38 protein-coding genes are annotated in these 51,857 nt (G+C 38.0%); 12 read left to right on the top strand and 26 right to left on the bottom strand.

Features of this window, described 5'->3' with window-relative positions:
• Window positions 1–152 precede the first annotated feature (152 nt).
• The 5 genes from C406_RS0113150 to C406_RS0113130 all read right to left on the bottom strand — a co-directional run bounded on the left by C406_RS0113150 (window position 153) and on the right by C406_RS0113130 (window position 5,177).
• On the bottom strand, window positions 153–1,421 hold the full coding sequence (locus tag C406_RS0113150; protein ID WP_017381104.1) for a hypothetical protein: 1,269 nt from the start codon (window positions 1,419–1,421) through the stop codon (window positions 153–155).
• A gap of 201 nt (window positions 1,422–1,622) precedes the next feature.
• Complete coding sequence (locus C406_RS0113145; protein ID WP_017381103.1) at window positions 1,623–2,372, bottom strand: amino acid ABC transporter ATP-binding protein; 750 nt, start codon at window positions 2,370–2,372, stop codon at window positions 1,623–1,625.
• 34 nt (window positions 2,373–2,406) lie between these two features.
• Window positions 2,407–3,066, bottom strand: coding sequence for an amino acid ABC transporter permease (locus C406_RS0113140; RefSeq protein ID WP_017381102.1), 660 nt, complete (start codon window positions 3,064–3,066; stop codon window positions 2,407–2,409).
• Between the two features lie 43 nt (window positions 3,067–3,109).
• Complete coding sequence (locus C406_RS0113135; RefSeq protein ID WP_017381101.1) at window positions 3,110–4,264, bottom strand: saccharopine dehydrogenase family protein; 1,155 nt, start codon at window positions 4,262–4,264, stop codon at window positions 3,110–3,112.
• Between the two features lie 91 nt (window positions 4,265–4,355).
• Window positions 4,356–5,177 (bottom strand): transporter substrate-binding domain-containing protein, encoded by an 822-nt coding sequence (locus tag C406_RS0113130; RefSeq protein WP_017381100.1) that lies wholly within the window; start codon window positions 5,175–5,177, stop codon window positions 4,356–4,358.
• 645 nt (window positions 5,178–5,822) lie between these two features.
• Between C406_RS0113130 and C406_RS0113125 the strand changes: the two genes are divergently transcribed.
• On the top strand, window positions 5,823–6,554 hold the full coding sequence (locus C406_RS0113125; RefSeq protein ID WP_017381099.1) for a BsuPI-related putative proteinase inhibitor: 732 nt from the start codon (window positions 5,823–5,825) through the stop codon (window positions 6,552–6,554).
• Between the two features lie 192 nt (window positions 6,555–6,746).
• On the opposite strand, the gene C406_RS0113120 is transcribed toward C406_RS0113125, so the two are convergent.
• The 5 genes from C406_RS0113120 to ilvD form a co-directional block, all read right to left on the bottom strand.
• Window positions 6,747–8,021 carry a TRAP transporter large permease gene (locus tag C406_RS0113120; protein ID WP_017381098.1) on the bottom strand — a complete coding sequence of 425 codons (1,275 nt, stop codon included), beginning with the start codon at window positions 8,019–8,021 and terminating at the stop codon, window positions 6,747–6,749.
• 2 nt (window positions 8,022–8,023) lie between these two features.
• Window positions 8,024–8,494, bottom strand: coding sequence for a TRAP transporter small permease (locus C406_RS0113115; protein WP_017381097.1), 471 nt, complete (start codon window positions 8,492–8,494; stop codon window positions 8,024–8,026).
• A 64-nt stretch (window positions 8,495–8,558) separates the two neighbouring features.
• Window positions 8,559–9,560, bottom strand: a complete 1,002-nt coding sequence (locus tag C406_RS0113110) for a TRAP transporter substrate-binding protein (protein ID WP_017381096.1) — start codon at window positions 9,558–9,560, stop codon at window positions 8,559–8,561.
• A 30-nt stretch (window positions 9,561–9,590) separates the two neighbouring features.
• Window positions 9,591–10,976 carry an FAD-binding oxidoreductase gene (locus C406_RS0113105; protein WP_036654687.1) on the bottom strand — a complete coding sequence of 462 codons (1,386 nt, stop codon included), beginning with the start codon at window positions 10,974–10,976 and terminating at the stop codon, window positions 9,591–9,593.
• Window positions 10,977–10,994: 18 nt separating this feature from the next.
• Entirely contained in the window at window positions 10,995–12,680 is a 1,686-nt protein-coding gene (ilvD, locus tag C406_RS0113100; protein WP_017381094.1) for a dihydroxy-acid dehydratase, read from the bottom strand.
• Between the two features lie 583 nt (window positions 12,681–13,263).
• On the opposite strand from ilvD, the gene C406_RS0113090 reads away from it, so the two are divergent.
• The 4 genes from C406_RS0113090 to C406_RS0113075 all read left to right on the top strand — a co-directional run bounded on the left by C406_RS0113090 (window position 13,264) and on the right by C406_RS0113075 (window position 18,046).
• Window positions 13,264–15,003 (top strand): carbon starvation CstA family protein, encoded by a 1,740-nt coding sequence (locus C406_RS0113090; protein ID WP_017381092.1) that lies wholly within the window; start codon window positions 13,264–13,266, stop codon window positions 15,001–15,003.
• A 79-nt stretch (window positions 15,004–15,082) separates the two neighbouring features.
• Window positions 15,083–15,343 (top strand): cory-CC-star protein, encoded by a 261-nt coding sequence (locus C406_RS0113085; protein WP_017381091.1) that lies wholly within the window; start codon window positions 15,083–15,085, stop codon window positions 15,341–15,343.
• A gap of 33 nt (window positions 15,344–15,376) precedes the next feature.
• Window positions 15,377–16,300 carry an ArsA family ATPase gene (locus C406_RS0113080; protein ID WP_017381090.1) on the top strand — a complete coding sequence of 308 codons (924 nt, stop codon included), beginning with the start codon at window positions 15,377–15,379 and terminating at the stop codon, window positions 16,298–16,300.
• A 192-nt stretch (window positions 16,301–16,492) separates the two neighbouring features.
• A complete protein-coding gene (locus C406_RS0113075; protein WP_026045703.1) occupies window positions 16,493–18,046 on the top strand; it encodes a BCCT family transporter in 1,554 nt (517 codons plus the stop codon).
• Between the two features lie 666 nt (window positions 18,047–18,712).
• On the opposite strand, the gene purU is transcribed toward C406_RS0113075, so the two are convergent.
• From purU to C406_RS0113055, 4 genes are all read right to left on the bottom strand, one after another.
• Window positions 18,713–19,612: a formyltetrahydrofolate deformylase gene (purU, locus tag C406_RS0113070; RefSeq protein ID WP_017381088.1), complete on the bottom strand. Its 900-nt coding sequence runs from the start codon at window positions 19,610–19,612 to the stop codon at window positions 18,713–18,715.
• Window positions 19,613–20,225: 613 nt separating this feature from the next.
• A complete protein-coding gene (gene aceA / locus C406_RS0113065; protein WP_017381087.1) occupies window positions 20,226–21,509 on the bottom strand; it encodes an isocitrate lyase in 1,284 nt (427 codons plus the stop codon).
• Window positions 21,510–21,594: 85 nt separating this feature from the next.
• Window positions 21,595–21,891: a hypothetical protein gene (locus C406_RS0113060; protein WP_017381086.1), complete on the bottom strand. Its 297-nt coding sequence runs from the start codon at window positions 21,889–21,891 to the stop codon at window positions 21,595–21,597.
• A gap of 151 nt (window positions 21,892–22,042) precedes the next feature.
• The gene (locus C406_RS0113055) at window positions 22,043–24,211 is read right to left on the bottom strand and encodes a malate synthase G (protein ID WP_017381085.1); all 2,169 of its coding nucleotides are present in this window, start codon (window positions 24,209–24,211) and stop codon (window positions 22,043–22,045) included.
• A gap of 197 nt (window positions 24,212–24,408) precedes the next feature.
• Between C406_RS0113055 and C406_RS0113050 the strand changes: the two genes are divergently transcribed.
• A complete protein-coding gene (locus C406_RS0113050) occupies window positions 24,409–25,617 on the top strand; it encodes an MFS transporter (RefSeq protein WP_017381084.1) in 1,209 nt (402 codons plus the stop codon).
• Window positions 25,618–26,040: 423 nt separating this feature from the next.
• Here C406_RS0113050 and C406_RS0113045 read toward each other — a convergent pair whose 3' ends face one another.
• The 3 genes from C406_RS0113045 to C406_RS0113035 all read right to left on the bottom strand — a co-directional run bounded on the left by C406_RS0113045 (window position 26,041) and on the right by C406_RS0113035 (window position 31,375).
• The gene (locus tag C406_RS0113045; RefSeq protein ID WP_051005508.1) at window positions 26,041–27,429 is read right to left on the bottom strand and encodes an FMN-binding glutamate synthase family protein; all 1,389 of its coding nucleotides are present in this window, start codon (window positions 27,427–27,429) and stop codon (window positions 26,041–26,043) included.
• Window positions 27,430–27,736: 307 nt separating this feature from the next.
• Complete coding sequence (locus C406_RS0113040; protein ID WP_026045702.1) at window positions 27,737–29,164, bottom strand: FMN-binding glutamate synthase family protein; 1,428 nt, start codon at window positions 29,162–29,164, stop codon at window positions 27,737–27,739.
• Window positions 29,165–29,356: 192 nt separating this feature from the next.
• A complete protein-coding gene (locus C406_RS0113035) occupies window positions 29,357–31,375 on the bottom strand; it encodes a penicillin-binding transpeptidase domain-containing protein (RefSeq protein WP_017381081.1) in 2,019 nt (672 codons plus the stop codon).
• Window positions 31,376–31,727: 352 nt separating this feature from the next.
• Here C406_RS0113035 and C406_RS0113030 point away from each other — a divergent pair, with 352 nt between their 5' ends.
• The 3 genes from C406_RS0113030 to C406_RS21070 all read left to right on the top strand — a co-directional run bounded on the left by C406_RS0113030 (window position 31,728) and on the right by C406_RS21070 (window position 33,483).
• A complete protein-coding gene (locus C406_RS0113030; protein ID WP_017381080.1) occupies window positions 31,728–32,528 on the top strand; it encodes an alpha/beta fold hydrolase in 801 nt (266 codons plus the stop codon).
• Window positions 32,529–32,542: 14 nt separating this feature from the next.
• Window positions 32,543–32,881 carry a hypothetical protein gene (locus tag C406_RS21075; protein ID WP_017381079.1) on the top strand — a complete coding sequence of 113 codons (339 nt, stop codon included), beginning with the start codon at window positions 32,543–32,545 and terminating at the stop codon, window positions 32,879–32,881.
• Between the two features lie 65 nt (window positions 32,882–32,946).
• Window positions 32,947–33,483, top strand: coding sequence for a GGDEF domain-containing protein (locus C406_RS21070; RefSeq protein ID WP_017381078.1), 537 nt, complete (start codon window positions 32,947–32,949; stop codon window positions 33,481–33,483).
• Between the two features lie 53 nt (window positions 33,484–33,536).
• Here C406_RS21070 and C406_RS0113020 read toward each other — a convergent pair whose 3' ends face one another.
• From C406_RS0113020 to C406_RS0113005, 4 genes are all read right to left on the bottom strand, one after another.
• Window positions 33,537–34,520 carry a LacI family DNA-binding transcriptional regulator gene (locus tag C406_RS0113020; RefSeq protein ID WP_017381077.1) on the bottom strand — a complete coding sequence of 328 codons (984 nt, stop codon included), beginning with the start codon at window positions 34,518–34,520 and terminating at the stop codon, window positions 33,537–33,539.
• A 77-nt stretch (window positions 34,521–34,597) separates the two neighbouring features.
• On the bottom strand, window positions 34,598–35,383 hold the full coding sequence (locus C406_RS0113015) for a carbohydrate ABC transporter permease (RefSeq protein WP_443146803.1): 786 nt from the start codon (window positions 35,381–35,383) through the stop codon (window positions 34,598–34,600).
• Window positions 35,384–35,488: 105 nt separating this feature from the next.
• The gene (locus C406_RS0113010) at window positions 35,489–36,376 is read right to left on the bottom strand and encodes a carbohydrate ABC transporter permease (RefSeq protein WP_026045701.1); all 888 of its coding nucleotides are present in this window, start codon (window positions 36,374–36,376) and stop codon (window positions 35,489–35,491) included.
• A gap of 170 nt (window positions 36,377–36,546) precedes the next feature.
• Window positions 36,547–37,776 carry a sugar ABC transporter substrate-binding protein gene (locus C406_RS0113005; RefSeq protein ID WP_017381074.1) on the bottom strand — a complete coding sequence of 410 codons (1,230 nt, stop codon included), beginning with the start codon at window positions 37,774–37,776 and terminating at the stop codon, window positions 36,547–36,549.
• A 412-nt stretch (window positions 37,777–38,188) separates the two neighbouring features.
• Between C406_RS0113005 and C406_RS0113000 the strand changes: the two genes are divergently transcribed.
• Both C406_RS0113000 and C406_RS0112995 read left to right on the top strand, forming a co-directional pair.
• Window positions 38,189–40,369 (top strand): glycoside hydrolase family 3 N-terminal domain-containing protein, encoded by a 2,181-nt coding sequence (locus C406_RS0113000; RefSeq protein WP_017381073.1) that lies wholly within the window; start codon window positions 38,189–38,191, stop codon window positions 40,367–40,369.
• A gap of 2 nt (window positions 40,370–40,371) precedes the next feature.
• Window positions 40,372–43,686, top strand: a complete 3,315-nt coding sequence (locus C406_RS0112995) for a GH36-type glycosyl hydrolase domain-containing protein (protein ID WP_017381072.1) — start codon at window positions 40,372–40,374, stop codon at window positions 43,684–43,686.
• A 1,407-nt stretch (window positions 43,687–45,093) separates the two neighbouring features.
• Here the strand turns inward: C406_RS0112995 and C406_RS0112985 are convergent.
• From C406_RS0112985 to C406_RS20775, 5 genes are all read right to left on the bottom strand, one after another.
• Window positions 45,094–46,956 (bottom strand): ABC transporter ATP-binding protein, encoded by a 1,863-nt coding sequence (locus tag C406_RS0112985; protein ID WP_017381070.1) that lies wholly within the window; start codon window positions 46,954–46,956, stop codon window positions 45,094–45,096.
• A complete protein-coding gene (locus C406_RS0112980) occupies window positions 46,953–48,677 on the bottom strand; it encodes an ABC transporter ATP-binding protein (RefSeq protein WP_017381069.1) in 1,725 nt (574 codons plus the stop codon). The genes C406_RS0112985 and C406_RS0112980 overlap by 4 nt, the downstream gene beginning before the upstream one ends.
• Window positions 48,674–49,162: a MarR family winged helix-turn-helix transcriptional regulator gene (locus C406_RS0112975; RefSeq protein ID WP_017381068.1), complete on the bottom strand. Its 489-nt coding sequence runs from the start codon at window positions 49,160–49,162 to the stop codon at window positions 48,674–48,676. The genes C406_RS0112980 and C406_RS0112975 overlap by 4 nt, the downstream gene beginning before the upstream one ends.
• Window positions 49,163–49,532: 370 nt before the next feature.
• Window positions 49,533–50,852, bottom strand: a complete 1,320-nt coding sequence (locus C406_RS0112970; RefSeq protein WP_017381067.1) for a DUF2254 domain-containing protein — start codon at window positions 50,850–50,852, stop codon at window positions 49,533–49,535.
• Window positions 50,853–50,898: 46 nt separating this feature from the next.
• Window positions 50,899–51,084 carry a hypothetical protein gene (locus C406_RS20775; protein ID WP_192812608.1) on the bottom strand — a complete coding sequence of 62 codons (186 nt, stop codon included), beginning with the start codon at window positions 51,082–51,084 and terminating at the stop codon, window positions 50,899–50,901.
• An 86-nt stretch (window positions 51,085–51,170) separates the two neighbouring features.
• Between C406_RS20775 and C406_RS0112965 the strand changes: the two genes are divergently transcribed.
• Window positions 51,171–51,662, top strand: coding sequence for a YajQ family cyclic di-GMP-binding protein (locus C406_RS0112965; protein ID WP_017381066.1), 492 nt, complete (start codon window positions 51,171–51,173; stop codon window positions 51,660–51,662).
• Window positions 51,663–51,857 lie beyond the last annotated feature (195 nt).

The raw sequence follows: 51,857 nt of genomic DNA, 5'->3' as shown, positions 1-51,857 counted from the left end.
GCGACGAGGAGGCTCACCGCACGCCCCACGGAACGCGTCCGCTCGGAACGGAAATCAGCGTATATCAATCCTTTTCTCCTGTTTTATCGAGAAGGGGATTTTTTTCACAAACGTCATATATTGTACAACCTCACAACCAAGATTTAGTTTCTCTATTGGTATATGGGCATATTGAGTTCGTAAACAGTTCTTGGTCGCCCTTGTTGATATGTCATTTCTTCTCCAACCACCTTTACATAACTGTGATCAACGAGTTTTTTAAGAATCCGTTCAGTAGACCGACGTGTTACCTGCAGATAATCTGCGAGGTCTGCCGCTGTAAAATGAAGCATTTGTCTTGATTTACCGAATTCCAAAATTTTCGAGAGATTTGCAGGGCTCAATTTCGTTTTCTTTGCCACTTCTAGGAATTCGGGTTGATCAACTATTAAACTATGTTGTTTTCGTTCATTAGGAAACGGTCCTTGTAATTCTTTTTTTTCAGTCAAGATGTATCCGCATTTTTCGTCACCATCTTTTTCAGCAAAATGAAGCGCTACTTTGGCATTTAAATCGGCTTCCGTTATTGTTATTCCGTAGCCAAATCCAATGAATATACTGTCTTGCCATTTATCAAAGAAATCCGCTAGTACATTTTGGTTCGTCAAGGCTTCAATATCACCTCTAGTGCTATATAGGATAAATGATGTTTCATCCATCTGCTGAACGGATGCGTGAATTTCGAGTGCAAATGCGTCAACATATTCTAGTTGTAAACGATGTAAATGAGGGAATGAAATATAACCTACAGAAACTTGGGCAGATTTACTTTTATGGAGTTCAGCTAGAGTTTTAGCTTCTTGCAACCCTCGGATCAACGTCAGTCTTGGATCAGCCATCTTTAGAGTAGGGATGCCTAAATCTTCTAGTCGCTGACAAACAGCATGAACACTTGTTAAAGCTAAATCAATGGAACCTTTCTTCCAAAGTGCTTGATGAAAATCGACTATTTTCTCCAAATCAAAATGACTTTCTAACATTTCACTATAATCCATAATGCGTAATGGCTTAACCTTGAAATTCATGTCGGACAATACATTTGTCACAATTGATGAATCCATAAGATCGATGGAAAGTCGCTTCAGAGAAATTTTATAATTATATAAAATAGACAGTAAAGAATAGGCGAATGCCATTTCATCCTGAGCTAAATAAACCGAAGGAACTGTCAATTTCTCACGCTCTTCTTTTGAAGAATAGTAAGGGAATGCGCCAGAATAAAAGACGACATCGCAAGGCTTTAAACTTCTGATAAGCTTACCCGCTTCACTCGGATCTTGATACATATAAGGAACAATCTCAATACCAGAAATATCGGAGCCTTCTATAATAATTCTATTCATAAAGTCTTCAGAACCTATTACAGCTATTTTTATTTTCATATTTCAACTCCTTAAATCATTATGTATATATTAAACGTCTATTTAACGACTACTATAACAATTTTCCGGTTAATTGAAAAGCAATTCACACTATTCAGTAATTTCACACACACATAAAATCCAGCAATTATAATAACTGCTGGATTTTATGTAATGCCTATACACTTGTCTTTTACCATATACTTACTACTTTAATTGTCTCTACTCTACTTTTGACAAAAACTTTCTAGTTCTCTCTTCTTTTGGAGACTGAAAAATTTGTTGTGACGTTCCTTCCTCAACAATTAATCCGTTATCCATAAAAACGACTCTGTCTGCGACATCTTTCGCAAAGTTCATTTCGTGTGTCACTATTACCATAGTCATTCCTTCTTGAGCCAAGTCTTTAATAACCTGTAATACCTCTCGGACAAGCTCAGGATCAAGTGCGGAAGTAGGTTCATCAAAGAGCATAACCATTGGATTCAATGCTAGCGACCTAGCTATCGCCACCCTTTGCTGTTGACCACCTGACAATTGAACAGGATAGTGATCACAACGATCTCCAAGTCCAACTTTAATGAGTTGTAATTCAGCCAACTTTCTAGCCTCATCTTTACTGGCACCATGTATGACAATTGGACCTTCCATTACATTTTCTATGGCTGTTTTATGAGGAAATAGATTGAACGATTGAAATACAAAACCAGTTCTTTTCCTTAATTCTCTTATCTCTTTCTTTCGTTTTCGATCTATTTTCCCACCTGCAATTACTCTGTACTCACCAATTTGAATGATTCCCTCAGTTGGCTCTTCTAAGAAATTTAAGCAACGTAACAAAGTTGATTTTCCAGAGCCACTTGGCCCCATTATGACGACGACTTCGCTTTTATTTATTTCCAGATCGATTCCTTGTAATACATCATTTAATCCAAAGCTTTTTTTCAAATTATGAATTTGAATAATACTCATGGGTATCTCCTCACACTAGTATTTTCAAATATTATTAAGTTCGTACTAAGTATTTGGAAGTTTTGGTTTCCAATTTGTCTAATATAGTTGTGAAGAACGTAATTAACACCCAATATATTGCGGCAGCTACTAAATAAATAGTAAGTGGTTCAAACGTTTTTGCAATGATCAAACTCGACATTTGCAATAATTCTGTAACCGTTATTACTGATACGAGTGAGGTATCTTTAATAAGTACGATAAACGAGTTTGATAATGTAGGAATTGCTATTCGCAAGCTTTGAGGTAAAATAATTCGTAATAAAGCTTGTGAATAGGTCATCCCCATTGACATTGATGCCTCCATTTGTCCATTATCAACAGCAAGTATTGATGCTCGAAAAGATTCAGATAGATAAGCACCTGCATTTAAACTTAAAGCCAATATCCCAGAAGATATCGGATCTAAAGCAATACCTATTTGAGGGAAACCATAGTAAATAACGAATATTTGTACAAGAAGTGGAGTTCCTCGGATAATAGATACGTAGGCACTAGCAATTCCGTTTAAAATCCTTACTTTTACTATTCTTACGATTGCGGTAAAAAACCCAATCACCAGCGCGATAATAATGGATATTGCTGCCAAGAAAATAGTCATTAACGTAGCTTTAAGTAGGGATGGCAATGAATCTATTATTATTGTGGCGTCCATATAACATCCTCCAGTCAGACAAGCTACAACATGGATACAAAATTCACTCTAAATTTTCCTCTTTGTAAGTAATTTCAATTCCTAAACTGTTCAATTCATCTATAAATGGTTGAAAACGCTCCCTAACAATTAAGCTCTCAATTGGAATAACACCTGTCTCGGTAATTTTTTTTAATGCAATCCATTTAGCAGTTAGCGCTGCAGGAATAGCGGTAGTTTTAGCCATGGAAGTGATTTTCCGTTTATGATCATATAAGTCCACCATTTCCCATGTATGTTTGATTGATTTTCCATCCTTAAATCCACTTACTTCTACCCTCATCACAGTAATATCTTCATTGGATGCTCCAATCATTTTTGGAGCAAGAATTCTTTCTGCAAATGCTCGAGGAGTAGTCGTAATTCCATGAACTAAAATAGGATTATTATCGAGAAATCCTAATTCACTTAAAACATTCATTTTTACCCAATGTCCTGGATAGCGAACTGTTTTTTCATATAGATTTTTCACTCGATCCTTTAAAATGAATGCGGTGCTATGAGCATCTGTAATAACCGATTCACAATCACCTACTGGATTTGGAAAAGTAATTTTTTCTAATCCAGAAAGTGGCGGGTACTCAATAAGCTCCCCGTTTTCAACTGCTATGGCTGGTTTTGTATAGAGTCCCAATACACTTTCAAGACGAAAAACAACTTGATACCATAGAGGCGGGACTGGGTGTCTCGGAATTCCTCCGCAACTCATAACTGCATCGACTGCTTCATCTAACATCTCGATACCTTGCGCCGCCAGAAAGTTCGTAATTCCTGGGGCAACCCCACAACCCGGTATAATAATGACGCCTGCCTCTTGGGCAACTTTATGCAACGCCATTTTATCTGTAAACCTAGACCCTACAAGATCCACTAAATGACATTTTGATGCGATAGCAGCTTTTATAGCTACCAAGCTCAAAGAATGCGGGAGACATGCTACTGCTACATCTGCATCCACTAATACTTTCGCGATTTCTTCTTCCGTTTCTAACGAGGCTATCTTCCCAATCACTTTGGGGTTATTTGCTATGCCCAAACACTTATCAATGTTCTCTTGGTTTATGTCAACAACCGTGATTCTTTTTAAATCTTTAAACTTGGCAATTTCACTGACTACAGTCGTACCAATCATTCCCGTTCCTAAAATGACGATATGCAAAATTACCGCCCCTCCCTATCCATGTTTTTACGGGTATTGAAATGAACGAATAGAGGAATGAAATTTTCACTTTCATTCCACATTAGTAGAATTACATTTCTAAAGGCTCTGTTCCAAACCATTTTTTATAAATTTCAATGTATGTGCCATCCTCTTTCATTTCACTTAATGCTTCATTTACCTCTTTAATAAAGTCTTCGTTTCCTTTATTAACCGCCATCCCAATTTCATCTCTATTTACAATATCGCTCGCAATCTTTAAAGGAAGATTTTGTTCTTTAATATTGTAGCTAATTAACAACTGATCATTAATAATAACGTCTAATCGTTTATTCTTAAGATCTTGAATATAATCACTTACTGCTTTGTATAATATGACATCCGCACCATCGACGGTGTTTGCAACTTCTTCAAAAGTTGTCCCGCCGCCAACGCCAACTTTCTTCCCTTTAATATCCTCAAGTTTAGTAATATCGTTCGTTTCCTCACGAGTGATTAATACCGAACCGGTAATAACGTATGGGTCAGTAAAATCAACACTTTTTTTCCGTTCTTCTGTTACGGTCATTTGTCCAATAACAATATCGAATTTATCAGCTTTTAGACCACCAATTAAGCCATCCCACTTTGTCGCAATAAAATTGACTTCAACACCTAGTCTTTTAGCAATTTCATTGGAGATATCTACGTCAAAACCTTGGAACTCATCTTTGTCATCTAAGAAATTAAATGGAGGGTATGTGCCTTCGAAAGCAACATTTAGCACTTTAGATTTCTCCATACGATCTAACACGGTTTTACTACTACTTTCTTTTCCAGCATTTACAGCAACCGTTTTTTCTTCTCCTCCGCAAGCTGCAATAATACTAATTACAAAAAGAGTGATAATAACTAAAATTAGATTCTTTTTCATCTGATTGTCCCCTTCTCTCTAAAATATTCCTATTTTTTCTTAATCAAATAAGGGGGCAAACAGAAAAAAATCCCATTCAACTCTCCTATAGTTAGATTCTACCAATCTCCCATATAAATGTATAGTCTGAATTTACAGAAAAATATATTATTTTACAGTAATCCACATAATTTTCACTAATTATTAGCTAAAATATATCCGATTAAAACAGCACTTAAAATTAAGGAAGAAATGGGATTTGGTTTTAGAATGCTTTTTGTTTATAAGGGGTAAATCGATAACGGAGACTTGAGAATTATTCAAAGGACTTATTACAATTCGCGAAATCTGCTCTTGCCATTAGCAACTCCCACCTTCTAAAATATGCACTTGTCATTTGCTTTATTCAGTTAACGATTTGCCATTACAATAGCTGTTTAAGTCGTACGTTTGACTTGAATGCCGAACTTGAGCTCTGGACCCGTAAGCTGGATAAATTAATTGCGGAGCATATTTTATAAGATACAATAAATCACCCATTCCAAAGAAAAGGTGTTAATTACACTATGGTCAACTAGAGAGCAAGCATTGTTGAAACTCCTTCAATTATTCTGTAACATTTTTTGCGTATTCACAGTCTAATTATTGTAAAGAGGAGATATATATATGAAACGAAAGTGGATATTTATATTATTTTCAACCCTTATAGCCATTGTATTGGCAGGTTGTGGAACGGCAAAAAAAGATACGCAAGAGGATGTTAATGGTAGTGATAATGGTAACGGAAATGAAATCGTTGCTGGATCAATCGTTCCAAGTATTTCAGAAGGAATGCCGGAAAATAAGTATCATTACGTCTTTTCCCTTAAAAATGATACAACAGTCGAAGTAACATTGAACATGAACTCGTCACAGTATTATGATTTTCATTTAAAGGACAGTAAAGGTACAGTCGTTTACACCTATTCTGATAATAAGATGTTTACTCAGGCGTTAGAACAAAAGGTAATTAAGCCAGGTGACTCTCTACTCATGGACTTGGATCTGACAGAAGGTCTATCCACACTAAAACCAGGAACCTACACTCTTGAAGCATGGTCAACTGCTAATGAAGCTGAAGACTGGAAGGCCTCAACTGAAGTTACATGGGATGGCGTGAAAAATGAAGATTCGTCAGCCGAAGAAAAGCTAGTGGTAGAGGAAGCTCGTGTAACGTATGTAGGACTTCAAGATTTGAACTCAATCGAAGTTACAAACGAACAAAATGAAACAGAAGCTATGAGACTGTCTGAGACAGCTAAACCATTTTTTGATGATTTAGAAACAGGAGCAAAAATCACCGTCGTTTATGTCGTTATTGATGGACAAAAGGTGATTCAAACAGCCACTAAAGACTGACCGTACTCTATATAGTATCTTACGATAAATAAAGCTTTTCTTTTTATACTCATTCGTAGTTATAAACTTCTAAACTCAAAAAAGGTTACACACAATTCACTTGTGTGTAACCTTTTTTTACTACATATGGGAATACCCCACCCTTGAGGAAAACCCCTACATTTTATAACTCTATAGGCCTATTCAAATCACTTAATTTGCAAGCCCCACCAAAAACAAGCTGATGCTCGGTACAAATGAAATGATAATTACATCAATTACCATAATTACGATGAATGGAACAATTGCTTTCATTAAACTTTCAAATTTTGTCCCAGCTATATTGGCTGCAACAAAAAGGTTTATTCCTACCGGTGGCGTAATAAAACCGATGGCCAAATTAACAATCATGATAATACCAAAATGTACTAAGTCGATTCCCAATGCACTAACTATTGGAACAAGAATTGGTGTTAATATAATGATGGCAGCTGAAGTTTCCAAGAAAGCACCGCAGATTAGCAATATAGCATTAATAATTAGTAGAGCGATAATCCAATTCGTAGTGACTCCAAGCATCGCTTCCGTTAATTCAGCAGGAATTCGTTGTCTTGTTAAAAAATATCCGAAAACAGAAGCACCAGCAATAATGAACATTATGACTGCTGTAATTACAACTGAAGACGAGAATATTTCCATTAAATCCTTAATCTTAATCTCTCGGTAAAATACCACTCCCACGATTAAGCCATATACAACCGCTACAACAGCCGCTTCAGTTGGCGTGAAAATGCCGCCATATATGCCGCCTAATATAATGACTGGCATTAACAAGGCGAATATAGAATCCGCTAAAGCTTTAAAGAAATCCTTAAAATCAAATTTTTCTCCTCCACCGTACCCTTTTATTAGAGAAATGACATAAACCAAAATGATCAGTGAACCTACCACTAAAAGACCAGGTAGGATTCCCGCAATAAACAAACTGCTTACTGATACTCCAGCAGTGACACCATATAAAACAAGAGGAACGCTTGGAGGAATCATGACACCAATGGTTCCTCCAGCAGCTTGCACGGCCGTGGAAAAACTCTTATCGTACCCTTTTTTAACCATCGCAGGTATTAACAGTCCTCCAACAGCCGCAGTAGTAGCTGCAGCTGAACCAGATATGGCCGCAAAAAAAGCACAAGCCACGATGGATACAATAGCTAACCCTCCTTTGATTCGACCGAAAATGACGTTAGCCAGATGGATTAATCGTCTAGATATTCCTCCACTCTCCATTAGCTTGCCGGCTAATATAAAGAAAGGGATAGCCATCAATGGAAAAGAATCTACCGAATTGAACATCCGCTGCATAATAACTATTAACGAAACGTTTCCGTCAATAAAAAATATGAGTGCAGATGCCAAACCTAAAGCAACCGCAATCGGAACATTGATCAAAAATAAAACAATTAACAACACAAATAACAGTATAGCCACGGTCAGACACCCCCGCTCTTATAATCTTTAGTGAACTGAGATGCAATATTGACAATTAATATAAAGCCACTTAACGGAATGACGAAGTAAATAATCCCCATCGGTATTCTTAATACCGGTGACAATTGCGACATGGATTGCATAGCCAAATCATATCCTTGAACAACCATTAACAAGAAAAACATGAGGCTTGCAATTGTCGCTATCACATAAAGAGCTTTTTGGATTGGAAGTGCAAACAACTTCACGAAAACCTCCATGCCGATATGGGCTTTCTTTGACATGGCAAAAGCAGCTCCTAAAAAAGTAAGCCATACCAGACAATATCTAGCCAATTCTTCCGTCCATGCTAGAGGTTGTTGTAATACAAACCGAAAAATAACTTGTAAAAAAACAGCAATAACCAATATTGCTAAAATTACATTTAGAAAATGTTTTATTGTTACATTCATATAGTTAATATATCTAGCCATATCTTCCCTCCCATATAAAAAAGAGAGAAAAATTCTCTCTTTTTTATTACACCTATTCTTTTAGTTATTGAGCGTCAAGAATACGATTCAATAATTCCTGATATTCAATTGTGTCATATACAGGCTTAACGGCTTCCTGGAAAGGCGCAAGGTCGACATCTTCAATAATTTCAACACCATTTTCTTTAAGTGTTTCAATTGACACTTTTTCCATTTCAACAATAAGGTCGCGTTCTTTCGCTCCAGCTTTCTGTCCTTCTTCAACAACAATATCTCTCAAGTCTTCAGGCAGTTCGTCATAAGTTTGTTTGCTCATCATGTAAATTGCAACAGAGTAGACATGTCCAGTTAAAGTCATGTATTTTTGTTTCGCTTCATAGAGTTTGAACTGATCTGCAACGATTGCCGGATTTTCTTGTGCATCGACAACTCCTTGTTGAAGTGCAGTAATGGCTTCTGTCCATGCCATAGGCGTTGGTTGTGCACCTAGTGCCTCAAACGCAGCGAGATGAATTGCATTTTCCTGCGTTCTGATTTTTAGTCCTTTTAGATCTTCAGGAGTATTAACTGGTCGTATACCATTTGTGATATGACGGTAACCATTTTCCCCCCAAGAAAGACCCATGATTCCGTTTTCCTCCATCTTCGTAAATAACTCATCCCCAATTTCACCTTCTAGGACTTCTACAGCTGATTCGCGATTTTGGAAAATGAACGGCACATCAAGAACGCCTAATTCAGGAACAAAATTGGTAACTGGTGCAGTTGAAGATACAACCAAATCCACCGTTCCAAGTGTCATTCCTTCAGTCAATTCTCGTTCTGCTCCAATTTCACTGTTAGCAAAAACTTCGATAATTACTTGCCCATTGGTACGCTCTTCCACATTTTTTGCCATTTCTAAAAATGCTAATTGGTAAGGGTGACTATCTGGCAACGAATGTCCCGCTTGTAATGTGTAAACTTTATCCGGATCCGCAGCCTTCTCATTATCTGAATCTCCGCACGCTGTTAACGTTAATGCAGCAGCTAGCATTACTGAAATAAAACCGATTTTTCTTTTCATAATTCTTCCCCCAAGGTTTTATTAGTCTCATTAATCCATATTGAATATTTTTCCGGGATTCAAAATATTATGTGGATCCAACGTCTTTTTCAACGCTTTCATTATGTGCAAAGAATTTCCATGTTCAAGTGATTGATATTTCATTTTACCTATTCCTACTCCATGCTCCCCTGTACAAGTTCCACCTTTACTAAGCGCAAATTCTACTATATGACTATTGAAATTTTCTGCTCTTTTCATTTCCTCTTCATCATTCACATCTAGCATTAATAGAGCATGATAATTCCCATCTCCGACATGCCCGACTATACCGCCTGGCAATTCATACCTTGCCATTGCTTCTTTTGCCGACTCTATTCCGTTCGCCAATTCTGAAATAGGTAAGCAAACATCAGTTACCATCATCTTTTTACCTGGATGAGCTCGCATAACCGCATACGCAAGATTGTGGCGTGCTTCCCATAGTTGGTTACGTGATTGCGCATCTTTTTCGAATTTAAATTCACTACACTTATTATCTGCTAATATCTCTTTTGCAAATTCCATGTCTTGCATTAAACCGGCTTCATTTCCATGAAACTCCAAAAAGAGTGTCGGTACCTCAAGATAGTCCGTCCCGCTGTAGATATTTACCTGCGCGATGGATTGCTGATCTACTAATTCAATTCTTGCCACCTGTATCCCAGCGGAAAGAATGCTGACTACCGCATCCACGGCTTGTCCTACCGTTTCAAAAGACGCCATTCCCGCAACAATCAGTTCAGGAATTCCATACACACGCAAAGTCAATTCCGTAAAACACCCTAAGGTCCCCTCGGATCCTACGAATAATCCGTTCAAGTTATAACCTGATGAAGACTTGGCAGCCAGATTACCAGTATGCATGATTGTTCCATCAGCAAGAACGACTTCCATATCTCTTACTTGGTCACGCATAATGCCGTAACGGACAGAAGTTGTTCCACTGGCGTTCGTCGCTGCCATACCACCAAGTGTAGCGTCTGCTCCTGGATCAACAGAAAAAAACAAACCATGTTTTTTTAGTTCTTGATTTAGCTTAGAACGAGTAACTCCAGGTTGAACTTTCACTAAAAAATCAGTTGGAAAAACTTCAATAATAGTATCCATTAAAGAAAAATCGACCGTTATACCGCCGTTATAAGGGATCACATGTCCTTCCAAGCTAGTACCTAATCCAAAGGGAACAATCGGAATCTTGAATTTTTCGGCAATGTTCATGACTTTACTGACTTCTTCCGCGCTAACAGGGAACACAACAGCATCCGGTAAAGACGGTCTATGATAAGATTCGTCTTTACTGTGCTGATCCAAAATCACTTCATTTGTTGAAACTCTTTCAGGAGAGAGAATTTTTTTTAATTCCTCTAAATAACTCACTCTGCTTCCTCTTTTCATTGATAACTATTATTTTATTTAGCTAGTAAAGTAATCAGTAACGGCTCCTTTTGACGAACACGACACATTATGAGCATATTTTCCGAGGACACCTTTTTTATAAAGTGGAGGGGCAACCCATTCTTTAAAGCGCTCTTCAAGTTCTGCATCCGTTACATTCATAGATATCTCTTGTTCTTCCGAGTCTATCGTTATGAGATCGCCTTCTTTTACTAATGCAATTGGACCTCCAACTTGGGCTTCCGGTGCAATATGACCAACGACTAGACCGTGAGTCCCACCTGAAAATCTACCATCTGTAATCAAGGCCACTTTTTCACCCATTCCTTTTCCAACAAGAATGGCAGATATAGACAACATTTCTGGCATTCCAGGTCCACCTTTTGGTCCTACATAACGGATGACTAAAACATCACCTTCGTTAATCTCATTCGCCATAACTGCAAGCGTTGCTTCTTTTTCGGTATTATATACTCTTGCAGGTCCAATATGGCGTTTCACTTTTACTCCAGATACTTTCGCAACTGCGCCACTAGGTGATAGATTCCCTTTTATAACAATTAGTGGACCATCTTCTCTATACGGCTTGTCAAACGGCAGAATTACTTGCTGCCCTTCACTTAAACCTGGTGCATCTTTAAGGTTTTCAGCAACCGTTTTCCCTGTAACTGTCATACAGTCTCCGTGAAGATATCCTGCCTCTAGTAGAACCTTCATCACAGCTTGTACACCACCAGCTCGGTGTAAGTCTTCCATGACATATTTCCCACTTGGTTTTAAGTCAGCAATATGTGGTGTTATCTTTTGGATTTTGTTAAAGTCATCAATGGTCAAATCTACTTCAACAGAATGAGCAATAGCTAGCAAATGCAGAACGGCATTTGTCGAGCCTCCAAGCGCCATAACGACAGTAATTGCATTTTCAAATGCTTCTTTTGTCATAATATCTTTTGGATAAATTTCCTGTTCAAGCAAATTATGAACAGCCGCTCCAGCTGCTGCACAATCCTTCAATTTCGCTTCCGAAACTGCCGGATTTGAAGAACTGCCAGGTAAACTCATACCCATTGCCTCTGCTGCCGACGCCATGGTATTTGCAGTATACATACCTCCACATGAACCTGCTCCAGGACATGCACTGCATTCAATTTTCCGAAGTGTATCATCACTAATGTCTCCATTATTGTGACGCCCTACCCCTTCAAAAACGGATACAATATCAATATTTTCACCATTATGTACACCTGGCGAAATTGTTCCTCCATATACAAAAACTGCTGGTACCTCAGAATTTGCGATAGCGATTAAGCATCCTGGAATATTTTTATCACAACCACCGATTGCAACAAGCCCATCTAAGCTTTCTGCCCCTACCACTGTCTCAATTGAATCCGCTATTACATCTCTGCTTGGAAGTGAATATCTCATACCTTCCGTTCCCATTGAAATACCATCCGACACGGTAATCGTATTAAAGATGAACGGAACACCGCCCGCTTCTCTTGCACCTTTTTTCGCACTAACCGCTAAATCATGAATATGTATATTGCACGGAGTCACTTCACTCCATGTACTAGCAACACCAATCATTGGCTTTTTGAAATCCTCATCTGTCACACCAACCGCTCGTAACATCGCCCGATTTGGAGCTTTCATCGCTCCTTCACTGAATACTTTACTATTAATACGCAAATCCTTTTTCATAATATACCCAACCCTTCCCCTACTATTAGTATTATTATAGAGACATTTTCACAAAATTCAATGTATTAAATCACAAAATTAACCGAATTAAATAGTAAGCTAATTTTTTAATTTCACATCATCGAAAATTGCAAGATATAATTCACGCATAAGAATTATTTTTGAAGCGCTTACATATGCATACTATATGACATCTCAATAAAGTTCCTCATTGTAAATTCACAAACTCATAAGAAGTTTACTAGATATTAATGGGAATGTGGATTAAAAATATTTTTTGTACAAAAATAGAACTCAGCTGACGATGTAATTTCAATCACACTTTTGTTGCTAGTTGAATTTCTTCTATTAAAAGAACAATATCTAAATCTTTCCCCATTTTTTTGACATGAAATTCTTCATTTATTCCATTATTAAAACTTACATTATTCACTATTTTTTAATCTAAATATTTCTAATATTTACATTACTATTTTTTTGCTTTACCATAGTAGTGAGTTATTAAACGCTTACATAATTATATGTTTCATAGAATACTTGTTATAACATGAGACAAACACACTTTATAAAGGAGGAATATATTTTGAATGCAATTGCAATTGCAGCAATTAGTCTTTTCATATTCGTTATCGGTTATCGATTTTATTCAAAGTTTCTTGCAGAAAAAATATTTCGTTTAGATCCGAACTACGTCACACCTGCACATCGTTTTAAAGATGGGGTAGATTTTGTTCCAACGAATAGATTTGTCCTTTGGGGTCACCACTTCACTTCAGTTGCAGGTGCCGCACCAATTCTAGGCCCTGCAATCGCCGTATATTGGGGCTGGCTTCCAGCAATCATTTGGGTCGTACTTGGTACCGTATTCGCCGCTGGAGTACACGACTTTGGAACGCTAGTTATTTCAGTGAGAAACAAAGGTCAATCGATTGGAACACTAGCAAACAAGCTTATTGGTCAACGAGCAAAAATATTGTTTTTATTCATCATTCTTATTCTTGTTCTAATGGTCAACGCTGTATTCGCATGGGTTATTGCCAATCTATTTATTACATTCCCATCAAGTGTATTACCAGTATTTATCCAAATTCCATTAGCACTTTGGATTGGTCACATTGTTTATAAAAAGAATGCAAAAATGCTTGTTCCTTCTTTGATTGCACTTGCTGTTATGTATTTTGTAGCCATCATTTCTGCTAAAGTTGGTTTCTTACAAATCGACCTTGTGAAATATATGGGCGGAGCAGATGCTGCAGGATTCTTCGGATTAGGTGCAGTCTCTACCGCATTCTTTATTTGGATCATCATCTTAATGGTGTATGTGTATATTGCTTCTACACTACCTGTTTGGAGACTTTTACAACCACGTGACTTTATAAACTCCCACCAACTTATTGTTGGATTAGGTATTTTGTATCTTGGGTTATTATTCACCAGGCCAGAAATCACTGCTCCAATGACAAACCCTGGTGCAGATGACGTTTCTTGGTTCCCACTACTATTCATTACAATTGCTTGTGGAGCAATTTCAGGCTTCCACGGACTTGTGTCATCAGGAACAACGTCTAAACAGTTAAATAAAGAAACTGATGCACGTTTTGTTGGTTATGCAGGAGCTGTTGGTGAAGGTGTCCTTGCACTAATTGCCATTATTGCTGTTATTACAATGTTCCCAACAAAAGAAGACTTCTTAGCAACGTATAGCAGTTTCGGTGCAGCTAGTGCTGGTGGCCTTGGCACCTTTGTTAAAGGGGCAAGTCAACTTGCAGCTGGTTTAGGAATTCCTGTTGAAGTGGCTGCAACGATTGTCTCAGTTATTGTCGTAAGTTTTGCAGCTACAACTCTTGATACATCCGTTCGACTTATGCGCTATATTATTGCTGAGCTTGGCGTTGAATACAAAGTACCTGTTATAGCTAAAACACATGTAGCTACTACGATTGCTGTTGTTTCAAGTTCTGCTCTTGTACTAATTCCTGAAGGACCAAATGGATTTGGATCTGGTGGATTCCTGCTATGGCCGTTATTCGGTACGGCCAATCAATTACTAGCTGGAATTAGTTTACTCCTTATCACAATTTGGCTGAAAAGACTTGGTCGAAATTACTTAGTTACTCTCATACCAATGATGTTCATTTTATTCATGACATTATGGGCTATGGTCCAGCAAGTCGTTTTCCAGTGGGCGTTCTGGGGTAGTAACTCAAGTCCTCTTCTCTTTATTTTCGGAGCGATTATTATGGGGTTTGCTATTTGGATTATCCTAACAGCCATCTCATCTTTGAGAAGTAATGATGACTCGAAAATTGATTTAGACGATTAATAAACGATTGATTTAATGAGGAAAAGGATCATTTTTTCATGATCCTTTTCCTCTATTTTTTAAAAAGAGGTGAATACAAATGATGTTGGATAAAGTGAAGCAACTTATCGCTTTTTACGAGGAAGTATTAAGCATGCCACATCGACAGGAAATCGCTAGGGAGTTGAGAAATGAAGACGATTTATTTCTTCTGCTACTTTACTCAGAAATGATTGGCATTCCAAACCCTGTTTATTACTACACACTTGAGCTTTACCCCTACATGATTGAGAAATTTCATGATTGGCACTTAAGAATGGGAATGGAAAAATCACCTATGACAGGTATTCGTTGTTGTTAGGACAAGCTCGTTTTCACAGAAAGGAGAATTGCCATGGAAGTGTTAGATAAAAGCATCATTTTTGTAGGCGGTAAGGGTGGTGTTGGTAAATCAACTTCTGCTGCTGCTATTGCATGGAAATTAGCTCAACAAGGGAATCGAACCCTTCTAGTTTCAACCGACCCTGCTCACAATGTTGGGGATATTTTCAATCAAAAAATCGGAGGGAAAACCGTTGAAATTTCGAAAAATCTCCATGCGCTTGAAATTGATCCAGAAATAGAAACAGATAAATATATTAAAGGTGTTAAAGAAAATATTAAAGGTATTGTTCATTCTGGCATGATGGAAGAAGTTCATCGTCAGCTTGATACGGCGAAAGCTTCTCCAGGTGCCGATGAAGCTGCCTTATTTGATAAATTGATTTCGATTATATTAGAAGAACGTGCTAACTTCGATAAATTGGTATTTGATACGGCACCAACTGGTCACACTATTCGCCTGCTCACACTGCCTGAGTTAATGGGTGTGTGGATTAATGGATTGCTTGAAAAGCGCAAGAAAACCAACGAAAATTATTCAGCACTATTAAATGATGGTGAACCGGTTGAAGATCCTATTTATGAAGTATTAAAAACTAGACAAGAGAGATTTTCCAAGGCAAGAGACATTTTATTAAGTGAAAAAGAGACAGGATTTATCTTTGTTTTAAATCCAGAACGTCTTCCAATTTTAGAGACACAAAAAGCTATTGAATTACTTCATAAATATGATTTGCACGTCAAAACCTTAATCATCAATAAAGTATTACCAGAAGAAGTAGATGGAGCTTTTTTCCAAGAACGTAAAAAGCATGAGAGAAAGTATACTCAATTGATTACAGATACATTTACAAAACAACAATTAATTTATATCCCATTATTCTCACAAGACATCGTCAGCAAAAATCACCTGGAACTATTTAGTAAATATTTTTGAAGACGCAGAAATAAAAGCCACTATAAACTTTGTGGCTTTTTTTATTTCGTTTATTCATGTACTTTCTTTCAATTCTCAAGCAGCTAAAGTTAACTAGCGTTAAGTAACACTTGCAATCATGCAGGAACACTATTGGAAAAATCTATTGGTTTTTTGCTATACTAGGACAAACTAATAAAGGAGGCGATTCTGCTGAATAAAGATATTTGGAAAAATCCAGTATTTACAATTTCATCGGCAGTGATCTTCGTGCTCGTTATTTTGGGTGCCACAATCCCTGCCAAATTCGATAGTGTAGCAAAATCACTATTTTCTATTACAACCGTCAATTTCGGTTGGTTTTATTTGTTGGCCGTCTTTATTATAATTATTTTTTTGATTGGCTTAGCTATTAGCAAATACGGAACAATTCGACTCGGCGGAGATGATGAACGACCAGAGTTTCCATTCTTCACATGGATTGCCATGCTGTTCTCGGCTGGTTTTGGTGTAGGTCTCGTGTTTTGGGGAGTTGCAGAGCCTATGAGTCATTTCTTCGCATCACCACTTTCGGGTGCAGAAGCTCAGACAGAACAAGCAGCTCGTATCGCTATGGGCTATTCTTTCTTCCATTGGGGTGTTAGTCAGTGGTCCGTCTTTGCAATTGTCGGCTTAGTTATGGGCTTTATACAATATCGAAAGAAAAAGAACGGTCTCGTATCCACAGCTTTAGAACCTATAACAGGAACCAACAGTTCGGTGAAAGTCGGCATCGATTCATTTGCCGTAATAGCAACTGTAATGGGAATCGCAACTTCATTAGGACTTGGAATTCTTCAAATTAATGGCGGATTGGATGCTGTCTTTAATACAGGTACTTCGTTTTCCGTACAACTTATCATTATTCTTGTGATATTTGTTGCTTATATGATTTCATCCTCAACTGGATTAAATAAGGGAATTCGCTATCTCAGTAATCTCAATTTAGGAATCGCCCTGATACTAATGGCGTTTGTGTTTATTGCAGGACCTACAGTATTCATTCTTGAAACATTTACGTTGGCAATTGGTGATTACTTTACAAATTTCATTCAATACAGCCTAAGGTTACAACCTTATCAGCAAGGAACATGGGTCAGGGATTGGACTATTTTCTACTGGGCATGGGCGATTGCATGGTCTCCATTTGTTGGAGCATTTGTGGCCCGTGTTTCGAGAGGACGCACAATCCGTGAATTCATCGTTGGTGTCATGGTTATTCCTCCGGCTATTGCATGTCTTTGGATTGCAGTGTTCGGTGGTACAGCTTTGTGGAACGATTTGAACAAACAAACAGGGATTGCGGAGGCTGTTAATGCAGATTTAACTTCAGCTCTCTTTCAAACGTATATGCATTTGCCTTTAACCACGATATTGTCAGTGTTATCGATTATCTTGATTTTTACGTTCCTTGTCACCTCCGCTGATTCGGCAACTTACATTTTAGCAAGCATGACGACGAACGGGAGCCTTTTACCACCAATATTTGCAAAACTTGTTTGGGGCTTCTTGATGTCGGCAATTGCAGGTGTCCTGTTATTTGCGGGTGGACTAGAAGCACTCCAGACGGCATCTCTAATTTCTGCCTTGCCATTTACGGTGTTATTACTTTTGCTCATCATCTCAATTAGCAAACTGCTGAAGAAAGAACCAATCCCAATTCGGAAAGCAGATTTACGAAGATTTGAGCGTTTGCAAAAAGCTAGTAAGAAAAAAGAAGATAAATAGAAATAAGAAAAGCAGAAAGCTCTATCTAGCTCATCACCGGCGCTGGAAGAACCGATTCGGATAATTGTTTCCGCATGAGGGTCTGAAGCTTAGGTGTGAGCTGGCGAGCTAGACATAACAACTCCAAGTACAAAGATATTGCTCGAAAAATCTTATACTTTCTTATTTAGTTAAAAGTGGCTGTCTAATTAGTCCTCAAAATGAAGAAAAATAATTCTTTTTTCTGGATCTACATTTGAACATTGTAAATAGTAATAGTTGTCTGTTTTGCACATGATAAACTTAAGATGATTGAAGTGGAAGACGGCGAGAAAACATGTGCTCCTGCGGTTACTCGTCGCAAAGATATTGGACGGATTACAGTTCGTCCATATCTTTCCAGCGGGAATAGCATGAGCGGAAGACCCCACAGACGAGCTTGCTCGTCGAGGAGGCTGAGGCCATGCCCCCGGAAAGCGTCCGTCTGTTTCTGTTTCTGCATCGCTGCGCTAGCTTCGAAACATGATAGTGCGCTGCATCGCTTCGCTAGCTTCGAAACATGAAAGTGCGTTGAAACGGAAATCTACCTATACTAAAAAGAAAAAGGAACTGCCCTTAGTCATATTTTATGACTTTTAGGACAGCTCCTTTTTTCATGTCACATTCTCACACTTCGCGGCAATCTATTTAAAACACAATGGTTTTATTGCCATCTACGATGATACGATCCTCAAGATGCCATTTAACCGAACGAGCTAGCACACTACGCTCGATGGAACGACCTATTTTTTTCATTCCGTCGATATTATCTCTGTGATCAACGCGCATCGTATCTTGTTCAATGATTGGACCTTCATCTAAATCGTTCGTGACGTAGTGAGAAGTTGCACCAATTAGCTTAACACCTCGTTGGTAAGCACGATCATACGGACGTGCGCCAACAAAGGCTGGTAAAAAAGAATGATGAATGTTAATAATACGATTTGGGTTAGCTTCTACAAATGCAGGAGTCAATATTTGCATATAACGAGCTAGGACAATCAATTCGACTGCATATGCTTCCAATAATGTCAGTTGTTGAGTCTCCACATCTTGACGGTTTTCTCGACTTGCTGGAATATGTACGAATGGAATGTCAAAGCTCTCAACCAACTCTCTGGCATCCTCATGGTTGCTAATAACTAAAACGATATCCGTCATCAAGTCACCACTTTGCCATTCAAAGAGAAGCTCTCGAATACAGTGAAGCTCTTTAGATACAAAAATAGACATACGTTTCACATCTGATGGAAACGTCATTTTCCATTCCATCGAGAATCTCTCAGCAATCCCTAAAAATCTAGTTTTAATTTCTTCCTTTTGATCTGGGAGAGATGGACAATCAAATTCGATGCGTATAAAGAAGTTACCACTTTCATGATTAGTTGAATACTGGCTGGATTCTATAATATTCGCATTGTATTGAAATAAAAAGCGTGAAATAGCGGCAATAATGCCCGGCTGATCAGGACAACGAATCAATAAACAACCTCGATTTTTTCGTTGTATCTTGTATTGCTGCAGTTGTGTATCTATGTCCCTCGTCATATGTTTCCTCCTTCAGGCTATTGCCCTTGTTAAAAAAGTTTATTAGATACGATACTATGCGATTTAGATTCAGAATGATAGAGGGACAACGTATTTTTTGCGTTTAGATTTTATATTTAGTTGAGCATTTAACAAGAAGTTCTTGCTAACCAATTTCTATTCTACTGAAAAAGAAACAACATTTATTCCATATTTACTCAATTCCAACTTGAAACGCCAAATTTTCCAACTGAGCACACGCTCATCTAAATATTCATTGAATATACCCCAAAAATTCAGCAAATCAGTTGAAAAAGTAACGCTATTTTCTTCACTTCTCTCGAATAGATATATATTCTCTTAAAATTGAATACTTTTGATTTATAAAAATAGCACCTTTAAAACTCATTTTACATATTTACACAAAAGCTACCTCTGCACTCACAGTTCAGTAACTTTGTTCCAAGAAAAACTCTTTGGTTAATTCGATTGTCACTCAAGTACGTATATCTTCATTAGACCTGAAGCCTTATTCAAGCGATATAGAAATACATTCAAAAAATAGCCTTTTCTCGAAGTTTTCTCAAGAAAAGGCTAATTAATATAAATTCCTAGATTAAATGATTACTAGATTTTATGCTTTTTGAAACTGTTCCGTTTCAGTTGAACCTTTTAAAGCAGTTGTAGATGATGTTCCACCTGAAATAACAAGTGAAACTTCGTCAAAGTAACCTGTTCCAACTTCACGTTGGTGACGAGTTGCTGTGTAGCCACTTTCTTCAGCAGCGAACTCAGCTTCTTGTAATTCAGAATAAGCAGCCATTCCTGATTCTTTATAGCGTTTAGCAAGATCGAACATTCCGTAGTTAAGAACATGGAATCCTGCTAGTGTTACGAATTGGAATTTGTAACCCATTTGACCAAGTTGTTGTTGGAAAGTTGCAATCGTTTCTTGGTCCAATTTCTTTTTCCAGTTAAACGATGGTGAGCAATTGTATGCTAGAAGCTTGCCAGGGAATTTTGCGTGAATTGCATCAGCAAACTTTTGTGCTTCTTCAATACTTGGCTCAGATGTTTCACACCAGATAAGATCTGCATATGGTGCATACGCAAGGCCACGAGAAATTGCTTGATCAATACCATCATTTGTATGATAGAAACCTTCTGGCGTGCGTTCTCCTGTAATAAATTGGCGGTCATATGGATCAACATCACTTGTGATTAAATTAGCTGCATTTGCATCTGTACGAGCAATAATAATTGTTGGCACGCCCATAACGTCAGCTGCTAATCGTGCAGAAATCAAATTGCGTACCGCTGTTTGAGTAGGTAGTAATACCTTACCACCTAAGTGACCACATTTCTTCTCAGAAGATAACTGATCTTCTAAATGCACACCGCCAGCTCCTGCTTCAATCATCGATTTAGTTAATTCAAATACGTTAAGTGTTCCACCAAAACCTGCTTCCATATCTGCTACGATTGGAGCGAACCAATACGTGTCGCCTGTTCCTTCTGCTTGCTGAATTTGATCAGCACGTTGTAACGTTTGGTTAATTCTTTTTACTACTTGAGGTACACTATTGCTCGGATATAAGCTTTGGTCTGGATACATATGACCTGAAAGATTGGCATCTGCCGCAACTTGCCATCCGCTCAAGTAAATAGCTTTTAAGCCTGCTTTTACTTGTTGCATAGCTTGATTTCCTGTTAGAGCACCAAGTGCATTTACATAGTCTTCTGTGTTTACTAGATCCCATAGTCGATTAGCACCTAAAGTGGCAAGTGTTTGTTCAACAACGATTGATCCTCTTAGTTTCACTACATCTTCAGCTGTGTATGGTCGTTCTACACCGTTCCAGCGATCTTGAGTCCAGCTCTCCGTTAATTGTTCAGCTTGTAATTTGCGATTTGTCATTTTTTTATTCTCTCCCTTTATATGAATTTGTTATACTACATAATAATTCTATATTTTTTGTTATATAACAGCTAAGTCAAAAAAATTAATCTAGAAAGGCACAACACTGAATCGCTTCTTTGAAACTTGTGTAATCCTGTCCGCATGCACGACACATATTTACAGGTTCAGTTTCTTCTTTTCTAAAGATAACTACTTGCTTAACTTCTTGTGGCTCTATTGCCCATTCTCCTGAGGGTGTTTTAATTAAGCTATGTGCTTCGTTCCCGTATACAAAAAGGGTACCCTCAAGCTCTTCATCCGTCTTGCCAGCCAAAACATTTTGATTAATCCACTTTTCAATCATTTCTCTACTTGGCTTTACAGCTTGTTGTAGTCTCATCTGAATTCCTCCATTTATTTATTGTTAATCTAATATATAACAGTAATTCATTATATGCAACTGTTTTATAACAGTTGCATATAATTTTTTTTTTTTTTTAAAACTAATCATTTTCTAGCCGTTTAAAACGCTAATACTACATAACTACCTGTCACTCCTTGGTAGCAAATATACGCGCCTTAAACTCTTGGCGTCTACGATGTAAAATAGGTTCAGTGTATCCGCTTGGCTGGCTTTCCCCTTCAAAGATAAGCTCACAGGCTGCTTGGAAAGCAATAGATTCGTCAAAATTAACTGACATAGGTTGATATAGTGGATCTGCACTGTTTTGTTCATCAACAACTTTAGCCATTCTCTTTAACGTTTCTAGTATTTGATTTTTTGTACATACACCATGATGAAGCCAATTTGTCATATGCTGACTTGAAATACGCAGTGTCGCTCTGTCTTCCATTAACCCAATATTATGAATATCAGGAACCTTTGAACAGCCAACACCGTGCTCTACCCAACGGACCACGTAACCAAGAAGCCCTTGCGCATTGTTATCTAGCTCTTGTTGGATGTCCCTCGTTGACCATTCGCCCGCAGCTAATGGCAGCGTTAAAATATCAGTACTTCTATCTTGAATCTCACTTATTAGTCTTTGTTGAACACTCGTAACAGACAATTGATGGTAGTGTAGAGCGTGCAAAGTTGCTGCCGTTGGAGATGGTACCCAGGCTGTATTTCCTCCTGCTTGTAAATGACCAATTTTCTGTTCTAACATATCCTTCATGAGATCAGGCATCGCCCACATACCTTTGCCGATTTGCGCACGTCCTTGAAGCCCACAAGTTAAACCTGTATCTACATTTGATTTTTCATAGGACTGAAGCCATCTGGAATTTTTCATCTCACTTTTACGAATTACAGGACCAGCCTGCATCGAGGTATGAATTTCATCTCCCGTTCGATCCAAAAATCCTGTGTTAATGAAAACAATTCGTTCTTTCACTTCACGTATACAGTTTGCAAGATTTAATGATGTTCTTCGTTCTTCATCCATTACACCAATTTTCACAGTATAACGGTCAAGGCCAAGAAGGTCTTCTACCCAATTGAACAACTCATTGGCAAATGCAACTTCTGCTGAGCCATGCATTTTCGGCTTCACGATATATATAGAACCCTTTTCGGAATTACGATGAATTCCTTTATTCAATAATTCATGTTTGGCAAGTAAACTAGTAATCACGGTATCTATGATTCCTTCTGGAACTTCCTGATCTTGTTGATCTAAAATCATATTAGATGTCATTAAATGACCAACATTACGCACAAGTAATAGTGAACGCCCACGTAAAATAAGTTCTGCCCCACTTACCGTGTGATACTTTCTATCACCATCTAACGTCCTGGTTACATCACGTTGACCCTTTTTAAATGTTGCAGTTAAGGTTCCATTCATAAGCCCCAGCCAATTTTGATACACACATACTTTGTCTTCTGAATCAACTGCTGTCACTGAATCCTCGCAATCCATAATCGTCGTTATAGCAGATTCAATTAGTAAGTCTTTTACACCAGCTGGATCTGTCTTACCGATTGGATGTTGTCGATTAAATTGAATCTCTACATGCAGCCCATTGTTTTGAAGTAGAATCGCTGTTGGCGAAGCTTTATCTCCATTAAATCCGATAAATTTAGATGGCTCTTGCAAAACAGTTTTCTCGCTACCTTGAATAATGACAAGTTGATCCTGTTCAATTCGATATTCAGTCGAAAGAGTGTGCGTCCCTTTCTCTAAAGGAGCAATTTGATCTAAAAAGTTACGTGCAAAGTCAACAACTTTTTGTCCTCTAACTGGATTATATGTAGCTCCTCTTGCCGCACCATTTTGTTCATCAATTGCATCTGTTCCATAAAGAGCATCATATAAGCTTCCCCATCGCGCATTTGCTGCATTAATGGCATAGCGCGCATTATTGACTGGTACAACAAGCTGAGGTCCTGCCTGTATGGTAATTTCATCATCTACATTTATAGTATTGATCTTAAAGGACTCTCCTTTAGACTCCCAATAACCAATATCTTTTAAAAATGACTCATAATTTTCTCGGTTTTCAGACCAACTATTTTGCTTATGCCACTGGTCAATTTTTTCCTGGAGCTCATTTCTAGTTGTTAACAGTTCTCGGTTCTTTGGGCTCATTTCCTCAATGAGCTGACTAAACCCTAACCAAAATGCCTCACTAGAAACTTCGCTACCTGGTATTGCCTCTTCTTCAACAAACTGATAAAATTCACTTGCGATTTTCAAACCATTTTTTCTAATCACATGATCGCCCCTCTTTTTGTTATATAACAGCAATTATATTTTATATATTATTATATAACAACCCTTTTAATGAATATTCCAAAAATAATTTTATACCCTGAAAGACATCCTAATGGAATTATCCTCCAATAATTTGTGCTAATCAAATAAGTGCGATACGATAAATGGAAAATAATTCGTTGAAATGATGTGATATCATGTCCCTCTCTACTCCTTATACAATCAAAGATCGAGGTTTCTGGCGTATTGTAGCTGGATTACTATTAGCTTCGCTTTTTATCTTTGCAGCACTCTATACAGTCCAGCCTTTATTGCCCGTTTTTGTAGATGAATTCGATGTATCGGTCGCCACAGCAAGTCTATCAATGTCACTGACGGTTATTGGGTTAATTATAGGACTCGTGCTTCTTGGCTTTTTGTCAGATCGCTATGGACGCACGCTTTCTATCAAATTTTCTTTGCTGTTTGCTGCGTTTCCGTTCTTTCTCATCCCACTCTTTGATTCCTTTGAGTTGCTACTATTGTTTAGATTGATTCAAGGATTCGCCCTTGCAGGAGTTCCTGCTGCCGCAATTGCATACATGGCTGAAGAAATCGATAGGCGACACGTTGGATTTGCTATGGGTCTTTATATTGCTAGCAATGCACTTGGCGGTTTAATTGGACGAGTAGTAACGGGATATATAACAGACCACTCTTCGTGGGAAACCACTTTTAATATCCTTGGGATCAGCGGAGTTGTTTTATTTGGAGCGATATTCTTTCTACTCCCTGCATCAAGACGATTTACTTCAGATGATTTGCTCTTATCGGATGACCTAAAAGGGTTTCTTGTACACTTGAAAAATCCCTTATTGTTGTCAATCTTCGGTTTCGGTATCATCTTGCAACTATCATTTACAGGAATCTGGACATTCATGCCTTTTCATTTGCAGAATCCTCCATTCAACCTGTCCCTTCAAGAACTGTCAATGCTGTATTTTGCTTATGGCTTCGGGGTAGTGGGTTCCCCAATTGCAGGAAATTTAGCCATCCGCTTCGGACTTGACCGTATTCGATTCATTGCCATTTTAACTTTATCATTAGGGGCATTCCTGACCATTTTCAGCTCTTTCACAGTTATTGCAATTGGACTTTGCTTGAATTGCCTCGGATTTTTCATTGCACATTCGCTTACTGCTACTACCGTGAGCCAAAAAGCGACGCATCATAAAGGCAGTGCGTCAAGCCTATACTTAGTAGCGTATTATGTGGGTGTAGCAGCAGGAAGCTCACTTCTTAGCCCGATTTGGACTAACTTCGGTTGGATAGGTATAGTAGCATTCGCGTCCTTACTTCCCATTTGTTATTTATTTGTCACTATTTTTATGTTTCCAACTAATAAAAAAGAAGCTTTCCTCGAGTAGGAAGCTTCTTTTTTCATATTATTTCAGGCGTTCCTGAACTAAAATATCTATACCCTAGATAAGACTACTCGGAATACCCTGATGTTGTTGAGGGCGATTTCAATGCAGTTCACTATTTACATCTATCTCAGCCACTGAGTTTAATCCTGTTCATTTTGATTTATTCCCGTTAGCAAGTGTTTTATTCCTGTTCAAACGCAGTTTATTCCTGTTTGAACACGGTTTATTCGTGTTTAAATTGATTTATATCCCATTCGCGCAATTTATTCCACAAAAATACCCCGGAACACGAGGTATGTAGGGGGCCAGTTAGTTTAGTTTTCGCAGCGCTACTATCGGTTCTGTAAGTGCTCTCCAAGGATATTATGGTACATTTTCCTAAAAAGAACAAAGTGCCATCTAGCTCATTATTAAATGATTTGTTTAAAGTCTTCTTTTATTTATTTTCTCATTGTGTTGATACGCTAAAGGCACTTTAGTAATATTGCTTGTTACTTCATCCAAGGCCACTAAATCTTCGATATTGACATCCGTAATGGACGTTTTGCCAAGAGATTGAACGGCTGTTTTCATCTCTTCCACAAAGGAGAGGAAAAACTTTTCGAGATAAATAGCTGCTTCTTCTTCATCCAATTTATCTTTCAACTTACCGGAATCATAGGTCAATTGTGTGGGTGGCTCAAAGGGCATGCTTTTCATTAATTGAGTATGAGTCATCGCCCATAGTGGAGCCGTTCCCATATAAACAGCATTAGCACCAAGAGCAAGTGCTTTAAAACAATCTCCTGGTGTAAAGAATCCGCCTCCAACGAGCAGACTAATTTTATCTTTAACCTTTCTTTTCTCTAAATATTGAACAGCGCGTGACAAAGCATATATCGTTGGAAGTCCAAAATCATCTGCTAGGATTGGTGCAGACCCTTTCGAGCCCCCTTGACCACCATCTATAGAAATAAAGTCCACTTCAGCATGGATACAGCTTTCCATGTCTTCTTCAAGCTTATGTCCAACACAAATTTTAACACCTATCGGGACACCACCGGTCACTTCTCGAAGATATTTCACAAGCGGTTTAAGGTCATCTTTGTGATTGATTTCTTTGTGTCGCGAGGGAATTATGGCATTGTCACCTGGCTTTATTCCCATGATTTCTCTGGATTTTCCCTTCAAAGCTTCAGGCAAAATTTCAGAGGCCGCAGAAGCGTGAGCCCCTTGCCCAATATGAATTTCAATGGCATCCCCTTGTTTTAAAATCTCATGCTCTTTTGACCATTTTGCTTTCCCATATTGGATAATCAGATACTTGGCATTTTTACGATCTTCTGGTAAAAATCCACCTTCTCCTGCATTCGTTGCCGTACCCACAGCAGCCGTTCCTTTTGCAAAAGCAATTCTTACTTTCTCACTGACTCCAACCCCATAGCCCATAGCGCCAAGTAAAATAGGGATATCTAATCTTAATGGTTTTTTGGCATAGGGTCCTATTACTATTTTCGTATCAATGTAAATGTTTTCTGAAGTTGGTAGTGTAGCAAGTTGCGCAGGAGAAAAAATAAGCCCATCAAAATTCATGAATTTTCGTGCCGTACCAAAGGGTCTTTCAATGGTTTTCCCTGATTCTGATCGTAAACTATTTTCAACATTTGTGATTGGTGAAAATCGTCTAGATGCCGTAACAGCTTCCCATATATTTTCTTCATAGCTCTCAGTCATTATAAGTTTTGTCACATGTCCAAAAACCCATTTCATGAGAGGTCGAACGAGTACCAGAATTAATAAGAGCGATGAAATGATTCCTGCAAGCAATCCCATTATGAAGACATACAAAAACTCCACACCCTTAAATACAAATTTTTATGTACTGGCATATAGATGATTTTCCCCATGATTTTCATACTTTATTCAACTGTAGGGTTGTCCAGCACAATCAAGAAAGTCACCACAATAAACACAAATGACTGATTCAAGGTTTTCATGATTGATGACTCCATTCATGGACCGTACCAGCAGTGAAAATAGCAGAATTACCCGTTCGTTGTCACGAATATAAGTCTCTTAAAAATAATGTACTCCTCACTAGCTCATCAGAAATTAGAGAGGGTGTACTATATGTTTCTGTTTAAAATCTTCTATTGATTGTTTTCTGATTATGTTGATACGCTAAAGGTATTTTAGTAATATGGCTTGTTAACTCATCTATGGCCACTAAATCTTCCGTATTAACTTCCGTAATGGACGTTTTACCAAGGGATTGAACCGCTGTTTTCATCTCATCCACAAAGGATAGAAAAAACTTTTCAAGACTTTTAGCTCCTTCTTCTTCATCAAATTTATCTTTTAACTTTCCTGAATCAAAGGCTATTTGTGTGGGTGGCTCAAACGGCATCGTTTTCAATAACTGTGTATGATTCATCGCCCATAGTGGAGCCGTTCCCATATAAACTGCATTGGCACCAAGAGCAAGGGCTTTAAAACAATCTCCTGGGGTAAAGAAACCTCCTCCAACCAACAAACTGATTTTATCTTTAACCTTTCTTTTTTCTAAATATTGAATAGCGCGCGATAAAGCATATATCGTTGGAAGTCCAAAATCGTCTTCTAGGATTGGTGCAGATCCATAGGTACCCGCTTGACCACCATCTATAGAGATAAAGTCCACTTCAGCGTGAATACAACTTTCTATATCTTCTTCAAGCTTATGTCCAGCACAAATTTTAACACCTATCGGAACTCCACCCGTCACTTCTCGAAGATGTTTAACAAGTGGTTTAAGATCATCTTTGTGATTAATTTCTTTGTGTCGCGATGGAATAACGGCATTTTCACTTGGTTTTAATCCCATGATTTCTCTTGATTTCCCCTTTAATTTTTCAGGTGAAATTTCTAATGGCGCAGAAGCTTCAGCCCCTTGACCAATATGAATTTCAATGGCGTCCCCTTGCTTTAAAATCTCAGGCTCTTTTGACCATTTTGCTTTGCCATATTGGATAATCAGGTGCTTGGCATTTTTACGGTCTTCTGGTAAAAATCCACCTTTTCCTGTATTCGTTGCCGTGCCTACAGCAGCCGTCCCTTTTGCCATAGCAATTCTTACTTTCTCACTAACTCCAATCCCATAGCCCATTGCGCCCAGTAAAATAGGAATGTCTAACCTTAATGGTTTTTTTGCACAGGGCCCTATCACTATTTTTGTATCAATGTAAATGTCTTCAGAAGTTGGTAGTGTTGCAAGTTGCGCGGGAGTAAAAATAAGTCCATCAAAATTCAAGAATTTTCGTGCCGTACCAAATGGTCTTTCAATGGTTTTTCCTGATTCTGCTCGTAAACTATTTTCAACATTTGTGATGGGGTGAAACCGTCTAGATGCCGTAACAACTTCCCATATATTTTCTTCATAGCTCTCGGTCATTACAAGTTTTGTAATATATCCGAAAACCCATTTTATAAGAGGTCGAACGAATACTAAAACTAATACGAGCGATATAATGATTCCTGCAAGCATTCCAATTATGAAGACATACAAAAACCTCACACCCTTAAAATACATATTTTATGTACTGACATATAGATGAGTTTTCCCATGATTTTCATGCTTTATTCCACTAGTAAAATTGGACAGAATATAGAAAAGAAAAATCCTCTCTAAGACAAGAAAAAGCGGCTGAGATGTAATCTCAGCCGCAGTAAAGGGTTCTATAGTATGTTCAAAATACATCTGAAACATTCATTCAAAACACTGTTACTTATTGTGTTTTTTAAATACTGTTGAGGCAAGCTCTGCGACGTAAGCACTGCCGCCGTTATCTTCCACACTTTCGATCATCATCGCAAGTATAAATGTGGGGTTTTCGGAGTTATACGCAACAAAGAATCCATTTTGTTTGCCATCAACTTCTCCTGCTGCTTTTAATTCAGTTGTACCTGTTTTACCAGCGAGTGGAATGGACGGAAGATTGGCCTCCTGTGCAAAGCCATCCACGATAACATTACGTAAGCTTGTCCGTAAACTCGCCGCATTTTCAGCGCTCAAAAGCCCGTCTTTCCACACTTGCCCTTTTTCATCAGCTAGTAATAACGTCGGCTTGTACATCACACCGTCCGTTATAAATACTTCATACATCGAAGCAAGATGGACAATATTCGTCAACATCTCCCCTTGTCCAAACGATGTATCTGCAAGTTGTCCGAGTGAAGCTAACTTACCATCCGTTGAAATCTGTGAAGGTTTCAAGTAAGAGACAAACGGAATTTCTTCACCAAATCCGAAATTTTTTAACCCCTCTACAAATGTATTACTTCCCATATCAAGCGCTTGTTGCGCAAAATAAATATTGTCTGAATAAACAAGTGCTTTGTTCAAGTCAATCGGATTTGGTGCCTCATCATGGACACGCGTTACTCGGTAGTTATCCCAGGATTCATCCTTTTGCCATGACTTTCCATTAATCGTTAGCCCTTCTGCTGGGTCAAGTGTTCCTGCTTCCATACCAATTGCAGCAGTCATTGGTTTTAATGTTGAACCTGGTGCATAAGTTCTTGTAAATCGCGCTAACAACGGATTTAAAGGGTTTTCCTGAAGTTCCTTGTATCTATCTCCACTAATACCCAACATCATTTCACTCGGGTCAAACCCCGGTGAACTGACAAGAGCAAGCATTTCGCCGGTGTTCGGATCTACAGCAGCACTATTTCCTGCTTCACCTTTCATGGCTTCATAAGTAGTTTTCTGCAACTCTGCATCAATCGTCAATGAAATCGTTTCCCCGTCTACAGCTGGTTTTTCAGCAACCGTAATTGTCTTGGCTTCTTTTTCAGGCGGCTGGATGTAAATACGCACTCCGCTCGTACCACGAAGTTTATCTTCCAGTAATTGCTCCATCCCTTCACGGCCGATGAGGTCAGCTTCTGTATATCCTTTGTCTTTTCGCTTCTCTAATTGTTCAGCTGTAATAACTCCGATATAACCAGATAAATGGGACAATGCTTCACCGTAAGGATACTCACGCATCGGTGTCTCTCTGTATGTGACTCCTGAGATTTCAATGGCCTGTTCCAATAATACAGTTTCATGTTTCGCTACTTTTGATATTGGCACAAAATCAGACGGCCTTACCCACCCCTGGTTTAACTGACGATCAATATACTCAACAGTTGTACCTAATAGCTCTGCCAGCTTTGTCTTACTTGCTTCATCCGCGAATTTTTCTGGCACAACGCCTACTTCTTCCCCTTTACCATTTATCGCAATGGGTAGTCCGTTTCGGTCAAGAATTCCACCCCGAACAGGCTTGCTTGTATAAATACCTACCGCATCCTTCTCACCAAGTTCAGGGAAAATGAATGATGTATCCCACTCCACAAACCAATTTTCTGTTTCATCATGAGTTTCGTACATCCACGTCATCGTTTTCTCAAATTCCACCGGTCCAGCAACTGTATCCATTTTAACTTGAACATCAAAGTTTGCCGGCTCTTTCGTATTCCATTCCGTATCTTCCTTAGGTTTCGTATATGTTACTTCTACGTTTTCGATAGAAAAATCACTATGTATTTTTTCTTGGCGCTCCACAAAGTTTTCGGTCTCAAATACATCTTTCGTCCCTTTGTTTAGATAGTCACTATACATGTCAGCGAATTCTCCTTCATTCCAGTGGACTACGTATTCTGCCAAACGATCCTCTGGTGTCACCTTCTCTTGACAACCTGATAGGAGAATAATAATTAAAATGGAGAGAACTCCAGTTAGTTTTTTGCTCATTCCAATCCCTCCAAATAAATGAAATTTTCTAGTTACTTTATCAATTAATAGTAACATATACCCTATATAAATGTTGTATATTGACAATTAATACGCACTTAAAGTGGAGTAAATAATATAAATTGTCATTCCAGTTCCCGACTCTTGTTCATGTAAGGAATAGCATTTGAAATTAGTCAATTTCTAAAGAACTTGCTTGAAATATCGGGTAATAAGATAGTTTGTTGAAGTTAAGCTGTCATGTATACATGAAAAAAAAATGTTAGAATATATACATATTACGTTGTATTAAGAATTGAAAAATATACTATATTTCGCCAATATTCTATCAATTAAAAGGAGTGGAAACCATATGAATACCAATATAATGAAGCGTAATCAAGTACATGTTAGTGGACATGGATCCAAGACAATTGTCTTTGCTCATGGGTTTGGTTGTGATCAGCTAGTATGGAATGAAGTTGCTCCATTTTTTAGAGAGGATTATCAAGTGGTTTTGTTTGATTATGTAGGCTCAGGCAGTAGTGACAAATCACAGTATTCCAAGGAACGTTATAATTCGCTTCAAGGTTATGCACAGGATTTAATTGAAGTTTGTGATGCACTCAATTTAACTAATATTGTGTTTGTAGGACATTCAGTAAGTAGTATGATCGGGGTTCTAGCTTCAATTGAACGACCAGATTTGATGGAGAAATTAATTATGATTAGTCCTTCTCCACATTATCTAAATGAATCTCATTATCGCGGTGGTTTTGAAAAATCCGATATTGATGAACTACTAGATATGATGGAGAAGAACTATAAAGAGTGGGCAAAGTATTTAGCCCCTGTTGCCATGGGAAATGAAGAAAGACCTGGATTGACAAAAGACTTTGAGAAACAGTTATGTTCAAATGACCCAGTGATTGCTAGACAATTTGCGGAAGTAACATTTTCTTCTGATGTACGTAATGAGCTTTATAAGGTTGCGACACCTACGTTGATTTTGCAAACAGAAAATGATGCCATTGCACCAGTTGAAGTAGGAGAGTTTGTACACTGGAAAATTTCTAATAGTGAGTTTGTTCTTATGCAAGCAACAGGTCATAATCCACATATTACCTATCCAGAGGAAACAGTTACTTGTATTAAAGCATTTTTGGCAAAGTAGATGGGAGTCTTAATATGGAAGAACAGCTGAATTTAGCACCCTTTGGTTATTTGGTGATGGATATAAGTTTGCGAATTTTAGATATGAATCAAACGTTACAAGATTGGATTGACTTACAAGATACGCCAAGCCATATACATGATCTCTTGACAATCGCATCGCGCATTTATTTTCAAACGTACTTTCCCCCATCAATTAAGATGCATGGCAAAGTAAATGAAATGTATTTGACTTTGAAGGCTGGAAACGAAAAAATACCAATATTGATGAATGCGGTGGTTCGAAACCAACGATATGAATGTGTGTTTGTACAAATGAAAGTGCGAGATGAGTATGAGAATGAACTCTTTTAGCGAAACGAAGTGCTGAAAAAATTCGTCAAGATACTCAGGATGCGTTTATTAAATTACAAGGATTAATGGGAAAAGTTGAATGTAAGCAACAAGAATTGTTGGAAATGAATACTCAGCTACAAGAATTAGTAACAACTGACCCATTAACAGGATTGAAGAATCGACGCTTTTTAAATACTAAACTTCTAGAATACTTAGAGATTGCGAAGATCGACCAATCACCTTTCTCGTTGTTATTAATCGATGTCGATTACTTTAAACGTGTCAATGATACGTATGGTCATCCAACTGGTGATGCTGTGTTGCAAGAGTTGTCTTGGAAGCTTCAAAGTGAAGCGAGAGATTCTGATATTGTTGCGCGTATGGGTGGAGAAGAGTTCATAGTCATTCTTCCATATACGAACAAAAAAGAGTCTCAAGTCATTGCAGAGCGAATTCGGTTAAACATTGACCATGGAAATTGGGAACATATGAGAATAACAGTCAGTATTGGGGTTACTACATACGAAATAAATGACAATGCCAATAATTTAATTTCAAGAGCTGACGAAGCTCTTTATCAATCGAAAAAAGATGGAAGAAATCGTGTATCTGTACGTTAATTTAGGAAAAGACGGATTTAAATTCACGTTTTGAATTTAAATCCGTCTTTTATTTATTTCACTGATTTTCTCTCAATCAGTTCGGTAGAGAGCTTGTAATAAGGATTCACGATTTGACCTGATAGCTGTTGCAAAATTAGATGCATAGCTAATGCTCCAGCTTCATATTTCGGCTGTCTTACTGTTGTTAATGGGGGTGTCGTGAATTCAGCTAATTGAATGTCATCATACCCGATGATAGAGACGTCTTTTGGTACATTAATTTTGTTTTCTCTAAAGGCTTGTATTCCACCCACAGCCATCTCATCGTTCGCATAAAATACCCCGCTCGGCAAGTTCCCTTGAGCAATCAGTATTTTAGTTGCGAGATACCCACCATCTCTAGTGAAATCTCCTTGCATGTACCATTTAGAATGTTGAATCAGATGATTTTCACTAATAGCAGCTAAGTACCCCTTATGTCTCATGTTACTATCATGTGAGTTAAGCGGGCCGCTGATAAAAGCAATATCTTTATGACCATGTTGAATTAAATACTCGGTTGCTCCATAGCCACCTTGAAAGTTATCCACTTCAACTAGAACAACATGATCATTTTTCAAAGCACGATCCAATAAAATAAGCGGAAATCCCTTACGAGCAGATTGAATGATAATGTCATCTGAAATATTATGATCTAAAATAATCGCACCATCTACACGCTTTTCTGTTAAGAATTTAACAGCTGTGGATTGTGCTCCACCTTGAGAACTACAAGCAATTAAGTCATATCCATTTGCGATACAAACTTCTTGAACACCTTTTGTAAGTTCTGAGTAAAATGGTCCTGCAAGATCGCTAAGAATCAAGGCAATTGTATTTGTTTTCGTTCGCTTTAAGTCAGAAGCAAAGCCATTTTTTTGATAGTTCAGTTGCCGAGCTGCTTCGAGAACTTTAATTTTAGTAGCCTGACTAATTTTAGTACTATCATTTAAAGCATAGGAAACTGTTGAAATTGCAACTCCCGCGAGCTTGGCCACATCTTTAATCGTTGCCATAGCTAGTCCTCCATTCGGTCTAAGTTTTCTTCTATCTAGCGTATCACTTCATTAGAAGAAAATCTCCTTCTTATCGTTTACTTTAGACCTGAAGTTGTAAAACCTTCGACGATATACTTCTGGAATAACGAAAATATAATGATGATTGGAATAACCATAAAGGCTGCTCCAGCCATTTGAAGAGCAAAATTACTGGCGTATTGACCTTTTAGTAAGGATAAACCTACGGATAACGTATATAAGGATTCATCATTTGCAATGATTAATGGCCATAAGAAACTGTTCCATGCTGCAATAAATGTAAGAATTCCCTGTACAGCAAAGATTGGCTTAGATATCGGCATAATGAGTCGGAAAAATATATAAAACTCCCCTGCCCCATCTAACCTGGCAGCCTCAATAAGATCTGTTGGGATTGTTGACATGAACATCCTAAATAGAAAGATACTGAAAGCTGCTGCAAGTCCGGGCAACACGATTCCAATCATCGTGTTAATAAGACCCATTTTATTTAAAAGTAAATAAACAGGAATCATGGTCACTTGTCCAGGAATCATCATAGTTGCAAGAACTACATAGAAAACTTTTTCTTTCCCTTTAAAATGATATTTTGCAAAACCATACCCAGCCATTGCGTTAAAAAATAACCCAACAAAAGATAGTGCCACAATGATTAAGGTGTTTTTTAAATAAACACCGAAGTTCATATTCGTAAAGAGGCTAATATAATTTTGAAATGTCGGGTTTTCTGCAAAAAGCGTAGGTGGCATTTGTAATATCTCACTCTCAGGTTTGAAAGAACTCGAAATCATCCATATAAAGGGTAACGATACGATTAACCCACCTAAGATTAACAGAATCATTGCAGACCATTTTTCCAAGTTTCTTTTTGATTTTTCTGAAGGCATTGGATATCACTCCGATACTGTTGGATTTAAGCGTATTTTACTAGAAGTTATTTTATTTGATTAATATTCAACATCAGATTTTCTCATCTTGAATTGAATCAATGTCACAATGATTATAACGATAAAGAGAACAAATGATCCTGCGGCTGCATAGCCAAACTCACTAAATTGAAAACCTCTTTGATAAATAAACAGAGCCATCGAAACTGTGCCATCTAGCGGACCACCCTTAGTCATAATAAATGGTTCTTCGAAGAATTGAAGCCATCCAATCAAAGTTGTCACTGTCACGAAGAAAATTGCATAGCGCAAAAGAGGAATGGTGATTTGAAAAAGAATTTGCCATCTTTTCGCACCATCTATTCTTGCCGCTTCATAATACGCATTCGGAATGCCTTGAAGCGCCGCCAAGAAAATAATCATGTTGATGCCGATCCCTTTCCAGACAGCAAGAACGATCAGCGAAAGCTTAGCCATTACTGGTTGCTCTAGCCAAGGCACTTTATCAACATCTGCTAATGAAAGGATGTAGTTAAAAAGGCCATATTCTGTATTGTAAAGAAAGCCCCACACTACAGCAATGGCGATGATGTTTGTAATAGCAGGCATAAAATACACTGCTCGGAAAACCGTAAATACTAAGTTTTTACCGTAATTAAGCAGTAATGCAATACTTAATGACGAAATAATTACGAGCGGAACACCAATAACAACATAAAATAGCGTATTGAAAACTGCTTTGTGAAAAACGCTATCAGTTAATAATGTTTTGTAGTTTTCAATACCGATAAAACTTATATTTGACCAGTCGGCCAACCCTTTCAGATTCATATCAGTGAAACTGATAACAAAAGCTATTGTTATCGGAAGGAGGCTGAACAGAATTAAAATGGTTAACGCTGGTGCAATAAAAATATACGGATAACGATCTTTTACTGTACGTTTCAGTATTTGGTTCAGCATTTTATCCCACCTACCTCATACATTCTTTCATCTAACAACAGTAAACCCTGAAAAAATAGGTAAGTGATCGTCGAGTCGTCACTTACCTATCATTTGAACAGGATTAAGCTGAAGTCTTCATGAAGAAATTATCCATTTATTTTTCAACAAACCTGTTATTCAATAATGCTCTTTGCTTTTTCATTAAAGCTTTCAATTTCCTTATCTAAATTAACACCGCTGTTTATTCTTTCAATAGAAGAAAGAAGTTCTTGAGCAACTTTTTCCCACTCTTTAATTTGCGGTGCGCCCTGTGAACTCTTAAGCTGTTCACCAAAGGCAGCATACATTTCATTGTCTGCTAATTTAGGATCTTCCCAAGCTTCTAAACGAGAAGGTAGAGTATTGGATTTTTCCATCCACTCTAGTTGTGTATCGACTTCATTCATATATGCGATAAAATCTAATGATTCTTCAACCATTTCAGAATTGTGAAAAATAGTGAAATTTGCTCCACCAATACTTGAAAGATTGTTTTCCTTAGCAGGTAATGTTGCAACAGACCATTTATCCTCAAGTTCAGGTGCTTGATCATTAAATACGTTAATCATCCAAGGACCACTGAAAAATATAGGTTTCTTGCCATCTTTAAATGCTTGTACAATATCAATACCTGGTGATTTCGAACTTATTCCTTCGTCAAAATAGCTTGTGTAATACTCTATTCCGCCTTTGAATTCAGGAGAATTGAAATCAGGGTCGGCTTCATCGAATTCAAATCCATTTTGCCATGCGAAGATAAACGGTGTGACTTGATCATTTAAATCAATGTCAAGACCATAAACATCATCACCTGTCGCGGAAAGTTTAGTTGCAGCATCTTTTAACTCATCCCAAGTTGCAGGTGGTTCTGAATATCCCACTTCCTCAAGCAAATCCGTGCGATAGTACATCGTACGTGTTTCCACATACCAAGGGATACCAATAACTTGATCATCATACTTCATAGAAGATTGAGCACCTTCAAAGTAATTGTCAGGATCAAAGTCAGGGTAATCAGCCATATATTCAGTTAGGTCAAGTAGTGCACCTGCATCAGCAAATTCTGCAACCCATGTTGTTCCTAGTTGTAATACATCGGGACCATTCCCAGATGCAACAGCAGTTAATAGTTTGTCATGAGCGGATTCCCATGGAATAGCTTGTACTTTCACCTTAACTCCAGGATTAGCTTCTTCAAATTTTTCTGTCATTTCACCTAGTAACTTGCCTTCTCCGCCCATTGCCCAGACTGATAATGTTTTGTTTCCATCTTTATCTTCACCACTTTTACCACCACACCCAGCTAATATACCAGACAAAGCAATTGCTAAAATCGCTAAGTAAATTAATCCTTTTTTCTTCATTTGATCTCCATCTCCTTTTCTATTTTAATCATGTGTTTATATTACAGGACAATTTTGTAGACGAAACAATTCTAAAATCAATTGCTATCACTATATTAATCTTTGTCATGATTTTGTTGAAACGTTTCGATAATTCTATTATAATGAAAATTGAATGCGCTTACAACTGTTTTTCAAAATATTTAATTTTTTCATTTTACACAATCGGAAAAATACTAAGCTATTAAGGGTTCATTTCCGTCATTATTAAAGAATAACTAGTTAAATTCCTATCTTTGTACTGCATAAAGTTTTACTATTAAGCTAAACGATACGAGTTGATCGTATCCGATTCATATTGTATTAAGGAAGAATCACATAGAACGCATCTTAGTGAAACGTTTCAGAAACTATAGCAGATGGAGGTTAATTAATGACTACGTCAACAATCCAAAACCTGATGAAGCAAATGACATTAGATGAAAAAATCGCACAGTTACTTCAGCTTGCGGGACCTTTCTTTAAAGGCTCAAGTGAACAAGGACATATAACTGGACCGATGGCGGCTATGCCAATAAGTGACGAACATATTAAAAACGCTGGGTCAGTACTGGGTGTCTCTGGTGCGGCTGAAGTGATATCGATTCAAAGTACACATCTTGAAAATAACCGACTTGGAATCCCCCTCTTGTTCATGGCAGATATTGTTCATGGTTACAAAACCATTTTCCCGGTGCCTTTAGCCATTGCGTGTAGTTGGGACCCTGAGCTTGCTCAAAAAAGTGCAGAAATTGCAGCAAAAGAAGCAGCAGTTTCTGGCGTTCATGTAACCTTTGCTCCAATGGTTGATTTGGTTCGTGACCCTAGATGGGGACGCGTCATGGAATCGACAGGTGAAGATTCCTACTTAAATCAAGTCTTCGCGAAAGCCTTTGTCAGAGGATTTCAAGGACCAGACTTAGCTAACGACCCTCAATCTGTAGCAGCATGTGTCAAACATTTCGCAGCTTATGGTGCTGCTGAGGCAGGTCGAGATTACAACACAGTCGATCTTTCAGAAAGACAGCTAAGAGAATTTTATCTCCCTGCCTATAAAGCCGCTCTTAATGAAGGTTGTGAAATGGTCATGACTGCATTCAATACAGTAGATGGCATTCCAGCAACAGGCAATGAAAAGTTAATGAGAAGCTTACTGCGTGATGAATGGGGCTTTGATGGCATCTTAATTTCGGATTGGGGCGCTGTGAAGGAATTGATTCCTCATGGAGTTGCTGAAGATGACAAAGAAGCAGCGTTGAAAGCAATAAAAGCAGGTGTCGATATTGAAATGATGACCGCATGTTATGTTCAGCACCTAGCAGAATTAGTGTCTGAAGGCGAGATTGAGGAAGCCATAATTGACGAAGCAGTTCTTCGCATTCTTACATTAAAAGACAAACTCAGGTTATTTGAAAAACCGAATAGAGGCGTTGATGTGGAGCTTGAACAACAAGTAGTCGGTCATCAAGATCATCTTCAAGTATCCAAAGAACTCGCAACGAAATCTTGCGTACTATTGAAAAATGATCATCACATACTTCCTCTTAATAAGAACAAAAATATTGCCTTAATAGGACCATTTGTAGACAGTGGCGATATTTTAGGTCCTTGGTCAGCACTTGGACTTAAAGAAGAAGCCGTTACATTAAAACAAGCATTTGAAAAACATCTTCCTATTGAACAGCTGAACATTGTAACAGGTTGTCATGTAGAAACAATCTCATCGCAACAGCTTGAAGAAGCTGTGCACGCAGCATCTAGTGCTGATGTAATCATTGTGGCAGTTGGAGAAGATAGTGAGATGAGTGGCGAAGCAGGCTGTCGAACGAACATTCAATTACCTGCTCCTCAACTGGAGTTGCTAAAAGCATTAGCCACTTGTGGAAAACCAATTATTACGATTTTATTTAACGGACGTCCTCTAGACCTTCATGGTGTTCTTGAATACAGTGATGCCATACTTGAAGCGTGGTACCCAGGAAGCGAAGGTGGAAGTGCTATCGTGGACCTTCTTTATGGTATCGCAATTCCTTCTGGAAAATTAACCATGTCCTTCCCTGTTAATGTGGGACAAGTACCCGTGTATTACAACCACTTTAATACTGGTCGACCAAAAGGCGCACCCGACGCTCAAGAACGCTATGTGTCTCAGTATTTAGATGCGCCAAATGATCCTATGTTCCCTTTTGGCTTCGGACTTAGTTATACGCAGTTTAGCTATTCAGACCTTGAACTTACGTCCACTCAACTAACGACGGACACTGAGATCACGGCAACTGTGAACGTTTCGAATGTTGGTTCCTTTACTGGTGAAGAAATTGTTCAGTTTTATATTCAAGATTTAGTGGGAGAAGTAGTTCGCCCCATGAAAGAATTAAAAAGCTTTCAAAGCATTACACTCGAGCCTGGTGATACGAAACAAGTGACCTTTACGATTACAGAACAACAACTTCGTTATCATCACGCTGATTTTTCGTTTAAGAGTGATAAAGGATCATTCATTTTATATGCAGGAACGAATAGCATAGACGTTCTATCACATTCATTCCAATTGATATCACAAGGGAGGAACTAATCATGACTTTAAATACAACGAATACATGTCACCTTCAAACTGGTGATACGCAAGTTTATTTTCTTCCATCTGGAGATGTATCAAATTTCTCTCACAACAACATAATGGTTAATCAGCTTTTCGGCAACGCGATCGACGGCTCACTTAATAACATTTTCTTACGCGTTTTTAATAACGACAAGATCGACTTCTACCCCCTACTCGGAGTGAAATCGGCAAGTTCCTTTTCCACTTCATCAAACAAAGCCAAGTGGGTTGGAACTGTTCACGATATCCACTATGAAGTCACCTTCCATTTGGCCAATGAAAAAACCTGGTTCTGGGAAATTACCCTTAATGGGAAACAGCTTGAAGTAGACATCATATATGGACAAGATATAGGTCTGGCTCACCAAGATGCCATTCGTTCAAATGAAGCGTATACCTCTCAATACCTAGATCACGCAGTATTTGAAAATGACTCGAGTGGTTTTACTGTTTGCACAAGACAAAATCAGCAACAAGGTGATGACTTCCCTTATCTACAACAAGGATCTCTAGGAAAAAATGTCGCCTACTCCACCGATGGATTTCAATTTTTCGGTTTAAGCTACAAAGAAACTAATACCCCAGAAGCGTTATCAGCAGCTTCTTTAGCCAATGAAACGTATCAATATGAATTTGCTTATACTGCCCTACAAAGTGAAAAAATGAAGTTAACAGGTAAGGTATCATTTGTTTTCTATGGCGCTGTTGCTAGCAATCATCCAGCCGCTGTGAAAAGTCCATTATTTACACAAGAAATTAAACAATCATGGGATGCCTTAAATAATGAACAGCCTCCTTTTGAAACGATTTATTCGCTTCATGATGTAGCTTTCTCAGGAAATGGAACGATATCATCTTCAGCTATGACATCGCCTGAACTGGACGCCCTTTACCCAGAGAAATTATTAGAGGAATGGGATGGCGATTCACTCTTATCCTTCTTCACGCCAACATATGAACATGTTGTTTTGAAAGAAAAAGAGCTGAAATTAGAACGATCACATGGTCACATATTAATGAGTGGCGAAAATCATCAACTCGATTACCCAACCATTACTTCCACATCTTATATGCCAGGTGTATTTAATGCGCAACTCGTTTTAGGAAACACTTCGATGAACAAGCTATTATCTAATGTCCGCAACCCATTAAATATAATGAAGACATCTGGTCAGCGTATTTATGTTAAGTTCGATGGCAGTTTTCAATTATTGACTATGCCTGCTGTTTACGAACTAGGGTTCAATTATGCTCGATGGATTTATAAGCTTGCTGATGACGAACTGACTATTACGAGCTTTACAGTTGTAGATAAAAAAGCAGTAACCTTACATGTTTCTTCTTCAAACAATAAGTCATATGATTTCATGGTGACCAATCAAATGACGATGAATAATCATGAGTTTGATGTTCCCTTCCATTTAGAAGTTGAAAATGAACATTCATTTATTGTGACAGCAGATTCAAATTCCGACAGTGCTCACATACATCCTGAACTTGCTTATCGTTTTACGCTTAATGGGGCTAATATGAGCGTGTCAAAACTTAAAGAAGCTTCACTCGTTTCTTTAGAAATCAACAATTCAAGCGACTGGACATTAACAATGGAAGGTTCATTAGTTGGTAAATTCGAGCAAGTCGAAGAGCTTGATTTTGACCTAGAAAAGTCTCGCTACCAAACGTATTTTAGTAGCTTGATGAATGGTTTTTCTTTATCATTCCCTGAAAATCAAGATTCTGTTGAAAAAGTAAACGCGATTGCCTGGTGGTACACGCATAATATGCTGGTTCACTATTCCGTTCCACATGGTCTAGAGCAATACGGCGGTGCAGCTTGGGGAACTAGAGATGTGTGCCAGGGACCAACCGAATATTTCCTAGCAACTCATCAGTACGACAGTGTAAAGGACATTATCAAAACACTGTACTCTCACCAATTTGAAGATACTGGCGAATGGCCACAATGGTTTATGTTTGACGAATATCAAAAAATCCAACAAGATCATAGCCACGGCGACGTAATTGTCTGGCCTCTTAAAGTAGTAGCAGATTACCTTGCTGCAACTAATGATTTTGAGATATTGGAGATGTCCCTGCCTTATACAAAGCGAGGAGATTTTTCATTCACACAATCGACCGCTACGTTGATGGATCATATTAGAAAACAAATCAATTCTATAAAAGATAACTTCTTACATGACACACATCTTTCTTCTTATGGAGATGGCGACTGGGACGATACATTGCAACCAGCCAACCCAAAACTTAGACAATATATGGTTAGCAGCTGGACAGTTGCCCTTACCTTCCAAACAATTCGTAATCTCGCTTCAAGCTTACAAAATGTGAACCCACAGGAATCACATGAATTAATGAGCTTAGTAGACGGCATTGAAAAGGACTTTAAAACCTATATGTTGAACACTGGGGTAATCCCAGGTTTTCTTTACTTTGAAGATCCTGAACATCCGGAGAACATGGTTCATCCAAGTGATCATAAAACGGGCATTAACTATCGATTATTGCCGATGACTCGAGGTATGATAAGTGAATTATTAACCCCGGAAGAAGCACTAAGTCACGAAGCTTTGATTAAAGAGCATTTCTATTGCCCAGATGGTGTTAGATTGATGAATCGCCCTGCAAATTATGAGGGTGGTGTGAGCAAACACTTTAAACGTGCGGAACAAGCATCAAATTTTGGGCGTGAAATTGGTCTGCAATATGTCCATGCTCATATTCGTTTCGTCGAAGCTATGGCAAAACTAGGGCGTAAAGATGAGGTTTGGAAAGGTCTTGACACGATAAACCCAATTGGTATAACGAAGGTCGTTTCGAATGCTGAAATGCGTCAAAGCAATGCTTACTTTAGTAGTTCAGACGGGAAATTTAATACACGTTATGAGGCACAAGAGAGATTTGACGATTTAAGAACTGGGAAAGTGGCTGTCAAAGGTGGCTGGCGCATTTATTCCAGTGGTCCTGGAATTTATATGAACCAGTTAATCTCAAATGGTCTTGGCATTCGCCAGCAAGCTGAGCATTTAGAAATTGACCCTGTTCTTCCCTATTCTTTAGATGGTTTAGAATGTTCATTTGTCGTATATGGTAATCCTGTAACCTTTCGCTATCATTTAACGAATCAAAGTAATGCGTTAACGGTTAACGGAAAAGAGATTGCATATGAGGTACTCCAAAATCGTTATCGTCAAGGTGGCATGAAGATTTCGAAAGAGACGTTAGAAAGTGCGTTTACAAATGAACAGAACTTGATAGAGATTTGGGTATAGTAAAGTAATCCTAATTCCTAAAGAATAGTGAAGTGAGTGTAAGGCTTGTAATACATTATCGACTATAGTTTCCGGATTTCTATGTACGGCAATCCGGCTGCACATAAACTAAAGAATGAAAAACAAGGGAGAGATGACAAAAGTCATCTCTCTTCTCTTTTTCCTATAGGTAATCCTGCGTCCGTTATACGTCCGCCGCTCTCCTACAACTTTTACTAGAATAGCTTTTTAAGTTTGGTTCACTAAATAATGAGCACTGACTTCTCAGAAGGGAACTGCCGAAGATACAATTTCGGCAGCTCCCTTCATTCTTTTTAGTATCTGCAATCCCACTAATCTAGATAGTGGAGATTTGTCATCTTTCACGTGCCTTTTCTTCGCGAAAACGGATGGCTATAGTGTCGAGCGAAGGCTCAGTTGTAATTAATAGCTGTCACGTTGTAATTTTGGACGGTGACGTTATAAAAATATGCATTCACGTTGTAATTAACCTACTTCACGTTGTAATTGTAAAATTACGGAATTTATTGATTGCTACTCTATCCATGATATCCCTTCTCCGTACGCCGAGTGCTGTAGGATGTAAAGAAAATTTGATCACTGTATCGACTATAGTTTCCGAATTTCTATGGATGGCAAACCAGCGGTCGTTATACGTCCGCCGCTCCTTAAAATTTGAATGGACTTTGTGTTTTGAGTTTACTTAACACAGGTTAAGCAACAACTTACAGTATTAGTTGATATAGTTGAGTGTTTTTTCCATTTCACACACCTATGTCTACCAATCTTTTTTAACTACAACATCTACAGTGGTCATCTCCTCGCATATACTTCAAAAAGGAGGCTGTACAATTGGCATATTATTTGTCGGTCACGATAGGATTTGTTCTGTGCTTGGGAATGGTCGTCGGATTTTTTATATATTACCTTTCATTAGGACTTGGTTCTAATGATTCTTCTAAAGTGGATCCCTTAGAGTCTGATCAAAACATTTCATGAAATTCCATTGTTTGATTACCGTCACTACCCTCATATTTCTCTCACTCAATTCTCATTTTTCAATATGAATTAAGGCCGCTGAAGATTCTTAATCAGCGGCAATTTACTTTCCGTATTTCATTAAATAAGTATCTTAACTCTGCTTGCTTGATTATATTCAAGGTAAACACATATACCGGAATTAACGGAGTCAATGGCATTAAGAATATAGGCTTTATCGATTTATAATTCGAGCGAATCGTGCGGGAGAAGATATTTTGTACAACCTGGCGAGTCATAGCGTCAATCCGACGCACCATCTGGCAACCGAAAACACCATAAAGTCAACCTAGAACAGCGCGGCATCCTTATCCATTATCTTTTGAGAAAAAGAGGCTCATTTCCGGTTTGGAACGAGCCTCTTTCTATTTATCCTGCTACTTTTTCAGTAAATTGACTATTGTATAAATCTGCGTAGAAACCACTTTCTTCTAAAAGTTCTTTATGTGTTCCTTGCTCAATGACTTTCCCTTGATCCATCACAAGAATCAAATCCGCATCCTTAATAGTTGATAGACGATGGGCAATGACAAAACTAGTCCGCCCTTCCATCAATCGGTTCATCGCCTTTTGAATAAACACTTCAGTCCGTGTGTCTACACTTGAAGTCGCCTCATCAAGTATCATGATTGGTGGGTTTGCTAAAACAGCTCGCGCGATTGTCAGAAGCTGTTTTTGTCCTTGTGAAATGTTAGACGCTTCTTCGTTTAAGACTGTTTCATAGCTATCAGGTAGTGTTCGAATGAAATGATCAGCATGAGCTGTTCGAGCGGCTGCGAAAATCTCTTCATCTGTAGCGCCAATTTTTCCATATGCAATATTATCTTTTATCGTTCCATTAAATAGCCAAGTATCTTGAAGTACCATTCCAAAGCTCTTTCGAAGATCACTCCTAGACATACTGCGTGTATCTAGCCCGTCGATTAAAATCTTACCTCCATTCAGCTCATAAAAACGCATCAAGAGATTGATCATGGTCGTCTTCCCAGCACCAGTAGGTCCAACTATTGCGACCGTTTGGCCAGACAAGACATCAATATTCATATCTTTAATTAGTAAGTCTTGTTCGTATCCAAAATCGACATGTTCGAATGCAACAGCACCTACTGCTCTTTCCAAACGGACTGAAGTAATTTCTTTCGTTTCTTCTTCTTCATCTAGCATCTCAAAGACACGTTCAGCTGCCGCAACAGTTGACTGAATAATATTTGCGATATTAGCTGTTTGTGTGATGGGCTGAGTGAACTGCTTTGAATAAGTAATAAATGCTTGAATATCACCTATTGAGATAGCACGTTGGGTAACCAATATCCCTCCAACGACGCTTATCAATACATAGCTCAAATTCCCGATAAAGAACATCATAGGCATGATGATCCCAGAAATAAACTGAGCTTTAGCCCCCGCTTTATACAGTTCTTCATTAACCAAATTAAACTTGGCACCAGACTTTTTCTCATGTCCAAATGCTTTAACGATTTGATGACCTGTATACATTTCTTCAATATGTCCATTTAATTCACCGAGTGTGCGTTGTTGATCGGCAAAGTGTTTTTGGGATCTTTTCAAAATGGGTTTAATGACAAATATTGAAAGCGGTAAACTCACGATTGAAATTAACGTCAATAAAGGACTAATCGTAAGCATCATGATGATAATTCCCACAATCGTTACAATGGATGTGATGAACTGCGTCAAGCTTTGTTGAAGCGTGCTGCCAATTGTATCAATGTCATTGGTCATCCTGCTAAGTGTTTCTCCATTTGGGTTTCCATCAAAATACTGGAGAGGTAGTTTCTCAAGCTTTTGATTAACATCTTCACGAAGGTCATACACCGTATCTTGAGCAACACTAGACATAATATATTGTTGTACGTAACTGAACAGGCTACTTAAAACATACAGGCCAACAAGTAGTAAAAGAATCTGTCCAATTTTATCAAAGTCAATGGTCGCTCCAGGTGTTCCTTGAAATTTCCCATATGCGCCTTCAAATAATTCTGTAATTGCCGTCCCCATAATTTTTGGTCCAGCAATCATAAAAACCGTACTTAAAATGGCTGCGAAGAACACGGCAATCAATTTGTTACGACGTGGTTTTAAATAGGTTAAAAGACGTCTCAATGTTCCTTTAAAATTCTTAGCTTTTTGTCCCATCATCATCATGTTACCGCCACCAGGACCTTGCCCCATCGGTCCAGCATTTTGAGGTGGTTTCTTTAATTTACTCATGCTATTTCCTCCTCTGAAAGCTGTGATAGGGCGATTTCACGGTAAATTTCATTAGTGTCAAGCAACTCTTGATGTGTTCCCATACCTACAATATGACCTTCGTCTAACACAATGATTCGGTCAGCTTCGACAACAGTACTAACACGTTGCGCAACGAGCAATACCGTAGCACCTGTTGTTTCATCTTTCAATGCTGCACGAAGTTTGGCGTCAGTTTTGAAATCAAGTGCTGAAAAGCTATCATCAAATATATAGATATCCGGTTTTCGAATGAGTGCTCTCGCTATAGACAATCGTTGTTTTTGTCCTCCTGATAAGTTCGAGCCGCCTTGCTCAATTTCCGCTTTGTAGCCATCTTTCATCTTATTGATAAACTCTTCTGCTTGCGCTGTACGTGCCGCATGCACAATTTCATCATGTGTGGCGTTTTGTTTTCCAAAGAGAATATTGTCAGCAATCGTACCCGTAAAGAGAATGGATTTTTGTGGAACGAAGCCAATTTTCGAACGAACTTCATCTTGTGAAGCCTTACGAATATCCACACCATTGACACGAATCACTCCATTCGAAATATCATAAAAGCGTGGTATTAAATTGACGAGAGTTGATTTACCGGATCCAGTTCCACCAATAATTGCGGTGATTTCACCAGGTTTTGCTGTAAAACTAATATCAGACAACGCTGGTTTCTCTGCTCCTGGATAACTGAATGTCACATGTTCAAATTCAAGCGTACCTTGTTCACGGTCCGCCTTTTGTGTTCCCTCATCGAGGAATGCTGGTTTCATCTCAAGCACTTCGTTTATCCTCTTTGCTGAAACGGCTGCTCGTGGAATCATCACGAACATCATGGACGCCATCACTAATGCGAACATAATTTGCATGACATATTGAATAAACGCCATCAAGTCACCTATTTGCATGGCGCCGTTATCAATTAGGATGCCACCAAACCAAATAATACCGACAACCGTCAAGTTCATAACTAGCATCATTACAGGCATTAAAAATGCCATTATTTTATTAACTTGAATCGACACATCTGTTAAATCTCTATTTGCTTTCTTAAGACGAACTTTCTCTTCGCCTTCACGGTTAAATGCACGAATAACTCGAATCCCCGTTAAATTTTCACGTAAAACTAAGTTTAAACGGTCCAAACGTTGTTGCACCAGTTGAAATAGCGGAACCCCTTTTTTTAGAATAAGGAGGATCGTACCAATTAGCACAGGCATTGCAGCAACAATAACGAGTGTTAATTTAGCGTCTTTTGATACTGCCATAATGATCCCACCTACTAACATAATAGGTGCACTAATCACCATACGAAGCATCATAATAACTACTTGCTGAACTTGTGTAATGTCATTTGTTGTCCTTGTAATTAGTGAAGCTGTTCCCACTTCATCAAATTCTTGCAATGAAAATTTCCCAACATGATTAAATACTTTTTGACGAATATCGCGTCCCATTCCCATAGCTGCTTTAGAAGAATAATAACTTGCGATAATAGAGGCAGTGGCGCCAAGTAGAGAAACCAACAGCATAAATCCACCAATTCTCCAAATATAGGGGATGTCTCCTATTACGACACCTTTATCAATAATGTCACCCATTAGAGTAGGCAAAAAGAGGTCCGACATGGATTGAATAAAGACTAGACCAATAACTGCTAAAACAAGCCACTTATATACGGATAAGTGTTTCAGTAATTTAATCACTTCTTACACTCCCCTTGTTCATGTTCTGGTGCTTCTGCCTCCAGAAGAGTTGTGATTTGTTGATGAGATTCAAGCAAATCTTCATATTGATTTTTAGTTAGCATTTCACCTACAGATTGGAATACTTGATGAATTCCTCCCTCTTGTTGATGAATCGTACAAATAAGCTTTTCTCCTTTTTTCGTGAGTGACAACAACGTCTCCCTGCGATTTCCTTCGACTTGTTGCCGGTTAATCAAACCCTCTCGAACGAGTCCATCGACTCCCTGACTAAGTGTACTTTTAGGTAGAAATGTTTTTTCTCCAACTGTCTTTTGTGTCATTTGCTTGTGGAGTGTGATTGCCATCAGTATTGAAAATTGTGGAACTGATAAATCATTTTCTATCGCTGACTTTTGGACGAGTCGTATCAAGTTCTTTTGTACGTTCCAAAACGAGCTTAATAATTGTGTTGATTGCATTAATTTTTGATTTTCATTATCCAATTGAATATCTCCATTTCTTTATTTCACAACAGTTCGTAAATGAACAGTTCATATATATTCCTTTTAATTTACATCTATTATTCTACAAGGTCAATCTTGAAGTCTTAAAAAGTTCTGATTAAAACTCCCGAATAAATTCATCCATTTTCCCGAGAGTCAGTTAGCCAGACAAACTTTTATTTGGATATCCCTGAAAAGGATAAATACTGGGTGACTATTATCCAAGTAAGGATGTTTTTCATGACATACTATTTATTGAATCGGGTCGAAACCAACTTCAAGTGATTCAAGAAGTTTTAAAATTATTAAAATAAAAATAGACCTTCCCTGAGTAGGAAGATCTATTTAATGTAAATATTACTATTCCACCTTATATTTTTTTGAGGATTTTCTCATATTCAGGTAGATTATTCGTAGTAGTAGCTATGCTACGTAGCGCTCGATAGAATTGCTGGCTATCATGTTCAAAAAGAAATAGATTTTCAAAACCTTGTGCGCTGTATACTGCAAAATCCCAAACTGATTGATAATCGCTTGGATGTAGAGATTTAGCCATTTGATCTAAAACATCTAAAATATCCGTTGAAACAATCACATTATCTTTTGCATAGTGCCTAATATATCCTAATCCACTGTATAAATAGTGATTAAAGTCTCTTTTTTGCAGAATTAATCGAAGGTTATTCTCATCATCTACTAAATAGCGAGAGTTGTCAGCTACTCGTGAAATAGAAACAAGAACTTCACCGATTTGGTAAATCGCTGTCTTTGCTGTCTTAGGATCATAATTCCCTATTGCTCTAACCGCAACCTCGACTAGTTTATTAATGCTGAATTCAATATCATGATCTTCTGTTTGTCTCTTTCCAATACTAAAAAGAGTCAAATATTTATCTTCATGGATGGAATACTCATGCTTATTCCAGTAGGTTAGAATTGGTGTGGTTTCAAAGATGTAGTTCCCAATTGTGTACTCAAGGCTAATGATAATGTCATCTTCTTGAGCTTTTCTAATCATCATGATGAAATCCACGCGCTGAATGTAACCTGATTTACCTGCTTTAATCTGACTCCCCATTCCTTCCCTTATTTGTTCATCTGTATCATTGAAGTCTTTGACTTTATAGGCATCTAATTCTTTTCTCAATGTGCTGTTGATAATGTTCAAAGCTTCTTTTTTTATATCATCTGTCATTTGATTCACACGTAACCACGCGACTGCGTGATTAATAAAAAAGATAAAAGTACCCATCGATAAAATAGCTAATATGGTGGCTACTAAAGGTACTGCAAAATAATATTCCGCAATCCTTTTATTGAGAAAAAGGAAGGATAATAACACATATATAAAACTACCAGTGAAAATTCCTAACACACGTTGTGTAGCTTTGCTTGCCATGAAATTTCTAAGCGTACGAGGGGAAAACTGTCCAGAAAATGTCGCAAAAACAACCAATACTAAATTAAATGTGAATATAGTAAGCGATAAGTTCGCAAGAGTAAGAGTACTTACAAGAGAAAGTGTTAGTTCATAATCTACGGCAAATAAAGGTCTCATTCGATCACCTAAGTTGTAGTTTAAGTCCACAACTAATGATACGCTTAATAAAACAATGGAATAAAAGATGTAAAGAACAGGTGTAAACCATAAGTTAGACTGAATCTGATTGATTAGATCTTTTTCTGACATCCTCATATTTATTGTCCTTTCTAAAGAAGCCCTCATTGAGGTGGATCTAAATTAATAAATCTATATAGGATTTAGCGTACCCAATGAAAATGTGGGAAATACCTAAAATTTCATAAAGGAACAGTGCTGAAGCGCAATCAGCATTCAACATGAAACCAATAATTGCCACCATGCGAAATAATGCTTGTTTAAACACTAACTCATAACAAATACGATAAAATACTTTCTGCATAAGGGTTTTTTTATAGAATTAAGCAGTATGTACGGAGAAATTGTTGTTTTTTTGTTATAGTAGAAATAAAATGTGGGAGGTTTATCATGGCAAAAGATAGTTCATTTGATATTGTTTCAGAAGTTGATTTTTCAGAAGTTACAAACGCCGTCACGTTGGCGCAGAAAGAAATCAAAACACGCTATGATTTTAAAGGCAGTATCAGTAGTATTACGTTAGATAAAGAAGAGATAGTGCTTGTTTCCGATGATGAATACAAGCTAGAGCAGTTGAAGGATGTTTTAATTAGCAAGTTGATTCAACGTAATGTATCAATCAAAAACATTGAATATGGAAAACTTGACGGTGCTTCTGGAGGAAATGTTCGCCAACGCACTAAATTAATTCAAGGCATTGATAAAGACCTAGCAAGAGACATTATCGCTCTCATTAAGAACAGTGGCGTTAAAGTTAAAACTCAAATTCAAGATGATCAAATCCGTGTGACAGGCAAAAACCGTGATGACCTTCAAGCCATTATTTTAGCGGTAAGACAAGCTGACATGCCGATCGATATCCAGTTCATCAATTACAGATAGTCAAGAATATAGTTGCTATTGAAATAAACAGTTCGCTCTCGGGCGAACTGTTTTTTACGGGAATTTATTGAGTTTCCTTTAATCTTGGGACCGCAACATGTGGGTTGTAGAATATATAACTTGGTGAAATAAAATCCCCATCTCGCTGAAACAAAATATTCCTGATTCACGCTGATTTCCGTTCCGAGCGGACGC

The sequence above is a fragment of the Paenisporosarcina sp. TG-14 genome (genome assembly GCF_000297555.1).
In the GTDB taxonomy this organism is placed as follows: Bacteria; Bacillota; Bacilli; order Bacillales_A; family Planococcaceae; genus Paenisporosarcina; species Paenisporosarcina antarctica.
This window is presented reverse-complemented; position numbering and strand designations above follow the sequence as displayed.

Excerpts from the sequence above, each read along its gene's own strand:
- C406_RS0113000 (WP_017381073.1), top strand. The coding sequence starts at position 38,189 with ATGACTACGTCAACAATCCAAAACCTGATGAAGCAAATGACATTAGAT.
- purU (WP_017381088.1), bottom strand. The coding sequence starts at position 19,612 with ATGACGAGGGACATAGATACACAACTGCAGCAATACAAGATACAACGA.
- C406_RS0113060 (WP_017381086.1), bottom strand. The coding sequence starts at position 21,891 with ATGAGACTACAACAAGCTGTAAAGCCAAGTAGAGAAATGATTGAAAAG.
- C406_RS0113125 (WP_017381099.1), top strand. The coding sequence starts at position 5,823 with ATGAAACGAAAGTGGATATTTATATTATTTTCAACCCTTATAGCCATT.
- C406_RS21075 (WP_017381079.1), top strand. The coding sequence starts at position 32,543 with ATGGAAGAACAGCTGAATTTAGCACCCTTTGGTTATTTGGTGATGGAT.
- C406_RS0112985 (WP_017381070.1), bottom strand. The coding sequence starts at position 46,956 with ATGAGTAAATTAAAGAAACCACCTCAAAATGCTGGACCGATGGGGCAA.
- C406_RS0113080 (WP_017381090.1), top strand. The coding sequence starts at position 15,377 with ATGGAAGTGTTAGATAAAAGCATCATTTTTGTAGGCGGTAAGGGTGGT.
- C406_RS0113140 (WP_017381102.1), bottom strand. The coding sequence starts at position 3,066 with ATGGACGCCACAATAATAATAGATTCATTGCCATCCCTACTTAAAGCT.
- C406_RS0113020 (WP_017381077.1), bottom strand. The coding sequence starts at position 34,520 with ATGGCAACGATTAAAGATGTGGCCAAGCTCGCGGGAGTTGCAATTTCA.
- C406_RS0112965 (WP_017381066.1), top strand. The coding sequence starts at position 51,171 with ATGGCAAAAGATAGTTCATTTGATATTGTTTCAGAAGTTGATTTTTCA.
- C406_RS0113050 (WP_017381084.1), top strand. The coding sequence starts at position 24,409 with ATGTCCCTCTCTACTCCTTATACAATCAAAGATCGAGGTTTCTGGCGT.
- C406_RS0113040 (WP_026045702.1), bottom strand. The coding sequence starts at position 29,164 with ATGTATTTTAAGGGTGTGAGGTTTTTGTATGTCTTCATAATTGGAATG.
- C406_RS20775 (WP_192812608.1), bottom strand. The coding sequence starts at position 51,084 with ATGCAGAAAGTATTTTATCGTATTTGTTATGAGTTAGTGTTTAAACAA.
- C406_RS0113045 (WP_051005508.1), bottom strand. The coding sequence starts at position 27,429 with ATGGGATTGCTTGCAGGAATCATTTCATCGCTCTTATTAATTCTGGTA.
- C406_RS0113035 (WP_017381081.1), bottom strand. The coding sequence starts at position 31,375 with ATGAGCAAAAAACTAACTGGAGTTCTCTCCATTTTAATTATTATTCTC.
- C406_RS0113150 (WP_017381104.1), bottom strand. The coding sequence starts at position 1,421 with ATGAAAATAAAAATAGCTGTAATAGGTTCTGAAGACTTTATGAATAGA.
- ilvD (WP_017381094.1), bottom strand. The coding sequence starts at position 12,680 with ATGAAAAAGGATTTGCGTATTAATAGTAAAGTATTCAGTGAAGGAGCG.
- C406_RS0113145 (WP_017381103.1), bottom strand. The coding sequence starts at position 2,372 with ATGAGTATTATTCAAATTCATAATTTGAAAAAAAGCTTTGGATTAAAT.
- C406_RS0113110 (WP_017381096.1), bottom strand. The coding sequence starts at position 9,560 with ATGAAAAGAAAAATCGGTTTTATTTCAGTAATGCTAGCTGCTGCATTA.
- C406_RS0113030 (WP_017381080.1), top strand. The coding sequence starts at position 31,728 with ATGAATACCAATATAATGAAGCGTAATCAAGTACATGTTAGTGGACAT.
- C406_RS0113115 (WP_017381097.1), bottom strand. The coding sequence starts at position 8,494 with ATGGCTAGATATATTAACTATATGAATGTAACAATAAAACATTTTCTA.
- C406_RS0113085 (WP_017381091.1), top strand. The coding sequence starts at position 15,083 with ATGATGTTGGATAAAGTGAAGCAACTTATCGCTTTTTACGAGGAAGTA.
- C406_RS0112970 (WP_017381067.1), bottom strand. The coding sequence starts at position 50,852 with ATGTCAGAAAAAGATCTAATCAATCAGATTCAGTCTAACTTATGGTTT.
- C406_RS0113015 (WP_443146803.1), bottom strand. The coding sequence starts at position 35,383 with ATGATTCTGTTAATCTTAGGTGGGTTAATCGTATCGTTACCCTTTATA.
- aceA (WP_017381087.1), bottom strand. The coding sequence starts at position 21,509 with ATGACAAATCGCAAATTACAAGCTGAACAATTAACGGAGAGCTGGACT.
- C406_RS0113005 (WP_017381074.1), bottom strand. The coding sequence starts at position 37,776 with ATGAAGAAAAAAGGATTAATTTACTTAGCGATTTTAGCAATTGCTTTG.
- C406_RS0113130 (WP_017381100.1), bottom strand. The coding sequence starts at position 5,177 with ATGAAAAAGAATCTAATTTTAGTTATTATCACTCTTTTTGTAATTAGT.
- C406_RS0112995 (WP_017381072.1), top strand. The coding sequence starts at position 40,372 with ATGACTTTAAATACAACGAATACATGTCACCTTCAAACTGGTGATACG.
- C406_RS0113105 (WP_036654687.1), bottom strand. The coding sequence starts at position 10,976 with ATGAAAAGAGGAAGCAGAGTGAGTTATTTAGAGGAATTAAAAAAAATT.
- C406_RS21070 (WP_017381078.1), top strand. The coding sequence starts at position 32,947 with ATGGGAAAAGTTGAATGTAAGCAACAAGAATTGTTGGAAATGAATACT.